Origin of the sequence: Actinomadura rudentiformis (assembly GCF_008923185.1) — a bacterium.
In the GTDB taxonomy this organism is placed as follows: Bacteria; Actinomycetota; Actinomycetes; order Streptosporangiales; family Streptosporangiaceae; genus Spirillospora; species Spirillospora rudentiformis.
In genome coordinates this window covers 227,353-285,023 of the sequence record NZ_WBMT01000018.1, presented here as the reverse complement: position 1 = coordinate 285,023, position 57,671 = coordinate 227,353, and the positions used below count along the sequence as shown (strand labels likewise).

The 57,671-nt window shown below is 69.4% G+C and carries 41 protein-coding genes and 2 pseudogenes (2 of these 43 only partly in view); 23 read left to right on the top strand and 20 right to left on the bottom strand.

From position 1 onward, the window contains the following. The 6 genes from F8566_RS34355 to F8566_RS34330 all read right to left on the bottom strand — a co-directional run. Positions 1–496, bottom strand: the 5' portion of a protein-coding gene (locus tag F8566_RS34355; protein ID WP_225993758.1) for a DinB family protein. Its footprint begins 95 nt before the window's first position; only the first 496 of its 591 coding nucleotides appear in the window; it begins with the start codon at positions 494–496; its stop codon lies off the left edge, out of view. Positions 497–570: 74 nt separating this feature from the next. Beyond that, positions 571–2,115, bottom strand: coding sequence for an amino acid adenylation domain-containing protein (locus tag F8566_RS34350; RefSeq protein WP_192810007.1), 1,545 nt, complete (start codon positions 2,113–2,115; stop codon positions 571–573). A gap of 19 nt (positions 2,116–2,134) precedes the next feature. Continuing rightward, positions 2,135–5,920, bottom strand: coding sequence for a non-ribosomal peptide synthetase (locus tag F8566_RS34345; RefSeq protein WP_192810006.1), 3,786 nt, complete (start codon positions 5,918–5,920; stop codon positions 2,135–2,137). 92 nt (positions 5,921–6,012) lie between these two features. Then, positions 6,013–6,270, bottom strand: coding sequence for a phosphopantetheine-binding protein (locus tag F8566_RS34340; RefSeq protein WP_151566014.1), 258 nt, complete (start codon positions 6,268–6,270; stop codon positions 6,013–6,015). 2 nt (positions 6,271–6,272) lie between these two features. Beyond that, complete coding sequence (locus F8566_RS34335; protein ID WP_151566013.1) at positions 6,273–7,814, bottom strand: NAD(P)/FAD-dependent oxidoreductase; 1,542 nt, start codon at positions 7,812–7,814, stop codon at positions 6,273–6,275. Between the two features lie 41 nt (positions 7,815–7,855). Next, a complete protein-coding gene (locus tag F8566_RS34330) occupies positions 7,856–9,673 on the bottom strand; it encodes a protease-associated domain-containing protein (protein WP_151566012.1) in 1,818 nt (605 codons plus the stop codon). Between the two features lie 177 nt (positions 9,674–9,850). On the opposite strand from F8566_RS34330, the gene F8566_RS34325 reads away from it, so the two are divergent. From F8566_RS34325 to F8566_RS34310, 4 genes are read left to right on the top strand one after another with little or no spacing between them, the layout of a single operon-like run. After that, positions 9,851–11,137, top strand: coding sequence for a cation:proton antiporter domain-containing protein (locus tag F8566_RS34325; RefSeq protein WP_225993757.1), 1,287 nt, complete (start codon positions 9,851–9,853; stop codon positions 11,135–11,137). Continuing rightward, positions 11,134–11,325 carry an MbtH family protein gene (locus F8566_RS34320; protein WP_151566010.1) on the top strand — a complete coding sequence of 64 codons (192 nt, stop codon included), beginning with the start codon at positions 11,134–11,136 and terminating at the stop codon, positions 11,323–11,325. Before F8566_RS34325 ends, F8566_RS34320 begins: the two co-directional genes overlap by 4 nt. A gap of 36 nt (positions 11,326–11,361) precedes the next feature. Continuing rightward, positions 11,362–14,688: a non-ribosomal peptide synthetase gene (locus F8566_RS34315; RefSeq protein ID WP_151566009.1), complete on the top strand. Its 3,327-nt coding sequence runs from the start codon at positions 11,362–11,364 to the stop codon at positions 14,686–14,688. A 47-nt stretch (positions 14,689–14,735) separates the two neighbouring features. Further along, the gene (locus F8566_RS34310; protein WP_151566008.1) at positions 14,736–14,960 is read left to right on the top strand and encodes a hypothetical protein; all 225 of its coding nucleotides are present in this window, start codon (positions 14,736–14,738) and stop codon (positions 14,958–14,960) included. Positions 14,961–15,004: 44 nt separating this feature from the next. Here F8566_RS34310 and F8566_RS34305 read toward each other — a convergent pair whose 3' ends face one another. After that, positions 15,005–16,033: a ParB/RepB/Spo0J family partition protein gene (locus F8566_RS34305; protein WP_225993756.1), complete on the bottom strand. Its 1,029-nt coding sequence runs from the start codon at positions 16,031–16,033 to the stop codon at positions 15,005–15,007. 119 nt (positions 16,034–16,152) lie between these two features. Further along, on the bottom strand, positions 16,153–16,908 hold the full coding sequence (locus F8566_RS34300; RefSeq protein WP_151566007.1) for a leucyl/phenylalanyl-tRNA--protein transferase: 756 nt from the start codon (positions 16,906–16,908) through the stop codon (positions 16,153–16,155). An 81-nt stretch (positions 16,909–16,989) separates the two neighbouring features. Between F8566_RS34300 and F8566_RS34295 the strand changes: the two genes are divergently transcribed. The 3 genes from F8566_RS34295 to F8566_RS34285 are packed head-to-tail and all read left to right on the top strand — an operon-like array spanning position 16,990 to position 19,042. Beyond that, a complete protein-coding gene (locus F8566_RS34295) occupies positions 16,990–17,781 on the top strand; it encodes a thioesterase II family protein (RefSeq protein ID WP_151566006.1) in 792 nt (263 codons plus the stop codon). A 17-nt stretch (positions 17,782–17,798) separates the two neighbouring features. After that, a complete protein-coding gene (locus F8566_RS34290) occupies positions 17,799–18,809 on the top strand; it encodes a fatty acid desaturase (protein ID WP_225993755.1) in 1,011 nt (336 codons plus the stop codon). Beyond that, positions 18,806–19,042: a hypothetical protein gene (locus F8566_RS34285; RefSeq protein ID WP_151566005.1), complete on the top strand. Its 237-nt coding sequence runs from the start codon at positions 18,806–18,808 to the stop codon at positions 19,040–19,042. Before F8566_RS34290 ends, F8566_RS34285 begins: the two co-directional genes overlap by 4 nt. A 763-nt stretch (positions 19,043–19,805) precedes the next feature. Here the strand turns inward: F8566_RS34285 and F8566_RS34280 are convergent. Together F8566_RS34280 and F8566_RS34275 are read right to left on the bottom strand one after the other, a co-directional pair. Next, positions 19,806–20,033 carry a hypothetical protein gene (locus F8566_RS34280; protein WP_151566004.1) on the bottom strand — a complete coding sequence of 76 codons (228 nt, stop codon included), beginning with the start codon at positions 20,031–20,033 and terminating at the stop codon, positions 19,806–19,808. A 249-nt stretch (positions 20,034–20,282) separates the two neighbouring features. Next, positions 20,283–21,368, bottom strand: coding sequence for a branched-chain amino acid aminotransferase (locus F8566_RS34275; protein ID WP_151566003.1), 1,086 nt, complete (start codon positions 21,366–21,368; stop codon positions 20,283–20,285). A 347-nt stretch (positions 21,369–21,715) separates the two neighbouring features. Here F8566_RS34275 and F8566_RS34270 point away from each other — a divergent pair, with 347 nt between their 5' ends. The 13 genes from F8566_RS34270 to F8566_RS34210 all read left to right on the top strand — a co-directional run bounded on the left by F8566_RS34270 (position 21,716) and on the right by F8566_RS34210 (position 34,579). Then, on the top strand, positions 21,716–22,387 hold the full coding sequence (locus F8566_RS34270; RefSeq protein ID WP_151566002.1) for a helix-turn-helix transcriptional regulator: 672 nt from the start codon (positions 21,716–21,718) through the stop codon (positions 22,385–22,387). A 149-nt stretch (positions 22,388–22,536) separates the two neighbouring features. After that, positions 22,537–23,466 (top strand): chlorinating enzyme, encoded by a 930-nt coding sequence (locus F8566_RS34265; protein WP_192810005.1) that lies wholly within the window; start codon positions 22,537–22,539, stop codon positions 23,464–23,466. Further along, positions 23,456–23,737, top strand: a complete 282-nt coding sequence (locus F8566_RS34260; RefSeq protein WP_151566000.1) for a hypothetical protein — start codon at positions 23,456–23,458, stop codon at positions 23,735–23,737. The genes F8566_RS34265 and F8566_RS34260 overlap by 11 nt, the downstream gene beginning before the upstream one ends. A 56-nt stretch (positions 23,738–23,793) precedes the next feature. After that, positions 23,794–24,723 (top strand): beta-ketoacyl-[acyl-carrier-protein] synthase family protein, encoded by a 930-nt coding sequence (locus F8566_RS34255; protein ID WP_192810004.1) that lies wholly within the window; start codon positions 23,794–23,796, stop codon positions 24,721–24,723. Next, positions 24,720–27,122: a non-ribosomal peptide synthetase gene (locus tag F8566_RS34250; protein ID WP_225993754.1), complete on the top strand. Its 2,403-nt coding sequence runs from the start codon at positions 24,720–24,722 to the stop codon at positions 27,120–27,122. Before F8566_RS34255 ends, F8566_RS34250 begins: the two co-directional genes overlap by 4 nt. A gap of 94 nt (positions 27,123–27,216) precedes the next feature. Continuing rightward, the gene (locus F8566_RS34245) at positions 27,217–28,107 is read left to right on the top strand and encodes an LLM class flavin-dependent oxidoreductase (protein WP_151565998.1); all 891 of its coding nucleotides are present in this window, start codon (positions 27,217–27,219) and stop codon (positions 28,105–28,107) included. Between the two features lie 207 nt (positions 28,108–28,314). After that, on the top strand, positions 28,315–29,046 hold the full coding sequence (locus tag F8566_RS34240; protein ID WP_225993753.1) for an aspartyl/asparaginyl beta-hydroxylase domain-containing protein: 732 nt from the start codon (positions 28,315–28,317) through the stop codon (positions 29,044–29,046). 59 nt (positions 29,047–29,105) lie between these two features. Next, positions 29,106–29,651, top strand: a complete 546-nt coding sequence (locus F8566_RS34235; RefSeq protein ID WP_225993752.1) for a VOC family protein — start codon at positions 29,106–29,108, stop codon at positions 29,649–29,651. After that, the gene (locus F8566_RS34230; protein WP_151565996.1) at positions 29,638–30,633 is read left to right on the top strand and encodes an L-tyrosine 3-hydroxylase; all 996 of its coding nucleotides are present in this window, start codon (positions 29,638–29,640) and stop codon (positions 30,631–30,633) included. Before F8566_RS34235 ends, F8566_RS34230 begins: the two co-directional genes overlap by 14 nt. Then, complete coding sequence (locus tag F8566_RS34225; RefSeq protein WP_151565995.1) at positions 30,630–31,643, top strand: class I SAM-dependent methyltransferase; 1,014 nt, start codon at positions 30,630–30,632, stop codon at positions 31,641–31,643. The genes F8566_RS34230 and F8566_RS34225 overlap by 4 nt, the downstream gene beginning before the upstream one ends. 37 nt (positions 31,644–31,680) lie before the next feature. Next, on the top strand, positions 31,681–32,091 hold the full coding sequence (locus F8566_RS34220) for a cupin domain-containing protein (protein ID WP_151565994.1): 411 nt from the start codon (positions 31,681–31,683) through the stop codon (positions 32,089–32,091). Beyond that, positions 32,088–33,893, top strand: coding sequence for a gamma-glutamyltransferase family protein (locus F8566_RS34215; protein ID WP_151565993.1), 1,806 nt, complete (start codon positions 32,088–32,090; stop codon positions 33,891–33,893). The genes F8566_RS34220 and F8566_RS34215 overlap by 4 nt, the downstream gene beginning before the upstream one ends. A gap of 2 nt (positions 33,894–33,895) precedes the next feature. Then, complete coding sequence (locus F8566_RS34210) at positions 33,896–34,579, top strand: FMN-binding negative transcriptional regulator (RefSeq protein WP_151565992.1); 684 nt, start codon at positions 33,896–33,898, stop codon at positions 34,577–34,579. 333 nt (positions 34,580–34,912) lie between these two features. Here the strand turns inward: F8566_RS34210 and F8566_RS34205 are convergent, their stop codons facing one another. Then, on the bottom strand, positions 34,913–35,680 hold the full coding sequence (locus F8566_RS34205) for a DinB family protein (RefSeq protein ID WP_151565991.1): 768 nt from the start codon (positions 35,678–35,680) through the stop codon (positions 34,913–34,915). A 189-nt stretch (positions 35,681–35,869) separates the two neighbouring features. Here F8566_RS34205 and F8566_RS34200 point away from each other — a divergent pair, with 189 nt between their 5' ends. Together F8566_RS34200 and F8566_RS34195 are read left to right on the top strand one after the other, a co-directional pair. Next, positions 35,870–36,766, top strand: coding sequence for a phytanoyl-CoA dioxygenase family protein (locus F8566_RS34200; protein WP_192810003.1), 897 nt, complete (start codon positions 35,870–35,872; stop codon positions 36,764–36,766). 120 nt (positions 36,767–36,886) lie between these two features. Continuing rightward, entirely contained in the window at positions 36,887–37,360 is a 474-nt protein-coding gene (locus F8566_RS34195) for a hypothetical protein (RefSeq protein WP_151565989.1), read from the top strand. A gap of 102 nt (positions 37,361–37,462) precedes the next feature. Here the strand turns inward: F8566_RS34195 and F8566_RS34190 are convergent, their stop codons facing one another. From F8566_RS34190 to F8566_RS34160, 7 genes are all read right to left on the bottom strand, one after another. Then, the gene (locus F8566_RS34190; RefSeq protein WP_151565988.1) at positions 37,463–41,251 is read right to left on the bottom strand and encodes a non-ribosomal peptide synthetase; all 3,789 of its coding nucleotides are present in this window, start codon (positions 41,249–41,251) and stop codon (positions 37,463–37,465) included. Further along, positions 41,248–46,242, bottom strand: a complete 4,995-nt coding sequence (locus F8566_RS34185) for a non-ribosomal peptide synthetase (RefSeq protein ID WP_151565987.1) — start codon at positions 46,240–46,242, stop codon at positions 41,248–41,250. The genes F8566_RS34190 and F8566_RS34185 overlap by 4 nt, the downstream gene beginning before the upstream one ends. A gap of 46 nt (positions 46,243–46,288) precedes the next feature. Next, positions 46,289–48,082 carry an ABC transporter ATP-binding protein gene (locus tag F8566_RS34180; protein WP_151565986.1) on the bottom strand — a complete coding sequence of 598 codons (1,794 nt, stop codon included), beginning with the start codon at positions 48,080–48,082 and terminating at the stop codon, positions 46,289–46,291. After that, complete coding sequence (locus F8566_RS34175; protein WP_192810002.1) at positions 48,079–49,890, bottom strand: ABC transporter ATP-binding protein; 1,812 nt, start codon at positions 49,888–49,890, stop codon at positions 48,079–48,081. The genes F8566_RS34180 and F8566_RS34175 overlap by 4 nt, the downstream gene beginning before the upstream one ends. A 110-nt stretch (positions 49,891–50,000) precedes the next feature. Next, positions 50,001–50,228 carry an MbtH family protein gene (locus F8566_RS34170; RefSeq protein WP_151565984.1) on the bottom strand — a complete coding sequence of 76 codons (228 nt, stop codon included), beginning with the start codon at positions 50,226–50,228 and terminating at the stop codon, positions 50,001–50,003. Then, positions 50,201–52,030 (bottom strand): SidA/IucD/PvdA family monooxygenase, encoded by a 1,830-nt coding sequence (locus F8566_RS34165; RefSeq protein WP_192810001.1) that lies wholly within the window; start codon positions 52,028–52,030, stop codon positions 50,201–50,203. The genes F8566_RS34170 and F8566_RS34165 overlap by 28 nt, the downstream gene beginning before the upstream one ends. 35 nt (positions 52,031–52,065) lie before the next feature. Continuing rightward, positions 52,066–53,040, bottom strand: a complete 975-nt coding sequence (locus F8566_RS34160; RefSeq protein WP_151565982.1) for a fatty acid desaturase family protein — start codon at positions 53,038–53,040, stop codon at positions 52,066–52,068. Between the two features lie 297 nt (positions 53,041–53,337). On the opposite strand from F8566_RS34160, the pseudogene F8566_RS52445 reads away from it, so the two are divergent. Next, positions 53,338–55,503 (top strand): annotated as a pseudogene (locus tag F8566_RS52445) (iron-containing redox enzyme family protein); the annotation flags it as partial. A 150-nt stretch (positions 55,504–55,653) separates the two neighbouring features. Here F8566_RS52445 and F8566_RS53110 read toward each other — a convergent pair. Continuing rightward, a pseudogene (locus tag F8566_RS53110) lies at positions 55,654–55,863 on the bottom strand (YybH family protein); the annotation flags it as partial. A gap of 752 nt (positions 55,864–56,615) precedes the next feature. Then, on the bottom strand, positions 56,616–57,671 hold the 3' portion of the coding sequence (locus F8566_RS34145; RefSeq protein ID WP_151565980.1) for a tyrosine-type recombinase/integrase. 93 nt of this gene lie beyond the right edge of the window; 1,056 of the gene's 1,149 nt are visible here — the last part of the coding sequence; its start codon lies beyond the right edge, outside the window — the gene reads right to left on this strand; the stop codon is at positions 56,616–56,618.

The following is a 57,671-nucleotide window of genomic DNA, read 5'->3' as shown; positions in this document are numbered from 1 at the left end:
GGCGTACGACGTAGTCCTTGTCCGGATAGAGGTCGGCCGGCTTGCGACCACATACCCGGTCGAGCTCGGCCTCGGTGAGCTCGTCGACGACCCGGCACATCGTGGCCATGCGGGCGAGCCGCGGCGCGAGTACCTCCTCAAGCGTCGGGATGGCATCGAGGGTGAGCCCCAGGAGCTTCGCCGATGCTTCGGCCGGCACCCCGCCGCCAGGAAGGCCCAACGAGTGGTACGGCGCATCCTCCTCGAGCACGGCGTTGCCGATCCAGGCATCGCCGGCCATCAGCAGATGCCGCTGCGTCTCGACGAACGACCACTCGCCGTCGACCCGCTCATGCAGCTTCGCCTCCGGTAGGCGCCTGGCACGGTCAATCGTCTCCCCCCATTGCTTCTCGATGGCATCCCAAGCGGCCCGGTATTCGGCGGCCGACGTGGCCTCACGGGCCAGCACCCGGTTGGGATGCAGCCGATCAAGCTCGGCCTCGACATAGGCGGTCACATCGACGTCATTGACAACGACACGCTCAAAGCCCCCACCGAGAGAGACGTTACCCCCATAGCAGTCCACGATCTTCAGGCCGGTGACGTCGGGTGAGGGAGTGCGGGATCGAGCATCTTGGCGAGCGCTCGACGATCGATCTTGCCCGCGCGGTTGAGAGGCATCTCGTCCAGCCAGACGTAGACGCGTGGAATCATCGGCGCGGGTAGCCAACTACCCAGTTGGCTCGTGAGCAGCTCGTCGGGTCGCCGTTCGCCGACCAGATAGGCGACGATGGCCGCGCCGCCCGGGGTGTCCTCGCGCAACAGTGCCGCCGCGTCGACCACGCCTCGGCATGCGCGCAGGTTGTGCTCCACCTCGCCGATCTCGACCCGGTACCCACTGATCTTGATCTGGTCGTCGATTCGGCCGGCGTACACGTAGTTCCCGTCCGGCTGAAGCCGAACGTTGTCCCCGGTGGCGTACATGCGCTCGCCGGGCCTCTCGGCGAACGGGTCCGGGAGGAACGAGGCCGCCGTGCGGCCGGGATGGCCGAGATAGCCTCTGGCAAGACCAGCGCCGGCCAGGTACATCTGGCCGGTGTCGCCGGCCGGGACGGGGTTCAGCTCCTCGTCGAGGACATAGGTTCGCACGTTGCGGATCGGGCGCCCGATTGGGACCCACTGCGGCGTCGAGGCGTCGCAGGGATACCACGTCGCGGCCACCGAGGCCTCGGTCGGGCCGTAGCCGTTGTGGACGACCAGCGAGTCGTTGCTGCCCAGGTCCGGCCCGTCGAGTTGGGACCCGCCGGTGATGACCAGGCGCACGCCGGCCGCGGCCAGCCGAGGAAGCAGGGACGTCCCGTACGGCCCGAGCACCGCGGCCGGGACTTCCAGCGCGGTCACGCCGAGCGCGCGGACGGTGCGCAGGATGCGGTTGGCGGGCAGGTCGCCGCCGTCGGCGATGGCGACGCAGGCGCCGAAGCAGAGCGGCATCAGGCAGTCGTGCATGGTGCTGTCCACGGTGAGCGCGGTCGTCCACAGCATCACGTCGTCGGTCCTGATCAGGTCGATGTCCTCGAACGAGGCGATGATCAGGTTCAGGAGGCCTTCGTGCGGCACGCCGACGATCTTGGGCCGCCCGGTCGAGCCCGACGTGGTGAGCGCGTATGCCAAGTCGAGCGGCCTCGGCGAGGGGAGCTCCGTGGCGGCCGGGCTGTCGGGGCTGTCGTGGCCCGTCTGCGGGCCGGTTACGTCAATGAGCTGGGCGTCGGGCAGCCAGTCGACCGGCGCGGTAGCAAGGACACGCGTGCAGCCGACGTCGTCGAGCACCCCGCGATTGCGCAGCGGCGGATCGTCGGGGCTCATCGGCAGACACGCCGCGCCGCTTCGCAGGATGGCGACGATGCCGATCAACGCGGCCGGGCAGTGCCGCGCGATGAGACCGACGATCGGTCCGGCGTCGTCGGCCACCAGCCGCCGCGCGAGTCGCGCCGACAGCCGATCGAGCTCGGCATAGGTCCACGAGCGTGCCGAGGTCCGGATGGCCGTGGCCGCCGGCCGGTCGCGAAACCGGCGCTCCAGGAGATCGACCAGGGTCCGTGCACCCGCGGTCCGGGCCGACCGTCGAGAATCCTGCACCGCAAGCACCACCTATCGACTATGGTTGGTCGCCCAGCGACCAGCGGATCGCATCGGGGAGCATCGACTCCCACGCCGCGTAGGTGTGGCCGCCTTCCCCGATCGCGCTTCGTACGACGTGTCCGTCGGCCGCGAGCTCGTCGGCTGTGCGTTCGGTCGCTTCCACCAAGCTGAGTCCGTCGTCGAGGATGATGTCCTTCTCCTCCCGGCTCGCGGACAGGAAGAACCGCGACCCGCCTCTCGACCGGTCGGGCCTCGCCGGGCCGAGCCGATGTTCGCTCACCGGGCCGGAGATGGCCACGGCGCCGTGGAAGCGATCCGGCCGGCGCAGCGCGGAGCGGATCGCCGTGACCGCCCCCAGACTCGCGCCCACCGCGACGGCGCGGCCGACCGGCCGGTTCCCGAGCCAGGTGCGCAGGTAGGGGAGCAGCTCGTCGGCGAGCGCGTCAACGATCCCGTCGTCGAGGAGCTCGCTGCGGCGGGTCGACCACTCGCTCGGACTCAGGAATATCGCCGCGGTGGTGGGGATCCGATCCTGGAGGGAGAGCCGGTCCAGAATCGCCGGCAGGCGCATGATCTCCACGAACTCGGAGCCGTCGAGGACGATCAGCAACGGGAGGTCGGCATTCTTCCGGAGCGGGTTCTCGGTGGAGATGAACAGATCCACGCGTCGGCAGCCGGCGAGCTTCTCGCCGCGCCAGGTTCGCTGGACGAGCCGGTCCTCGCGCGAGGCCGCGCTGAGGTCGGGCAGGCTCTCGCGCAGGATCGCGGCCGCGTAGCTCGCAGGCGTCCGATATTCCAGCATCAGCTGCAACGGCACCTCGCGGCCGAGTTCGCGGCGGACCGTCGCGGTCGCGCGCGGCACCAGCAGGGAGTGCCCGCCCTGGTCGAAGAAGTCGTCGGAGGCCGACAGCGGCCTGCCGAGCACGGCGGACCACGCCGCGACGACCCGTGCTTCGAGCCCGGTCGCGGGCGGCAGGTCCACTCCGGCGCGCGTGGTGGCGGTGGTGACCGGTGGCAGCGCGGCGCGGTCGAGCTTGTTGTTCGCGGTCAGGGTGAATCGGGGGATCGTGACGAAGTGGTCCGGGCGCATGTACGCGGGCAGTGTTTCGCGGAGCATGTCGCGCAGCGCCCCCACGTCCACCGACCTGGCCGCCACGATGTAGGCGACCAGCGCGGGGCCGGTCGCCAGGGTGGCCCGGACGACCGCCGCCGCGGTGATGTCGGGATGGCGCAGCAGGGCGTGTTCGACCTCGCTGGTCTCGATCCGGAAGCCACGGATCTTGACCTGGTGGTCGGTGCGGCCGAGGAAGTCGATGGCTCCGTTCGGCAGGTAGCGGCCCAGGTCTCCGGTGCGGTACATGCGCGACCCGGGCGGCCCGAACGGATCGGGAACAAACGACGCCGCGGTCAGGCCGGGGCGGGAATGGTACCCCCTGGCCAATCCGTCGCCAGCCAGGAAGATCTCGCCGCGCATGCCGACCGAGACCGGCTGGAGGTCCTCGTCGAGGATGTAGGCACTCGTGTGTGGGATGGGGCGGCCGATCGGAACTCTGCCCGACCACGGCTCGCCTTCGAACACGGTGGCCAGCACCGTGCACTCGGTCGGACCGTACGACGCCACGACCCGGCAGCCGGGTAGGAGTCCGTCCACCAGGGCGAAGCTCCTCGGGTTGACAACGTCGCCGCCGACGACGAGCTGGCGCAGCCCGGACAGGATATGCGGATCCTGCTCGACGAGGATGTCGAGCTGCGGAGAGACCAGCTTGAGCGTGGTGACCTGGTGTTCGCACAGGACATCCCGCAGACCGTCGAGGAGGGACCCGGTATCGGCGATCACCACCCGGCCGCCGTGGGCCAGCGGTGCCCATTCGAGCACGGCGACATCGAATGTCAGCGGACCGGTCTGGAGAAACACCGATCCCGGGCCTACCTCGAGATAGTGCGGTGCGCCTTCCACCAGTCGGCTCAGGGCTCGATGTGAGATCGCCACCGACTTCGGGTTTCCGGTCGATCCGGATGTCGATATCAGGTAGGCCAGACTGTCCGGAGCCGGGAGAGTCGGAAGATTGTCGGTGGCGTATCCGGTGAGGTCCGGGCTGCCGTCACCGATTGTGACAACCGGCGTCTCCATCGAGGGCAGGCGGGCCAGAAGCGGTGAGCCGACGATCATCAAGACGGCGGCGGCATCCGACATCAGGAGGCGGATCCGATCGGCTGGGAAGTCGGGGTCGACCGGCAGGTACGGTGCGCCACATTTGGCCAGCGCGAGCAGCACCACGAATCGTTCGACGGTGCGTTCCAGGCAGACGCCGACCACCTTCTCCGGTCCGACGCCCAGGGTTAGCAGGTGTCGGGCCAGCCGGTTCGCGCGTTCGTTCAGCTGCCCGTAGGACAGCGGGCCGCCGTCGCCGACGACCGCCGGCGCGTCCGGCGTGCGGGCGACCCGGGTCTGCAGACGTTCGACGACGGTGGTGCCGGACGCCGGAGTCCGATCGTTGCCGCGCCGCAGCAGCGTGCGGTCGGCCCGGGTGAGCAGGTCGAAGTCGCGCATCGGCGCGTCCGGCGTCGCCACGCCCTGTTCGAGCGTGCGGATGTAGCGGTCCGCGAGCGTGGCGATCGTGGCCCGGTTGAACAGCGCGGTCGGGTACACGAAGGTCGCCCGCAGCCGCCCCTCAACGATCCGGGTGGTGAGCGAGAGGTCGAACCTGGCGGTCACCGGCAGGTCGGGTTCCCACCACATCGGCGCGTCTGGATCCTCGGCCAGGTCCTCCCGGTCGCCGGCGTGGTTCACCACGACGTCGAAGATCGGATTCCGGTGCGCCTCCGACCCGGCGTTGAGCGCACCCACGATCTGCTCGAGCCGCGCGTCCTGGTGCGCGTCCGCGGCCATCCAGGCGTCCCGGGTTCGGGTGATCGCTTCGCGAAAGGTCAGCTCCGTCGTGGTCAGGTCGACCCGCAGGATCATGGTGTTGATGAAGAACCCGATCAGATCTCGCAGGTCCGGGTGTGTCCGGTCGGACACGATGGCGCCGATGACGACGTCGGACTGGCGGCAGAAGGCCCGGAGCGTCGCGACGAACGCGGCACTGACCACCATCGCCGGGCTCGCGCGCGTACGCCAGGCCAGGGCGGTCATGGCCGCCGTGGCCTCCCTCGGCAGCTCGAGGACAACCATCTCGCCGACCGCGTCGATCGCCGTGGGCCGAGGCAGATCCAGGGGGAGTTCCAACGGTTCGTAGCCGGCCAGCGCCTCGGTCCAGTAGTTCAGCTGGGATCGGAGCAGGTCGTCGGTCAGGAAGTCGCGCTGCCACCTGGCGTAGTCGCCGTACTGGACGGGCAGCCTCGGAAGGCGCGGTGTCCTGGCCGTCAAGGCCGCCTCGTACAGCTCGAACAGATCCCTGGCGAAGACGTCCATCGACCACCTGTCGGTGATGATGTGGTGCATCGTCACCAACAGGCCGGGCCCGTCGACCAACTCCGCGGCCACCGCTCGAAACAGCGGGGGCCGCGCCAGGTCGAAGGGCCGCACGGCAGCCTGTTCGACGGCTTCCTGCCAGTCGGGGCCGGCCCAGACGAGCGGGATCTCGACATGGTCGACGATCTCCTGGGTGACCGCCCCGTCCGGCGACATGAGGAACTTCGTCCGCAGGATCTCGTGGCGCCGCACCAGGGCGGCGAGGGCGGCGAGCAATGCCTCGCGGTTCACCTCCGCCGGAAACCGCCAGCCACAGCTGATGTGGTACTGGTCGTGCGACGAGTCCAGTTGGCGCAGCCACCACAGTCGCTCCTGTCCCGCCGACAACGGGAATTCGCTCGCCGTGCTGTCGCGAAACGGTGGGATCGGGTTCCTCGGGCGCGACTCGGGTGTCGGCATTGCTAACCCCAAACTCGTACCTATTTGCGAGAACTCTCAACCGCCGCGGATATCGTGTTGATGCTGCGGAAGGTCGACTCCTTGAGCGCCTCCTCCGGCAGCTCGATCTCGAACGTGTCCTCGATGGACAACATCAGACCCAGGCAGGTCAAGGAGGTCATGCCCAAGCTCCAGAGGTTATCGTCAGGGCGAAGATCCTGGCTGTACCCATTCAGGTTGAGCCGCTGCGTCACGAGGCTGCGAACGGTGTCCGCGACAGATGGTTGATCAGCGGGCATTGCTACCGCGTCCCCCCGGTGCCGGTTGTGGCTCCAGTCGGTTGGTCCACGTCGCCATCGCCCTTGAAGGTACGCAGATAGCGCGCGACACGACGTGCACCATGCAGGTTCCCCTGTGCGTACCAGAGAATGTCGGGGCCCAGGGCGTAATCGACGCCGAGTTGTTCATAGGTCTGCACGGCCATGTTCCGGTAGTAGTCGGTGAGCTGCGAGGTCGTCATCTGTGGTGCGGCCTGCGCGCCGGTCTCGAACCAGGCGGCAAGGCTGTGTGTGACATATTCATCGATCGAAGATTCGACGGTCCTGGTCGCCACTGGCTTGCGTATCGGCTGGAAAATCGAGTCGATGATTCCGGACTTTCCTTGCAGTTCATTGGCGACGTGCTCGGCCAGCAGGGGCGCACAGTGGAAGCCGTCACGGTAGGTGCCCGTCATCAGATACAGGCCCGAGAGTGGCATCCAGCCGACCAACGGGAATCCGTCGAGCGTGACGGGGCGGTTGCCGCTGCACCATTTCGTGACCTCGTGGGTGGCTGCCCGCTCGTCGAGCTGTTGCATTGAGTACTGGGCCAAGAAGCGGACGTCGGCCATCCAGGTGACACTGGAGATGGTGTGCACCAAGCGGTTGGTCGCGCCGTAGTACTCCAGCCCGCCGCCTTGCGGCACCACGTGCAGTCCGCAGGCAAAACCGCGATTCGGCGTCCGAACCACGCTGGTGAACGGTTCACCCCCCGTCCGCTTGGCGATCATCGCGAAGCCGAGCCCCGGAAAGGTCGGCATCAGATCGGGCACGTCGAACACGGTTCGCACCAGCGACTCACTGTGGATGCCGGCGGCCACGACGACAGTGCCGGCTTCGATGAGATGGCCGTCGTCCAGCTCGACCGCGGTCACCTCCTCGTCGCTGCCGACCAGCCTCCGTACCGTCTGATCGAGAAGGATCGCTCCGCCATGCCGCAGTCGGCGTTCCAGCGACGCCAGCACCCCGCGAGCATCCACGGCTCCCTCCGTCGGCAGATGAATGGCACGCAATGCGCGCGACTCCGGCCGGGGGTTGTAACCGGGGATGTCGGTCGGGTCGATCTCCTTCCACGGCTTGTCGTACTGGTCGAGGGCGTCGATTATCGCGGCAAAGTTCACCGTATCCAGTTCGGCTCCGACGGAGTTCAAGATGATGTGCGATTCCGTCGTTGTCTGCAGTGGCCGGTCGGATGGCGCGAACTCATCGAGCCGCCGCAGCGTCTCGGGCCATTTGTCATGGGCGGATATGCCGAGCTCGAACCTCGTCCGCGCGGCGTTGGTCCGCAGCGATTCGGTCGTGGTCTCACCGAAACAGCCGAGCATCGCACCGGCGGCCTGGCTGGCGCCCGTGTCGCGATGACTCGGACCCACTACCACCACTGATCCGACCTGGCGCTCGACCAACTCGTCAGCAAGAAACATGCCGAGCGCGCCGTTGCCGATGATCACCACATCAGCCTTGGTCGGCCTCTTGGCACCAGCGGCGAATACGAGATCAGACGACCTCATGGTCGGATTGGACACCCCGGGCTCCTCAGATTTGAATGATGCCACTCAGCGCGTGATCAGAAGTCGAAGATGTAGAGGCCGAAGTTCCGGTCGGAGACCAGGACGTAGTTCTTTTCACCGACCTTGTGGATTTTGACGCCCCAGAAGTCGATGCCGGGCTCGCGGAAGGCGCCGACCTCCCGCAGGCCATCGCTGCCGTAGCTCAGCACCCGGAGGCCACCCGCGAAGAAGGTCGCGTACACCAGCCGGCGATCGGGGTCGATTGCCACGTGCGACGCCGAGAAGTCGCCGAAGCCGGTGCCGTACCTCGGGTCCTGTGACTCGGGGATGGCGTACGTGTCGATCTGGGTGACCGAGCCGGTGCCGCTGCGCGGGATGTCCGTCTTGAACAGCCGGAGGTAGCCCCAGCCGACGAACTCCGACTTGACATCGGTCGCGCAGGCCACTGGATTGGCCGGTGTCGGGGTGGTGCCGGCGGTCTCCTCGGTTACGCCAGGCACACCGAGAAGCCGCAGACCCGTCAGGCGGTTGACGAACATCAGCGGGATCGTTCCCCTGGCCGCCGTGGGGAACTGCTGCATAGCGTCCGGCCCCTGGTGGTTGAAGATGATGCCAGCGCTGTAGCCGGCCGCGGTGATGGCATCCAGCTTCTCCTGGAACGCGCATCCCGGGGCCGACCCGCCGGTCAGGATCGAGGCGTCACGCTCGATGAGCGCGATCCCGCGCCCGGGCGGCACAGTGCCGGGGCAGCCGGAGCCGACAAAGGTGGGCGTACCAGAGATGGGGTGGTCGGCATTGACCGGTGCCGAACCCGAGCTCCAGGCCGCGATGTACTCGGTGCCGGCGTGCGGGCCCGATGTGATCGTGCCGAAAAGGCGATAGGCTTCGATGTTCTCATCGGCGCCCACCAGATACTCGGCGTCGGGCGAGAGGTCGTGATGGTTGGCGTTGCCCTCCGGCCAGATCTGTTGCCCGCGCTTGGCACGCTCCTCGTCGATTTCGGCGTACTCGGTCCGGGCAATCAGCGAGACGTTGCCCGGCGTCGGGTCGGTGACGTCGAGCAGCACGTACCCGCCGTCCCAGTAAGTCGCGGTCATGACGTACCGGTCGCCGACCCGGCGTACGTCGACGGCGTGCCCGAACACCGAGATGAGGCCCTTCGAAGGGTCTCCGGTCACATGGAACGGTGCAATCCTCAGGTCAAGGGCGTTGACCATCACCGGGTTACGGGGATCAGTGATCTCCATGATGACGATGTCGGTGGTGGGCTTGTCGGTGACGAAACTGACGTAGGTGCGGCTGGTGGAGCTGTCCGTCCAGGCGCAGGTGTAGTACGCCGCCAGGGCCTGGTCCGCCGGCTCATTGTGCGAATCCGTGTAGTCGCCGGCGTGGGCGGCGAGGAGCTGGGCATTCTCTGGGTCGGAAACGTCCCAGATGTTGATGCCACCCCGCTGGCGCGGCTCGGTCGGATCGGGTGCATCGGCCAGGATGTAGTGTTCGTGGGGGTGGATGAACAGCGCACCACTGAAGTACTCGTTGGCGATCTCGATCACGCACGGACCCTCGCCGACGTAGTTGCCATTCGTGGTCTCGATGAACGCGCTCTCGACCTCGAAGGGCGCTTTCGGGTCGCTGATGTTCATGACGTAGGCGCCTGTCCGCACACACGTCGGATGCCGGTATACCGTGAGGAACGCGTAATCGCCGTAGGCAGCCACGTCCGCGATGTGACGCGCGAGGCCCGCACCCGACGGGTTGGTGACCGTGGCCTTACCCACCAGCGTCACCCCGTACGAGACGGACGGCAGGTGCCCGTCAAGCTCCCGAGCGCGCCAGACGAAGCCCTCGCCCTGGACCACATCCGTGCCGGTCATGTGTGCCTCCCATGTGTGCCTCCCGACCACGCGTGCCGTCCAACCACGCGTGCCGTCCAACGGAAGGATGCCGTCGGCGGCCCCGGGCTGTCCCGTCGCCGGTTCACGTGACTGCGATGCCCCGGGTGGCGCGGCCTACGATCCATCTCAAACAGAGGGCGGATGGGAGCCGGACGCGTGGACATCGGTACGCTCGCGACGCTCGTCCGCGCGATTCTCGTGATCATTGTGGTGGCCCGGCTACTCGGGCTCCTGTGCCGGCGGTTCGGGCAGCCGGAGGTGATCGGCGAGATCGTCGGTGGCATCCTGCTCGGTCCGACCCTGTTCCACGGCGCGATCACCCGTGAGCTGTTCCCGACCGACATCCGCCCGACGCTCGCGATGCTGTCCACCGTCGGGATCTGCGTCTTCATGTTCCTCGTGGGGCTGCACCTGGCCGACGGCGGCCTGCGCGGGCAGGGCCGAATCGCCGTCGCGCTGTCGCTCGGCTCGATGATCGTGCCGTTCGTGCTCGGCACCCTGTTCGCGATCGGCATCGTCGGCGACCGGTCCGGCCGGGCCGCGGTTCTCTTCTGCCTCTTCGTCGGTACGGCGATGTCGGTCACCGCGTTCCCCGTCCTGGCCCGGATCCTGACCGACCGCGACCTGATCGACACTCCCATCGGCGGGTTGGCGCTCGCTACGGCCGCGGTCGGTGACGTCCTCGCCTGGTCGATGCTCACGGTCCTGGTCGCCCTCTCTCACGGAAGCACGCTGCCGTGGCAGGTGCTGCTGGTCCTGCCCTTCGTGGCGATCCTCGTCGGGGTGGTGCGACCGCTGCTGGCCAAGCTGGCGGAACGCACCCCCCGGACCCGGGTACGGAGCCGGGGGGCCAGGGTGAGCCTCGATGCCGGACTGGCGATCGCGGTCGCCGCAGCCCTGGTGCTGTCGTGCGCGGCGACCTCGTGGATGGGGCTGCACGAGATCTTCGGTGCCTTCCTGCTCGGTGCGGTCATGCCCCGGACGGGCGCGGCTGCCTTGCGCGCGTACGTGCTGCCGTGGATCGAGCGCATCGACCGAGTGGTGTTGCTGCCCCTGTTCTTCGCGGTCGCCGGTTTCGCGGTCAACCTGTCCGGGATGGACTGGCGGGAGGCGGGCCTGCTGCCGTTGATTCTGCTGGTCGCCATCGGCGGCAAGATGGCCGGCGTCTTCGGGACCGCTCGGCTGTACCGGATGTCCGTCCGGCACAGCGCCGGGCTCGCCCTGCTGATCAACACTCGCGGGCTCACGGAGCTGATCGTGCTGGCGGTCGGCCTTCAAATCGGCCTGCTCGACCAGCGGCTGTACTCGCTGATGGTCGTCATGGCGTTGGTCACCACGTTGATGCCGGGCCTGCTGCTGCCCTTCGTCTACCCGAAGCGGGCGACACGGGAGCGCGAGTCCCGGCCAGCCACACCACTGCTGGAAAGGGAGTCGATGCCATGAACCCGTTCGACGACCCGGAGGGCCGATTCCTGGTGCTCGTCAACGACGAGGAGCAGCACTCGCTGTGGCCGAGCCGCCGGGCGGTACCCGCCGGTTGGCGGATCGTGTACGGCGAGGACAGCCGGCAGGCGTGTCTGGAATACGTCGAGCAGCACTGGACCGACCTGCGTCCGCTGAGCGTGCGCTGAGCGGACCCCGCGCCGCCCGCAGAGAAGGGACAGCCCGTGCTTGCGATTTCCGATCTCCTGGAGGAACTGCGCTTGGCCGGCATCCAGCTGTGGCTGCAGGACGGCAGGCTGCGATACCGGCCGGCCGGCGCACTGGACGGCGAGCGGTTGGCGGTGCTCCGTGAGCGGCGCGACGAGCTGATCTCCGCGATACGCGCCGACCCGGCGCCGGCGGCTCGGCCGGACAGCATTCCGCTGTCCGAGCACCAGCAGGGCATGTGGTTCCTCGATCAGATGGGCCTGCTGGGGCCGGCGTACAACCAGACGTCCCTGCACCGCATCGCTGGTGATCTGGACGTGGCGGCCCTGCGTTCGGCGATCACGGAGATCATGCGGCGACACGAGATCCTGCGGACCGCGTTTCCCGCGCGCGACGGGATCGGGGTACAGGTGGTGGAGCCGGCCGGCGACCCCCGCTTCACCTTCCTGGACGTGTCCGGCCTGTCCGTCGCCGAGCAGGACCGGTGGTTGGACGACCGAAAGCGGATGTACGCGGAGTACCGGTTCGACATCTCCGTGGCACGCAACTTCTGCACCGAGCTGATCCGCTTCGGCCCGGCCGAGCACGTGCTGGTTTTCCGCTCCTATCACCTGGTGATCGACGGGTCTTCGTACGCCCACCTCTTCCACGAGCTGCGCACGCTCTACGCGGCGTACCGGACCGGGATCCCGTCCCCGCTGCCCGAGCTGACCATGCAGTACGCCGACTACGCACTGTGGCAGCACGGCCGGGATGGTGCCGTGGCGAAGCGGCACCTGGACTACTGGAAGGAGCGGCTGGCCGACGCGCCGCACGTCTTCGACCTGCCGACGGACCGGCCCCGGACGGCGGTCGCCGACCTCGCCGGTGGCATGGTCGAGGTGCCAGTGCCCGCCGAGGTGGCCGACGGGCTGCGCCGGCTGGCCGGGCGCGAGGACGCCACGATGTTCATGGTGCTGCTCGCGGCGTTTCACACGCTGCTGTATCGGTGGAGCGGGCAGACCGACGTCAGCATCGGGATGATCGCCGACGGGCGGGCGCACCCCGACGTCGCCGCCAACATCGGCCACTTCGTCAACCCGGTGGTGCTGCGGGCCGACCTGGCCGGGCAGCCGACCTTCGCCGGGCTGCTCGGCCACCTTCGGCCTCGGCTGGTCGAGGCCCTGGAGCACCGGCACGTGCCGTTCGACCGGCTGGTGGCCGAGCTCCGGCCGCAGCGGGACCTGGCGGTACATCCGCTTTTCCAGGTGCTGTTCACCTACCTGGCGGCAGAGCCGTTCGACCTCCTCGACGGGCTGACCGTCACGCAGATCGAGCCGGGCGAGCCGAAGGCGATGTTCGACCTCACGCTCTCGGTCTCGGAGACCGAGGCGGGGGGCATGTACGTCGGCATGGCGTACCGGACCGCGCTGTTCGATCGCTCCACCGTGCAGCGCCTGGCCGGCTACCTGATCAACCTCCTCACCGCGGTCGTCGCCGCACCCGACGTGTCGATCGACGACCTGCCTCTGATGTCCGCCGCGCAGCGGCACGAGGTCCTCGAGGTCTGGACCGACACCGCCAACCGGTTCGACGACGGCAGCTGCCTGCACCAGGTGATCGAGCGGCAGGTCGCCGCCGCGCCGGACGCCACCGCGGTGGTGTTCGAGGGCCGGGCGCTGACCTACCGCGAGTTGGACCAGCGAGCGAACGCCCTGGCCCGGCACCTGCGCGAGCTGGGCGTCGGCCCCGACGAACGGGTCGGCATCGCGCTGCACCGATCGTTGGACATGGTGGTCGCCAACCTGGCGGTGCTCAAGGCCGGCGGAGCCTGTGTGCCGATCGACCCGACCTACCCGATGGCCCGCCAGCAGCTGATCGCCGAGGACGCGGCCCTGCGACTGCTGATCCGCGATCGGAACGGACCGGACAGGGCCGCCGAGCCGGAGCCGGTGCTGGCGCTCGACGTGTTCGGCACACCATGCGACGCGACCGGACCGCCCAACCTGGCCGACCCGGCCAACATCGCCTGGGTGCTCTACACCTCGGGGTCCACCGGCCGGCCCAAGGGCGTGGCCATGTCACACCGGGCCCTGCACAACCAGGCGCAGTGGCAGCGGCGCCAGGGCCCCGGCGGACGCGGACGCACGCTGCAGTGGGCCGCGCTCAGCTTCGACATCTTCTACCAGGAGATGGTGACCACACTGTCGGTCGGCGACACGCTCGTCCTGGTCAGCGAGGAGGTCCGGCACGACTTCGAACGGCTGCTCGACGTGATCTCCGAGCAGCGGATCGAGCGGATATTCATGCCGTTCGTGGCCCTGCGCGGGCTGGCCGAGCTGGCCGTGCGCCTGGGCCGGATCCCGCGGTCGCTGCGTGCGGTGCTCACGGCGGGCGAGCAGCTCCAGGCCACCCCGGCGATTCGAGCCTTCTTCGAACAGATGCCCGCCTGCACCCTGTACAACCAGTACGGACCAATCGAGGTGCACCTGGCCACCTCCCACCAGCTCGACCCCGATCCGACGACGTGGGCGGAGCTGCCACCCATCGGCCGGCCCTTCGACAACGTGCGAGCGTACGTGCTCGACGCCGAGCTGCGGCCGGTGCCGCCCGGCGTGGCCGGCGAGCTGTTCGTCGGCGGCCTCGCGCTGGCCCGCGGCTACCTCGGTCGCCCGGAGATGACGGCGGAGCGGTTCCTGCCCGACCCGTTCGGCACTGGGGCCCGGATGTACCGCACCGGCGACCGAGTCCGCTGGAACGCCGTCGGCCAACTGGAGTTCATCGGCCGCTTCGACGACCAGGTCAAGATCCGCGGGTTCCGGGTGGAGGTCGCCGAGATCGAGGCGGTCCTCACCGGCTGCCCGGGCGTGCGGGAGTGCGCCGTCTCCGCCCACCGCCACGGCGCCGGCGACGTACGCCTGGTCGCCTATGTCGTGCCGGACTCGGACGCCCCGCCGACCGCCGCCGAGCTCCGCGCCTTCCTCGCCGACCGCCTGCCCGACTACATGGTGCCGGCTGCCTACCAGCCGGTGACCGAGCTGCCGCGTACGCCCAGCGGGAAGCTGAGCCGGCGGTCGCTGCCGCAGCTGTACGACGGGCCGGAGTGGGCCGGGGCGGCCCAGTACGAGTCGCCGAGCACGCCGATGGAGGAGCACATCGCCGCGATCTGGGCCGAGGTGCTAGCCGTGCCCCAGGTCGGCCGGCGCGACAACTTCTTCGAACTGGGCGGGCATTCGCTGCTGGCGGTCACCGTCGTCACCCGGCTCAGCGAGGTTGTCGGGCGCACGGTCGCCCTGCGCGCCCTCTTCGAGGCGCCGACGGTGGCCGCCCTCGCCAGCCGCCTGAGCGACGCCGAAGAGCGATGAGCGGCTCGCGCCGGCCATGCCGGGCTTGCCCGGTTCGGCGGTTCCGCGTGGGCTCGTTCGACGTCGAGAACCGGCCGAAGTCGTCGACCCGCTTCGACCCGAAGACGGGGGCTCGCACCATTCCGGAGTTGGGCATCCCGGTCTGCGTGCATCCGGACAGGATCGGGTTGCCTCTCGGGGCATACGCGAACGCCGGCACGCCGCTGCCATATCTGCGGCGGCTCTGGCTGAGGATCCGGCTGGCCGTCTCGAGCGGCACGCGGTCCCGCTGACCGGCTGGGTCCCACCGGACACCGGGCACTGGCGATGGACGTGATCAGCCGTGCTGACCGCTCGCCTGGTCGTCCTCGAGCCCCATGGCGAGCTGGATCCAGGCCGCCGCACAGGCTCTCGCCAGCGCGCCGAGGTTGATCCGGGAGTGCGGCGGGATGTGGCGCAGCGGGAGCGGAATCTCGTCGGTCAGCAGCACCCGCGGACCGAGCCAGCACAGCAGCATCCGGCCGGACTCGGTGTAGCGCAGCGACGGATCGCGCTGCATGGTCTTGAGCAGCGACCGCAGCTCGTCGGAGGGGTCCGCCTCCGGAAGCTTCACGGTCATCTGCCGGTCCTCCGCCCGGTCGGCGCGGTCCGGCCGGGTCCGCCGGTCCAGTACCGGGTCCTCGCCGGCCCGCAGGCGCGCTCGGACGCTCCGCGCGGTCTCCACGGAGATGCCGGCCTCCTTCGCGATCTGGCGCAGGGTCGCGTCCGGGTGGCTGGCGATCAGCTCGGCCGCGACCCTGCGCCCGGCCGCGCCGTTGATCGGCCGGACCCGGCCGTCCCGGCCGATCCGCGCCTGTACCGGCGGGCCGTCCATCTCGCGGCGCAGCGATCCGATGGTCTTCGCCGCCAGACCGGCGGTGAGGGCGATGGCCCGGTCCGACATCCGCGGCTGGGCGCGGATGATCCGGACGGCCGCTGCACGCCGATCGGCCGTCGAGAGGGGCATGCCGTGTGACACGTTGAGCCGGACGGCGAGCAGGAACGCCTCGTTGTCGTCGCCGTCGAACAGCTTCGCGGAGATCTCCCGCTCGCCGCGCAGCCGGGCGGCGGTGAGCCGGTGCGCCCCGTCGATCACCCGCATCGTCCTGCGGTGCACCACGATCGGTGGCAGGTTCGCTTCCGTCTGCGCCAGCGATCTCGCGTGAGCCATGTCCACGCCCGCGGAGCGCGGCGAGTCGGCGTCGCGGACCGCGGAGATCAGCAGCCGTACGACGGCGTTGTCCGGGGCCGGGACCGGCTCGGCGGACCGCTGGCCATCGGTGGACGATCGGGGTTCAACTGGGGATCGAGAGGTGTCGACCGACACTGGAGAGCTCCCGTTCTTTGTCACGGCCACGGCCACGGCCGTCGAGCGAAGACACGGCCTTCATTCATCCTGACCCTGCGGCCGGACATACGGGATTCACCTGTTTTGGGGTCAACGACTCACTCGGCGGGCGTGCGCAGGAAGCCCAGGCGGCGTACCTCCTCCACGCCGCCGGCCAGCGGGACCGGATCACCGCCGCGAGACAGGGCGGCGAGGAACTCCCGGCGCGGCACTGGCCCGGCATTGAGCCGCCGGCTCTGCTCGCTGTCCCACTCGACGTCCAGCAGCGTCACGCCGGTGCCGGCCAGCCGGCACTCCATGTCGAGCAGCGCCACCTTCGAGGCGTTGGTCTGCCGGTGGAAGCAGGTGTCCAGGGTGAATACCGTGCCGACGCCGATACCGACGGCGCCCCCTACCAGCTCGTCGCCGTCCCAGACCTCGACGCTGTGGGCCCAACCCAGCTTGTGCAGCTCCCCCATGCACGCACACAGCTCGTCGGTGAGCCACTCGGGGGTGCGGTTCGCGCGGCACTCGTCGAGCACCCGGTCGAAGCGCTGGTTCGCGGTGGTGGTCCAGCGCAGCCGGTTGCGCAACAGCTTCATCAGGCTGCGTGGCTTGGTGAGCCGCCCGTACGGGATGACCGGGCGCGGGTCCGGTGACCACCAGGTCAACGCGAACGGATCGGGGAGCGGCGAGTCGAGCACCGCGGTCGTCCCGGCCGCCACCGAATCCTCGTACAGGAAGTGGTTCACCTCGGCCTCGGCCGCGGATACCGCCGGCATCGGGAAGACGCCGTGCCGGTAGCCAGCGAGGACGGTCGCCGGGTCGAGGCGGCCACCGATCGCGGCCGGCGCGTCGCCCGGGGCACTATCCATCGCAAGACCGTCCCACACGCATCCCTCGCAGCGAAACACATGTCGATTCTGGCCTCCGACCACCGACCGACGGGACCCCTCATGACCGCATCCTCGACAGAGAGCACCTTCGAGGCATCGGCGCGGTGGCTGCGCCGGCCGCGTCCCTGCCACGGCCCGGCGACCCGTCTGGTCTGTCTGCCGCACGCCGGCGGCACCGCCAGCGCGTACGCTTCCTGGGCCGCCCGGCTGCCGGCCCGGATCGAGCTGATCGCCGTGCAGTACCCCGGCCGGCAGGACCGGCTGGCCGAGCCCTGCGCGCGGTCCATCCAGGAGATCGCCGACGCGCTCGTTGCGGCGCTGGCCGCCTACGCCGACCGGCCGCTGTACCTGTTCGGGCACAGCATGGGCGGCCTGGTCGCCTACGAGGTCGCGGCCCGACTGGAGGCCGGCGCCGGGCCGGGTCCGGCGGGCCTGTTCGTCTCCGGCACGCTCGCCCCGCACCGGTTCCTGCCACCCCGGGAGGTGCTCGACAACGCGATCATCGAGGCGGAGGCCCGGGCGTCCGGCTGGACCGATCCGATGGTGTTCGAGCACCCGGAGCTGCGCGAGCTCGTGCTGCCGGCGCTGCTGGCCGACGTCCGGGCGGTGCTGTCCTACCGCCGCCGCGATCCGGCGCGGCTGCGTTGCCCGATCGTCGCCTACGCGGGCAGCGACGGTCCCGCCGACGTGCCGGCCCAGCTGGCCTCCTGGGGCGAGCTGACCTCCGGCCCGGCCGCCTGGCGGCGCTTCGACGGCGATCACTTCTACCTCCAGCCCCGGGAGGCCGAGCTGGTTGCCGACATCCTGACCCGGATGTCTAACTGGGGAAACGCCTCAGTTGGACACCAATGAGCTAAGGAGGAAGGACCGTGGCCGATTCGGATCTCGCCGAGCGGTACCGCTTCGCGCCGGAAATCCTCGCCGCGGTCCGGGAGGTGTCCCGACCGGACAGCTGGCACGGCCCGCTGGAGGCCGTCGAGCATTGGACCTGGATCGCCGTCTGGTGCGCGGCGTCGGTGCTTGCGTGGCGGCACACCCCCTGGTGGCTGGGGGTGCCGGTGTACATCGTGGCGATATTCTTCATCGGTGGCCGGCAGCGGGGCATCGCCGGCATGCTGCACATGGCCACGCACCGGGCGTTCATGGCCAACCATCGGGTCGGCAGCGTGATCGGGGCGGTCCTCGGCGGATACCCCGTGCTGCAGAGCTACACCGGCTACCGGGCCTCACATCTCGGCGAGCACCACGGCCGACTGGGTGACCCGGAGCGGGACCCGGACTACCGTCAGTACCGGGACAACGGGCTGTGCGGGGACGACCTGAGCCGCCGGGCGCTGCGCCGGTACCTGTGGCGCGTCATAACGCCTCGGGCGACCGCCTCGTACGTGCTCTACCTGCTGCGGCACCGCATCATGACAGGCGGCGAGCGCCCGGCCGAGCGGGTGCTCCGGGTGACCCTGCTGGCGGCGGTGCTCGCCTGGGCCGTCCTGGGCGGCTGGTGGCCCTGGTTGCTGCTGCTCTGGTTCGTGCCGCTCGTCACCACGCAGGTGTGGATCGGCGCGTTGGCGGAGCTGATGGAGCACTTTCCGCTCATCGAGACGTCCCCCCGGATCGACATCTACATGTCCTGGAACCGGGTCTACGGACTGGGCACCCGGTTCCTGCTGGGTGAGAAGGACGGCGAGGGCTTCCACCTGGTCCACCACCTGTTCCCCCGGACGCCGATGTGGCGGCTGCGCGAGGTCGACGCGATCCTGCGCCGCGACCCGGTGTACGCGGCCCTGCCCCGGCTCGGCGGCGCCCTGGGTGGCCTGGAGCAGATCTACCGATCGCTGCCCCCGCGGCGGGACCACACCGGTCCCCCGCTCGCCCGCACATGACCAGCCCAGTGGTCGCGGTCTACACGGCCGGGGGCGCCACGCCGATCGAGCTTGCCGCCGATGCCGGGGACTACAAACTGCTGTTTGCCGCACCCGTCGGAGACCTGCCGGACGGCCTGGCCGAGCTGCTGGCAGCGGTTGGCGAGCTCATTGACGTCACCGACGAGACGGCCGGCGCCGCCGCGCTCCCGGCCCGGCACCCCGGCCGGCACCTTGGCGTTCTCCGATCGTGACCTGCCGCTTGCCGCGCGGCTGGCGTCTCGGCTCGGCCTGCGGTACCAATCTCGGCAACACCTCGCTCGACCTGGACGTTCTCGCACAGGAGGTCAGCGTGGACGCCGAGCTCGCCGTCGAGATCACCTCTCGCACCACCCGGCCACGGGCGCGCGGCCGGCCAGTACACGCTGCTCTACCGCGTGGGCGGCGTGAGCCAGCCGTCGCGCTCGGCCAATGGCCTGGTCGGGACCGTCAAGCTACCGCTGGCCACCGGCGCGTGGAAGCGGCTCACCCTCAAGCCCGTGGACGACATCGCCGCGCTCTGGCCGGACCTCAACGCTCGCGACAACGCGCTGTACAACCTCCGTATCGGCGCCCGCAGCCGGAACGGGGCCCGGGCCACGGTGGTCGTGGACCGCCTGCGCATCCACCGCGCCCGGCGGGCCGGCCAGGACGCTCTGGCCCTCCGCCAGGAGATCATGGACGCCAACGCCTCCGCTTTCCCGGCATACGGCAGAAGTCCTCGCTGGAGATCTCCCTCGTACGGCAGGTGTGCTACAACCACCCGCTGGAGGGGGACGTCAACACCCCGGAGGCCCTGGCCAAGCTGCTGGTCACCGAGAAGGGACTGGGCTGCGACATCGTCGAGACCGGCTGCGGGCAGCCGCTGGCCTCCCTGCTGCAGGTACTCGATTTCTCGGCCCGCAACGCCATCTTCTACACCGGCACGGGAGTGACCGACGACCACTCCGGCAAGGACTGGATGGAGACGAAGCCGAACTACTGCACCTCGGTGTGGGCCTCGTCCACCGCCGAGGCCGACCTGCTGACCGCCCTGCGCGCCGGACGGGCGTGGTTCGTCAACCCCAAGGGCTTCCAGGGAACACTGGACGTCACGGTCAACGGCGTCAGCGCGATGGGCGGCGTGCTGCTGACATCCGCGCAGACCGTCCCGGTCATGGTCGTCGGCTCCGGCCTGCCCGCCGCCGGGCTGGTCGAGCTGGTCATCGGCGCCGTTGACTACGCCAGCGACACCAAGCCGGCCACCTCCGTGCGCTCCATCAAGGTCAGCAACATGACCGGCGGGAAATGGAACCTCGGCCTCTGGCCGAGTGAGGGAAAGTACTTCCGGCCAGTGGTGCGCGACGGAGCCGGCGCCATCGTCGGCAACCCCACCTGGCTGCTGCGTACCACCCCCGGCCACGGTATCCCCGCCGCCCGGAAACTCCCCACCTGCCCGTCGCCGGCGGCGTGGGGTCAGACGATGCGTTGGACCCAGCCGAACTCGTCCTCGGCACGGCCGTACTGGATATCCAGCAGGGTGGAGCGCAGCGACGTCGTCACCCGCCCCGACCCACCGTCACCCACGACGATCTCGCCATCAGCGGACAGCAGCCGGGCGATCGGCGTGATCACCGCCGCCGTACCGCAGGCGAACATCTCCGTCAGCGCACCGCTCGCGGCGTCGGACCGGAACTCGTCGATCGAGTACGACCGCTCCTCGACGGTGAGCCCGCGGCGCCGGGCCAGGGTGATGACCGAGTCCCGGGTGATACCCGGCAGGATCGTGTCCGTCAGAGGCGGGGTGACCAGCGTGTCCCCGAGAACGAAGAAGACATTCATGCCGCCGAGCTCCTCGAAGTGCCGGTGCTCCGTGGCGTCGAGGAAGACCACCTGCTCGCAGCCGTGCCGCATGGCCTCGGCCTGGGCCAGCAGACTGGAGGCGTAGTTGCCCCCGCATTTGGCTGCACCAGTGCCGCCGGGGCCCGACCGGTTGTACTCCCGCGCCAGCCAGATCGAGCACGGCTTGGCCCCACCGGCGAAGACCGCCCCGACCGGCGAGGCCAGCACCAGGAACTGGTACTCCAACGCCGGCCGCACCCCCAGGTACACCTCAGAGGCGTACTGGATCGGCCGCAGGTAGAGGCTGGACTCCCCGCTGCCCGGAACCCAATCCCGGTCCTGCTCGATGAGAACTCGCAGGGAATGAAGGAACAGCTCCGGCGGCAGCGGCGGCATCGCCATGCGCTCGGCGGACCTGACGAACCGCGCGGCGTTGGCGTCGGGCCGGAACATCACGACCCCGCCGTCGGGCGCGCGGTAGGCCTTCAGCCCCTCGAAGACTGACTGGGCGTAGTGCAGCACCGCGGTGGCCGGGTCCATCCGCAGCGGGGCATAGGGCTCGAGTCGGGCGTCGTACCAGCCCTTGCCGTCGGAATAGCTGATCGACACCATGTGGTCGGTGAAGGTCCGCCCGAAGCCCAGGTTCGCCAGCAGCGCCTCCCGTTCGGCCACGGCGACGGGGGTGGCGTTCTGTCGAGTTTCGAACTCAAGGCTGCTCATCAGTTTCGCCCCCGGGATGTGTCACGGTGCGATCACGCCTGGCCGGGAGCCTACCGTTCGTTCAGGCCGCCGCCAACGCCGTGGCACCATGCGCTTTCGCTTTGACTGGTCCCCGAAAGCAGCGACAAGCGTTCGACTGATTCCCAATGCTAGCGTCGGCACGTATCGTTGATCAACTCGCTGCATTCGTCGGTGCGGGGGTGGCTGTGTTCGGCCGCCATGGACGACGTAAGAAGGAGTTAAGTTGCTGACCGACCAAGACGACGGCTGGCGGCGGTTGCGACGGCAGCGACCGGCGCAGAGATCCAGTCGCCGGTTAGGGACAGAATCCAAGACGGGGGCGAAAAATGGTCCGAACCGACATTCTCGTCAATTCACCCATCTTCCTCATCGGCCTGGTCCACACGCTGACTAAGGCCGGCATCAAGGTCGTCGCCATGCGGACCTCGCCCACAGTGGACGCGTCCTGCCTCGCGAATGCAGCTTTGATCGACGTTGACGCGCTTCGGCTACCCGACGACCTGGAGCATATCACCGAGGTGGCCAAGAGCGTGCCGGTCCTGGTCCTCAGCAACTCGGACTGCATCGAGGCCGAGATGTACATGCGGGCCGGAGCGTCGGGGGTCGTGAGCAAACTGGAGTCCTGCGAGGTCATCATCGGCGCGATCCGGGCGGTGACGTCCGGAAGCCGCGTCTGGCCGGCCGAGTCCGGTGGCGAGCCCACCGCGCTGCACGCCGACACATCGGGCTACCACCTGTCCAAGCGCGAGGAGCAGGTGCTGCGGCACATCTCCCGTGGCCTGACCCACGGTCAGATCGCCACCCGGTTGGGCATCAGCTCGCATACGGTCGACACCTATGTCAAGCGCATCCGGGTCAAGCTCGGCGGTGGCAACAAGGCGGAACTCACCCGGGCTGCGCTGCTCGGCCGACCTGCCGCCGAGAGCCGAAACACCCGGTTGCCCAAACAATCGGAGACCGTGTCGCTCATCAGGAGATTGCATGACGCCGCCCGGTGACGCGCACGGCATCCATCCCGGGGGCGGCCCGACCCTGGTTCCGGTGACAAGACGCCCCAGCCGGCGGAACCCTACGGTGTGTTCAACGTGGCGGCTGACGTCAGACACGTCCGACCAGCGATCACGGTCATTACGAGGAGGGAATCACGGTGGCTGAAAGCGCTGTCCAAAAGGTGACCCAGGGTCTGACGGCCGAACAAGTCCAGTTCTTCACGGAGAACGGGTTCATCGGCCCCTTCGACCTCTACTCCGAGGAAGAGGCTCCGCTGGTCTGGAGCCAGGCCATGATCGATATGGTCACGTCCGAGAACAAGCCGCACGACTCGACCATCATCAACTACGACCGCCATCTCGACTGTGAAGCGCTGTCCCGGCATATCGCCCACCCGACGATCGTCCACAAGCTCCGCAGCCTCATGGATGACGACATCATGTGCTGGAAGACGCACATCTTCGAGAAGGAGCCCGGCGACTCGGGAACGGGCTGGCACCAGGTCGAGGCATTCACTGTGTACAACGAGGCGGAAACCGTCTCGTATCCCTCGCTGCGCTACACCGAGGAGTCCACGGCCGCCACGCAGGAGCTAACCGTCTGGACGGCCTTCTCCGAGGCGGACAAGGAGCACGGCTGCCTACGCTTCCTGCCCGGCAGCCACAAACAGTGGTACTACGACGAGACGAAGCCGATGACGTACAACGTCGAGAACAAGGCCCACGACTTCTTCGGCTACGACTACGCGGAGCTCAAGCTTGACAAGGACTGGGATCCGAACAGTCACGAGATCGTCGACATGGAGTTGAAGCCCGGCCAGTTCGTCATCTTCCTGGCCAAGTGCGTCCACGGCTCGCACCCCAACACGAGTGCCACCAGGCGCGTGGGGTTGGCGTCGCGTTACGTATCGCCGTCCGTGCGGGTCTACGAGCACATCAACCGTCTCAGCGGGTTCGGCGACGCGATCGACCTCGACTACCACGGATGCGTCATGGTGTCCGGTGAGGACAAGTACGGGCACAACCGGATGTACCGGGAGAACCTCAACGGCTTCCCCTTCCCGAAGGTCGAGTCCGATGGCCACTGACGACTACCGGCAGAGGTTCGCCGAGATCCTCGCGACTCAACCTTTCGGCGACGGTCTCACCTACGAGCAGGTCGTCCGGGCGCGGTCGCGGCAGGAACTGGGCATCAGCTCGCTCAACATGATCATCGTGCTGATGAACTACATCGAGAAGTACACGGACGGCACCATCACAGTCCGCCCGGAATGGGTCCCCCGGCTCAACGACATCGACGGCATTGTCTCCGTACTCCGCGAGATCGATGCGATCGGCGTCGAACCGGCTCGGTCCTGACGTCGCCACCTCGCCGGGCCCGGCTATTCCCGACCCTCGGCCGATCGAAGGGAACCATGATGTCGGATCACGAAGACGTCGGCATCGGCTCGTTCGCGTGCGCCTTCGGCGATGTGGAATGCGAGCCGGAGAAAATCCCTGATTTCGGCGCCCTCTGGGAGACCGTGTCGTTCGGCACCGACTTCCGTGAGATGGGATGTACGACATACCGGAAAATGTCCGGGCCGGTCGAAGACTATGTCGTGGACGCCGTGCGCCGAACCCTCCGGGACGCCGGCGTCGCCGCCGCGGACATCGATCACCTTGTGTTCGCGACCAGCGACCCGACCTTGGCTCTGTTGCCGTCCGACTTCGCGGGCCGAGTGCTACTCGCCTTGGGAATGGACGACTGCGTCCCTCATGTCATGTCCTATCAGCGGTGCTGCAGCTCGCTGACCGCGCTTCGGCACGGTCAGCGGCTGTTGGCCGATCCGGAGGCGACCCACGTGGTGGTCGTCGCCGTGGACTTCATGCCGCACGACCGCGACCGGGTGCTCCCCTACGCGATATTCGGTGACGCGGCCGCGAGCTGCCTGCTGGCCCGCCGGCCGGGACTCGTGCGGCTGGTCTCGTCCGGGATAAAGATCGACCCGGAGGGATTGCGCGGCCGCGACACGTTCGTCTCGCGCCAGGATGTCGCCGAACGGACGCTGTCCGCGGTGCTCCGGGCCGGTGGCCGGCAGCAGGCAAAGATATCCAAGGTGTTCGCGGCCAACCTGCACAAGCCGCTGACGCTATTCAACGCGACATCCGTCGGTCTGCGCCCGGACACCCTGCACTTCGCCGACACGCTCGCCGCCTACGGACACTGTGGAAACGCCGATTGGATGATCAACCTGGCCGATTACCACGAGCGGTTCGGCATTCAGCCCGGACAGACGTATATGGCGCAGTCCCTGGCGCCGGGGTTCTACGCCTGCGGACTCCTCGAAGGAAGCGCGCAGTGAGCGGGTATCTGTCCACAACGGATTGCATCGGACCGATCGCCCTACCGGACGGCGTGCTGGAAACCCTGCACACCCTCGCTCGGGCGGCCGGCGTGGACGACTTCGACCCGCTGTCCCTCTGCGCCGGTGTACTGGCCGAGCGGCTGCCACGCCCCGGCACCCATTGCCGCATCCGGGTCACCCGGGGGCCGGTCGAGGCGATCGTTGAGGCGACCGGCGCCCCGGACCTGTCCCTGAACTTCCGCGAGGCGCTCCGGCAGGCCCGCCGGCCGCGGTGCACCATCGTGCCCAGACCGGGGGGCGACGACGAACCGGTCGCCGTGACGATCCTGTTCGTCTCGGCCGGCCGGCAGCTGTACGTCGAGACCATGACGGACTCGTCCGACCTGCCCACCGCGCAGGCCTGGGCGCGCTCCTTCCTGCAACTGCTGACCAGCATGGCGAACGAACCCGATCGGCCGATGCTCGACCATCCGCTGGTCGGCGCCGAGGAACGTGAGCGGATCCTGCACGGCCTCAACCCACAGCGCAACCCGGATATCCGATACCGCACGATGGCCGAACCGTTCCAGGCGCAGGCGGAGCGAACCCCGGATTCGGTCGCGTTGCAGGACGAGAACGGGGACACGGTCAGCTACCGGGAGCTGAACGAGCGCGCGAACCGGCTGGCCCACCACCTGCGCGAGCGCGGTGCCCGCCCGGGTGCTCGGATAGGCGTCTTCCTCCAGCGCGGCATCCACCAGGTTGTCGCGTTCTACGCCGCGGCCAAGACCGGCGCCACTTACGTTCCCCTGGACGCCGACCTGCCGGACCAGCGCATCGCCCTGATGCTGGCGGACTCGGCGCCAAACCACGTGCTGACCGATCCGGCCTGCCGCGCTCGCCTGCCCGGCGGCGCGTGGGAGATCCACGACGTCCAGGCGGAGCGCACATGGTCCGGCCGGCCCGCGACGAATCCGGATCTCGACGGCGGCCCGGGTGGCGTGGTCTCCGAGCCGGTCCACATCCTCTACACGTCGGGGACGACCGGCCGCCCCAAGGGCGTGGCCTCCCGCACGGCCGGCACCCTGGCCAACGTCTTCTGGATGCAGCGCCAGTACCCGTTCCATCTCGGCGATACGGCCCTGTACAAGACCTACGCCGGGTTCGACGTGCACATCTGGGAGATCTTCTGGCCGCTCTACCATGGGGCGCGGTTGGTGATCTGCCGGCCCGGCGGCGAGCGCGATCCGCGGCACCTCGCCGGACTCATCCGGGACCACGACGTGTCGATGATCTTCCTGGTGACGACGCTGGTGCCGGCTTTCCTGGACGAGATGTCTCGGGTCGGGGCCCACGCGCTGCGGTGGTTGGTGTGCGGCGGCGAGTCGATGAGCCCGCGGATCCCGGCGGCCTTCCACGCCGCGCTGCCCGGCAGCACCCTCGTCAACGCCTTCGGTCCCACCGAGGCCGGTTCGGTCACCGACAACGTCATCGAGCCCGGCTGGGACGGCGTCGTCGTTCCGGTCGGCCGTCCCGCGGACAACTTCCGGGCAACCGTCCTGGACACCAACCTCGATCTTGTCCCGGTCGGCACGCCCGGGGAGGTGTACATCAGCGGTGTTGTCGGCCTGGCGGACGGCTACTGGCGGCAGCCGGGCAGGACCGCGGAGCGGTTCGTCGCGGATCCCCACGGGCCGCCGGGGTCGCGGATGTACCGCACCGGTGACCTCTGTCGGCTTCGCGAGGACGGCGCGCTGGAGCACCTCGGCCGGATCGACCGGCAGGTCAAGATCCGTGGCCTGCGGATCGAACCCGGTGAGGTCGAGGCGGTGCTGGCCGCTCACCCCGCGGTCGGCGACTGCGCGGTGATCGCCCACGGGTCGCCGCCCCGCCTGCTCGCCTTCGTCGTCCCCGCCGGCGGGCGCACCACCGCCGACCTGGACCCCGCGGCGCTCCTCGAACTCGCGGCCGGACTGCCCCGCCAGATGCGGCCCGCGCAGGTCGTGCCCGTGGACCGTCTTCCGGCGACGGTGAACGGAAAGCTGGACCACAACGAGCTGATCAGGATCTGGCAGGCGTCGACCGAGCCCGAGCGTACGGTCGTGCCCCCCGCCGACGAGCTGGAAGCCACCCTCGTCGAGATCTACCGGCGGGTCCTGGGGCGGTCGCCGATCAGCGTCCTGGACACGTTCGTCGAGCTCGGCGGCCACTCGATCCTCACGTTCCGGCTACGCGACGAGTGCCAGGCGCTCCTGCGAACCGCGCCCGACCTGACGAAACTCCTTGACGGGACATTGCGCGACGTGGCCGCGACGATCCGCGACGGAGGGTGCCCACCCGAGACGAAGGTTTCCGTCACCGCTGGAACCGCTGGACGAGAACTGGAGGACGGTTCTGGACACGCTGACGACCGGTGACGCGGAGAAGCTCGCTCAAACGGCGCCTCGATCCGGAGAACCTTTCCGGTAAAACTTCAACATCGATCCAGGTTGGCCGGATGAAGGAAAACACATGAGATTCGGCATCCAGATCGTCCCGGAGGACCGTTGGCAGACGGCGCGCGTGAAGTGGCGCCGGGCCGAGCAATTGGGATTCGATCACGCGTGGACCTATGACCACCTGAACTGGCGGGCGTTCCGCGCGAAGGACTGGTTCACCCTCGTCCCGACGCTGACCGCGGCGGCCGTGGAGACCGAACGGATCGGGCTGGGCGTCCTGGTCGCCTCGCCCAACCTGCGACATCCGGTGTACCTGGCCAAGGAAGTCGCCGCCATCGACGACATCTCCGGCGGCCGCTTCATCCTCGGTCTCGGCGCCGGTGCCGAGGGCTTCGACGCCACCATGACCCGCCGGACCGCGTGGAGCCGGCGGGAGCGGACCGAGCGGTTCGCGGAATACGTGCGGCTCACCGACTCGCTCCTGCGGCAGCCGGTCACCACCTTCGACGGCCGCTACTACGTCGCCGACGAGGTTCATTCGTACCCGCTGTGCCAGCAGCGGCCCCGCGTCCCGTTCGCCGTCGCCGCCGGCGGAGCCCGCGGCATGCGCTTGGCGGCCGAGTACGGCTCGTACTGGGTGACGACGGGCGAGCCCAACCGGGTCGAGAGCGCGCCGTACGAACAGGCGCTCCCCATCGTCCGCCGGCAGGTGGAGGCGCTCGAGAAGGCCTGCGTGGAGGTCGGCCGTGACCCGGCCACGGTGGCCCGGTTGCTGGTCTGCGGCCCGTCCGTGGGCGGTGTTCTCGAGTCGCCGGCGGCGTTCTTCGATGCAGCGGGCCGATTCGCCGGAGCCGGCATTACGGATATCGTCGTGCATTGGCCTCGACGCAGCGAACCCTATTCGGGAAAGGTGGAGGTCTTGGAGAAAGTGGCCGAGGATCTGGATCGTCACCGGAACACGTGACCTGCGTACCAAAGTGGGAGTCGCCTAGCGTATCGGAAGAGCCCCGAATTCGGCTGAGAGGGATTGCGTGATCCGATGCGAACCCACTATGTAGCGGACACCCCACTCGATGACGTCCGCCTCGCCAAAGACCTCGAGCACAGCGATTCACTTCCGTGGTCCGAAGCGCACAGCGACTACCTTTCCCGCGGCGCCTATAGGAGCTGCATGCTCTGGACCCCGGGCGGAGCCGATGGCGACGGGGTGGTCACCAAATACGATCACCGCCAGCCCGGCGCGTTCACGGAGTACGGCAACCAGCTTCCCTATCTCCGCGAGCTGATCAGCACGGTTGTCGATCTGGACCGGCTGAACTTCGTGCGGCTGGCGAAGGTACAGAACAGCGTGGCCATGCCGCACCGGGACCTGCTCGAGCTCAGCGACATCCCGGACGACACCCGCAACGCCCACCGGGCGCACATCCCCCTCGCCACCAACGAGAACTGCTTCTTCAGCGAGGGCAACACCGTGTACCGGATGCGCCGGGGCGAGATCTGGTTCCTCGACGCCTCAGTGATCCACTCGCTGGCGGTGCTCTCCACCGAGGCGCGGATCCACCTCATGCTCGACTTCGTGAACGCGCCGTCCGAGAAGCCATTGATCACGATCCCGGGCCACAGCGCCGACGCCGGCATTCCGGAGGACCGAATGGTCAAACGACCACCGGTCACCGATGCCGACCGCGCCAGCCTATTGCGGCTCGCCGACGTCATGACAATGGAAACGGTCGACGAGATATTCAGCATCGTCATCAAAAAGCATTACCGGTACGACGGTGGCGACGACTTCGTGTGGAGCACGATGATTGACATCGCGCGCGCTTGCGAGGACACCGAAGTCCTCCGGCACATCGAGGAGCTGCGTCGCTACTTCACCATCGAACGGTCGCCCTACACGTAGCCGCGCGAGCCGCCGGCTGCCCGAGAAATGCGGAACTCCTCCGAAGACAGGAGAGAACCTTGGCTCCAACCACATCTGACGTGGCCGCGCCGGGCAAGCCCTCGGCCCGCCCGGTTCCGCTGACCGGGGCGATCGACCACGTGGGCATCCAGACGATGGACCTGGGGAACGCCGTCCTCTGGTACCGGGAGTTTCTCGGCTGCACGGTCTCCTGGGAGATGAGCGGCGGCTTCTCCGACCTGAGCCGGCGGCGGCTCCCCGGCCTGACCCGCGTGGTCGAGGTGGCCGTGGGCGACATCCGCCTGCACCTGTTCACCCGCGACCGCGGTACGCACGGGCCGCCGGCCGGCGAGGTGAACCAGTTCCAGCACCTGTGCATCCGGGTCGACACACCGGAACAGCTGCGACTGTGGCGCGGCCGGTATCGGGAGCTGTACGAATCGGGCCGCTTCACCTTCGCTCGCGCCGAGCCGGCCACCGAGATCGACATCGACGGTCAGGGCATGCAGAGCTTCTACGCGTACGATGTGAACGGCCTGGAGCTCGAATTCACCCACCTTCCGGATATCTCCGAGGGAACGGATGCCGCCGATGCATCCGCTTGAGGCACCGGCCGTCGTCACCACCCTCCCGTCCGGCGCGGAATGGGAGTTCGGCGGTCATCCCTACGGGCTCGAGCCGCTGGCCCTGCCCTCCCGATGGGTACCCCGAACAGTGCCCGTGGATCCGATGCAGATCGAGGAACTGCGGGAACGGCTGGCGCACGCGTCACCCGCCTCGGTCCACGACCTGCGTCCGGACAGTGCCGAGGACATCGACCGTCTGTTCTGGTTCCGGTGGATCACCGCCCACCAGACCACCTTCCTGCTGTGGCAGATGCTCGGGGCCATCCTGCGGGAGAGCGAGGCCGCGCGGGTCGAACACGAGGAGCTCGCCACGCAGGCGCGATTGCTGGTGTGCGGCTATTCGCTGATGCTGATGTACGGAAGCTCCGCCCCCCGGCACATCTACGGACCGGTCATCCGGATGCCGATGGCCCGCCAGCACGTCAATCTCACCGGCGCCTGGGCCCGCGACTATCCACCGGTCCGGCCGCTGATCCGGGGCAAGGTGACGATCGGCTCCGGCACCGTGGCGGAAGCCCTGCGCCACGAGTGCGAACTCAACGAGCAGGTTCACGAGGGGATCGCGGCCAAGGTCCTGTCCTCGGGCGAGGTGTCCTTGCTGCAGAGTCCCAAGCCGAAGGGCCGGCAGCAGATCCCCCGGGACACCTTGATGTGGCTGTACGACGGCATCTTCCTGACCAGCCGTGAAGCCGTCTCCCCGCTCGCTGTCGGCAGCCAGCTGGTCCGCCGACTGCACGCCATCTTTCTCGACATCACCGCGAACGGACTGTACCCCTCCTTCGCGCCGAGCGCGCACGAGGAACCGCCCCGCCTGCGGACCCCGGAGGTGATGCGACGCAAGGCGGGACTGACGGACTGCGTCCTGGAGATCCTGAGCTTCGTGAGCGCGCCGGCCACCCAGGCCCACCCATCGAGAACGGTCCGGACCAGCTCCACGATGCGAAAGTTGAGGACTACATGACCGCCGCGACAACCCATCTGCCCAAGGAAGCGCGATACTGTGCGGATACCTTCAACGGTGCCGTGGCCGCAGCCGCTCTCAGCGCGGCCTGGGACATCGGCTTGTTGGACGAGCTAGCCGACCGGGACGCTGTCGACGTACCCGAGTTCACCGCCCGCACCCGCACCCACCCGGAGGCGGTTCGCCGGATCCTTGTCGCGCTGTCCAGCCGCAGGATCGTGGTCGTCGACGCCGGGCCGAACCTGGCCCGGCGCGGACCGGGATTCGACGAGGCGTTCCGTACCAGGGGCTTCTTCTACTGGCTGACCAGGGGCTGTGGCGAGCTCTTCACCGATCTCACCACCCTGGTTCGCACCGATGAACGCGCCGACCGCCAGATGCGCCGCGATTCGCGGGCGATCAGCGTGGCCTGCCGGAGCATCGCCCGCAATTTCTTCGACCCGCCGCTGCGGGATCTCCTCGACGGTATCGACTACACGACCGTCGCCGATCTCGGCTGTGGCAGCGGCGATCGGATCATCATGTTGGCCGAGCGGCAACCCGCGATCCGGGCCATCGGGGTCGATATCGCCCCGGGGGCGTTGACGGTCGCGGGAGAGGCGGTCCGAGATGCGAACCTGACGGACCGGATCACGCTGCTTCGGGATGATGTGCTGAACATGTCGCCGAGGCCGGAGTACGCCGACGCCGAACTGGTCACCTGCTTCCTCATGGGGCACGACTTCTGGCCACGGGACAACTGCGTGAAGACACTGCAGAAGCTCCGAGAGACCTTCCCCAACGGACGAAACCTCCTCCTCGGCGACACCTGTCGGTCCGTCGGCGTCGAAGGCCCGGACCTGCCCATGTTCACGCTCGGCTTCGAGACCGTGCACGCGATCATGGACCAGTACCTGCCCACGCTCGACGAGTGGTACTCGGTGATCGATGAGAGCGGCTGGCGTCTCGCTGATCAGCGGCTCATCGAACTTCCCGCGTTTAGCTTCATCTTCCACCTGACCCCAGCCTGATCCGTCATCGACGCGGCCGTACCCGGAGGAACACCCCATGGACGCCCCTTCCGCAAGCTCCGCAGTCGCGGCCGCCGCCCCGGCCGCCCGAATGGATCTTCCGCTGTTCCGCGAGATTCCCGGACATTACGCACCCACACCGTTCTACCTGACCGACGACATGTACGGCGGGCTGTGCTTGGAGCTGGCCGGCGGCGAGCTCAGCGACAAGGTGGGAAAGCCGGTGGCCGATCCGCATACCCACGAGTGTCCCGAGATCTATCTGCTGCTGTCACCGAATCCGGGCGGTGGCGTGATCGAGGTGGTCGCCGACGGACGCCACCACACGCTGACCTCGCCGGCGACATTCTTCATCCCGGCCGGTACGGTGCACCACTTCGTCACCCGCAAGGCCGAACCGGGCACGTATTGTCTGGGCCTGCTGCTCACCGGGTCAACCCAACGATGACCGTCCTGCGACCCCAGCTCACCGGTACCTCCGGCGCCGTGGCCTCGACGCACTGGTTGGCGTCCGCCGTCGGCATGGGCATCCTCGACCGGGGTGGCAACGCCTTCGACGCGGCGGCGGCCGCCGGCTTCGCCCTCCAGGTGATCGAGCCGCACTCGAACGGGCCCGGCGGCGACGTCGTGATCTCGGTCTACCCGCGCTCGGCCGGCACGGTACGCGTCATCTGCGGACAGGGCCCGATGCCGCAGGCGGCGACCATCGAGCGGTTCGGCGCGCTCGGCATCGAGCAGATGCCCGCGGCGGGCCTGCTCCCCGCGACCGTGCCGGGCGCGTTCGGCGCCTGGATGCGCCTGCTCGCCGAGTTCGGCACGATGCCACTGGCCACCGTCCTGGAACCGGCGATCGGGTACGCCTCCGGCGGCTACCCGCTGCTGCCCGGCGCCGCGGCGACGGTCGCGGCGATGGCTCCGCTGTTCCGGACGGAGTGGACCGCGTCCGCGCGCACCTACCTGCCCGACGACGCGGTACCGGCGGCCGGCGCCCGGATGCGCAACGCCGCGCTGGCCGGCACCTACGAGCGGCTGCTGCGCGAGGCGCGGGCCGCGTCGACCGACCGGGAGGCCCAGCTCGAGGCGGCCCGGGCGGCCTTCTACGAGGGCTTCGTCGCCGACGCGATCGACGGCTTCGCGCGTACCACCGAGGTGCTCGACTCCACCGGCGGCCGGCACCGCGGCCTGCTCACCGGCGACGACCTGGCGGCCTGGCAGCCTGCCGTCGAGGAACCGTGCGCGCTGCCGTACGGCGACTTCACCGTCTACAAGCCGGGGCCGTGGTCGCAGGGCCCGGTCTTCCTCCAGCAGCTGGCGATCCTGTCCGGCTGCGACCTGCGCAGCATGGGGCTCGGCACCGTCGACTACGTCCACACCCTCGCGGAGGCGGCTAAGCTCGCGTTCGCCGACCGCGAGGCCTGGTACGGGGACCCGGCGCACACACCGGTGCCGATGGCCGAGCTCCTGGCGCCGGAGTACACCGCGCGGCGGCGCTCGCTGATCGGCGACCGTGCGGCCCTCGACCCCCAACCCGGCCGGGTGGGCCCCGGCCGGCCCTGGATCCCGCAGGCCAAACCGGAGCAGCCGGGCGCCGACGAGCCGGACTGGATGACCCAGCTGCGCAGCGGCATACCCACCGTGACCGCCGGGGCGCCGCAGGCCGGCGCCGGGAACACCTGCACCGTCGCGGTCGCGGACCGGTGGGGAAACCTGGCCGTGGCCGTGCCCAGCGGCGGCTGGCTCAAGAGCTCACCGGTGATCCCCGATCTCGGCTTCCCGCTCGGCACCCGCGGCCAGACCGCCTGGCTCGTCGACGGCCACCCGAACTCGCTGGCACCCGGCCGGCGTCCGCGCACGACGCTGAGCCCCAGTATCGTGCTGCGCGACGGCGAGCCGTTCCTGGCGTTCGGCACGCCGGGCGGTGACCAGCAGGACCAGTGGACGCTCCAGGTGTTCCTCGCGATCGCGGAGTTCGGGCTGGAACCGCAGGCCGCGACCGAGCTCCCCGCCGTCAACATCGACCACTTCGCGCAGTCGTTCGCGCCGCGCGCCTCCCGGCCGGGCGTGCTGGTCGCGGAACGCTCGCTCGGGCCCGAGGTGCTCGTCGGCCTGGAGCGGAAGGGCCACCGGCTCGACGTGGTGCCGGCGTCCACCCTCGGCAAGGTCTGCGCCGCCGGTGTCGACCCGGATACCGGCTTCCTTCGGGCCGCGACCGGCCCGCGCGGCCGCCAGGCCTACGGAGTGTGTCGGTAGCCATGTTCGTACCGAGCCACTACCGGATCAAGGACGAGGACTGGCACCACCGGATCATCGACGGCCACCCCCTCGCGACGCTCACCACGAACGGGACGACCGCTCCCCTGGCCACCCGCCTGCCGGCCCTGGTCGCGCCGGGTGAACCCGAGTCCGGCCCGCTGGCCGGCACCGAGATCCTCGGCCACCTCAACCGCGCCAACCCGCACTGGAAGGCGCTCACGGACGGCACGTACGCCCGGCTGATGTTCGACGGGCCGGGCGGCTTCGTCACGCCGGCCGTCTACCCCGGCGACCCGTCCGCGCCGACGTGGAACTTCGCGGCCGTGCACGTCTGCGGCCGCCTACGGTTGATCCGCGGGCGGGAGGAGACACTCGAGGTCGTCCGGTGGACGGCCGCTCGCCTGGAGGATCGCTTCGGCGCGGGCTGGGACCAGACCTCCTCGGTCGACTACTTCCGCCGGATCGTGCACGGCGTCGGTGCCTTCCGGCTGACGATCGAGTCGGTGGAGGCGCTGTTCAAACTCAGCCAGGAGAAGCCGGCGGACGTGCAGGAGTCGGTGATCCGCCGCTACGAGGCGGATCCCAGCGGCGCCGGCTGGCCGATCGCCCGGCTGATGCGGGAGGCCGGGATGGGCGGCTCCGCCGGATCGCCGGACGACACCGTGTCCTCCTGCCCCTTCTGACCTGCCCTGCGAGCCGTTGGGCCCTAACAGGACCGCATCTCAGTTGATTTGGGGTTGAGCCGGTCGGCTTGCCGACAACAGATCAGAGCGGATGCCAGGCGCAGGAATCCGGTGTAGTGGTAAGCGGCGGGCCAGCCGACGGAACCGGCTGACCCACTCCAGGCAGCGTTCGATGGGATGTGGTTCGCTGTTTGCGCGGCGTGGCACTCACCGAGTAGTTGGCCGTGTTCGTGGCAGGTGTGGCAGACGACCAGAATCTTGCGGCCGGGAGTAGCAGCAGCACTGCGGCTGGAAGTCGCCCGAGCGGTCAGCGCTCCTGCTCGGGACGCGCTTTCACTCGGTTCGGGTATCGGCCTCGAGCACGGTGAGGTCGCGCACCGCATACCGGTGATGCTCGGCCTCTTCCTTGAGCACGACGCTGAGGCAGCGGCGTACGACGTAGTCCTTGTCCGGATAGAGGTCGGCCGGCTTGCGACCACATACCCGGTCGAGCTCGGCCTCGGTGAGCTCGTCGACGACCCGGCACATCGTGGCCATGCGGGCGAGCCGCGGCGCGAGTACCTCCTCAAGCGTCGGGATGGCATCGAGGGTGAGCCCCAGGAGCTTCGCCGATGCTTCGGCCGGCACCCCGCCGCCAGGAAGGCCCAACGAGTGGTACGGCGCATCCTCCTCGAGCACGGCGTTGCCGATCCAGGCATCGCCGGCCATCAGCAGATGCCGCTGCGTCTCGACGAACGACCACTCGCCGTCGACCCGCTCATGCAGCTTCGCCTCCGGTAGGCGCCTGGCACGGTCAATCGTCTCCCCCCATTGCTTCTCGATGGCATCCCAAGCGGCCCGGTATTCGGCGGCCGACGTGGCCTCACGGGCCAGCACCCGATTGGGATGCAGCCGATCAAGCTCGGCCTCGACATAGGCGGTCACATCGACGTCATTGACAACGACACGCTCAAAGCCCCCACCGAGAGAGACGCCACCCCCATAGCAGTCCACGATCTTCAGGCCGGTGACGTCGCAATCACGAATCTCGAGGCCGGACAGGTCGCACAGATGGATGCGGGCACCACGGAACTGGTCACCTTGGCTGTACTCAGCAGGCATCTGTACAGCTTCCCGTATCCGTGCCGTACCGATGCAGACCCCCGTTTCAGTGACAAGACCCGTCCGTTCGCGCCGCCTATGGTTGGCTCAGCTGGCGTGTCAGTAGCCTCCATCGGCACTGGCCCGCCCGCATTCCTCGTTCCAGGCATGTCCGGCTGGCAGGCACCTCATCGAAAGAAGGGGGTCAAGGTGGCGGAAAGCACGAGCGACCCGGCGATCCGAGGGCTGACGGCCGAACAGGTGGAGTCCTTCAAGGAGAACGGGTTCCTTGGGCCGTTCGACCTCTATGCCGAGGACGAGGCTCCGCTGGTCTGGAGCCAGGCCATGATCGATATGGTCACGTCGGCGAACAAGCCGCACAACTCGACCACCATCAACTGCGACCGGCACCTGGACTGCGACACGTTGTCACGGCACATTGCCCAGCCGGCGATCGTCCACAAGCTTCGCAGCCTCATGGATGACGACATCATGTGCTGGAAGACGCACATCTTCGAGAAGGAGCCCGGCGGCTCGGGAACGGGCTGGCACCAGGTCGAGGCATTCACTGTGTACAACGAGTCGGAAACCGTCTCGTATCCCTCGCTGCGCTACACCGAGGAGTCCACGGCCGCCACGCAGGAGCTGTTCGTCTGGACGGCCTTCTCCTCGACGGACAAGGCGCACGGCTGCCTACGCTTCCTGCCCGGCAGCCACAAGCAGTCCTACAACGTGGAGAACAAGTCCCACAACGGCTACGACTACTCAGAGCTCAAGCTTGACAAGGACTGGGATCCGAACAGTCACGAGATCGTCGACATGGAGTTGAAGCCCGGCCAGTTCGTCATCTTCCTGGCCAAGTGCGTCCACGGCTCGAACCCGAACATCAGTGCCGACAAGCGCCTCGGGTTGGCGTCCCGCTACATCTCGCCGTCCGTGCGGGTCTACGAGCACATCAACCGTCTCAGCGGGTCCGGCGACGCGATCGACCTCGACTACCACGGATGCGTCATGGTGTCCGGCGAGGACAAGTACGGGCACAACCGGATGCACCGGGAGAACCTCAACGGCTTCCCCTTCCCGAAGCTCGAGTCCGACGGCCACTGACGACTACCGGCAGAGGTTCGCCGAGATCCTCGCGCGACCCAACCCACGGGCGCCGACCTCGCCGACGAGCAGATCGTCCAGGCGAAGTCCCGGCAGGAACTGGGCATCAGCTCGCTCAACATGATCATCGTGCTGATGAACTACATCAAGAAGTACACGGACGGCACCATCACAGTCCGCCCGGAATGGGTCCCCCGGCTCAACGACATCGGCGGCATCGCCGACGTCCTCCGCGAGATCGACAAGCACGTGCGTTGGCCGAACGGTCCGGAAGTGGCGGTGATCGAGCGTCGCAACCTTCGGCTCGCGGATCCGCTCGACCAGCGCGATCACGCTTGCGTCAACCACCCCGAGGCTGACGTCGGCGTAGGAGCGCTGCAGGTCTCGCCACCGGTCAGCCGCATGTGGCACCAGCAGTCGAGTTCGGCCATGACCAATTCGGGAACGAACAGCACGCTGGTATCGCAGATGAGGCTCATCCGCGGAAGTCGTGCGCAAGCTCGGCGGTCAGCTCGGCCGCGGATAGACCGTCCGTGGTCCGGGCGTACCCGGTGCGGGGCTTACGTCCCCGGCGCAAGTCGGCGGCAGACTTGATGACTGCCTCGGCCAGGACGAAGGTCAGCGGGACGCCGCGTCGCTCCAGGGTGGCCAGGTCCTCGCGTGGAGCGGCCAACGCGGCCACACGGCCGGGCGCGCTCAGATTTCCTCGTAGCCCATCCGCCGGGCGATCGCGGAGCTGATCGCCGCCGCCAGTTGGTCGGCGTGCTCCTGGTCGAAGAGGCTCAGGTGGTTTCCCTTAATCTCGACGGTCGTCACCTCGGCGGCGACGGCGGACCAGCCGCGGTCGCCGTCCATGTAGCCGGCCGGGAACGGCGGCGCGTCGGCGGGCAGCGGGTCGCTCGCGCGCAGGAGGTCCACCTCGGCCGGGTAGTACTCCGGCCGGTAGTCGAGGAACGCCGCGCGGTTGCGTTCGACGGTCTCGGCCAGCTCGGCCTGCGTCGCCGGGGTGGCGTCGGCCCCCTCGAGGCGCAGCACGTCCAGCGCCAGGACCGAAGCCCGGACCCGGGCCGCGTCCGCCGCCGCGGACATGAACGCGGGCGGCGCCCAGGTGTCCAGCAGCAGGGTCGCGGCGACCCGCTCGTTGCGATGCAGCCAGCGGCGGGCCATCTCCAGCGCCACGGCGCCGCCCATCGACCAGCCGGCGACCACGACCGGGGCGACGCCGCGTACCGCGTCGACCTCGTCAACGTAGCGGGCCGCGATCTCCTCGATCGACGCCGGCGGAACGTCCGGCGGCGACTGAAGCGCGTACACCGCGAACTCCCGCCCGAGCCGCTTGGCCACCTGGTAGAACGGCAGCACCGAACCGCTCGCGGCGTGCACGAAGACCACCAGCGGCGCGCCCGGGTGCTCGACCAGGCTCACCAGCGGGTCCACGCCCACTGCAGGTCGCATCGCGCCCAGCGTCGCCGCCAGCGCGCGGACCGTCGGGCCGGTGAACACGTCCAGGACGCTCGGCTTCAGCCCGAACTCGCTCGCGCAATCCTCGATCAGCTTGAAGACCAGCAGCGAGTGGCCACCCATGTTGAAGAAGCTCTCGGTGACCGAGACCGAGTCCCGGCGCAGGACCCGGCAGAAAATCCCGACCAGCCGCGCCTCCAGCTCGGTCTCGGGTGCGTCGGTGCGGTCAGCTTCCGTGTCGCGGTCCCGGAGGTCGAGCAGCGCGGCCACGTCGATCTCGCCGCTGCCCCTCCGGGGGATCTGCTCCACTACCGTGACGGTTGCCGGCATCAGGTACTCCGGCAGCCGCGCAGCGGCGCCGTCGACGAGTCTTCTCCCGGACAGCTCACGTTCCCCGTCCGGCACCACGAAGGCGGCGAGGCCGCCGTCCGGCGCCGCGGTCACGACGGTGCGCGACACGCCGTCCTGGTCGGTGAAGGCCGCCTCGATCTCGGCCGGCTCGACGCGCAGGCCGTGGATCCGGACCTGCCGGTCGATCGGGCCAAGGTGCTCCAGCACCCCGTCCTCCCGGTGCCGGCAGAGCTCGCCGGTGCGGAACATGCGGGCGCCGGGGGCAGCGAACGGGTCGGCCACGAACCGGTGCGCGGTCAGCGCCGGCCGCCGGTGGTATCCGCGAGCGAGGCCGATCTCGCCGCCGACGTAGAGCTCACCGACCACGCCGATCGGCACCGGCGCCAGCGCCTCGTCCAGTACGTAGAGGGCACGGTGGCCGGCTGGCCGGCCCTGGTCGGTGACCTGTCCGGTCTCGGCCGGCCCGTAGCCGGCGACGAGGTCGCCCGGGAACCCGGCCACGTCCGGCACCATCGACGGCACGACCGACAGCGTCGTGACGCCGTACGCCCCCACATGGTCCGCCAGCCGCCGCGGGTCCCGGTGCACCGCTGGCGGCGCCAACGCGACCGTCGCGCCCTGCGACAGCGGCCAGAAGCAGTCCTCAGGCGTCGCCAGGAGCGCCACGTCGCCGGCACCGAGGGGATGGTCGTGCTGAAGTTGCGCCAGCTCGGCCAGCGCCCCCTCGACCGGGTAGGCGATCGCGGCCGGCCGGTCGGTGGCGTGCGCCGCGTAGCGCAGGCACAGCAGGTCGTACCCAGTTGCCTCGACCGGCAGGTCGTCGGCAGGCGCCCCGGCCCACTGGCCGGGCTCCGCAAACGAGCACACCTGCCACGGTCCTGCCGGCACGCGGCCCGCCGTCGACCCGTCAACGATCACCGCAGCCGGGGCGGCACCGTCCAGCATCGCCCCGAGCCGGCCCTCCTCCGGATCGAGCGTTACGTACGGGGCGCCGACCTTGGCCGCGGCAAGCAGCGCGACCGTCTGGTCGACCCCAGGGGAAAGGCACAGCGCCACGACGTTTCCCGGACCGACCCCGGTGTCGCGCAGGAACCACGCCAGCCGGTTGGCCCGGGCGTTCAACTCGGCGTAGCTGAACTGGCCCTCGGCACCGCGCACCGCGATCGCGTCCGGGGCGCGCCGGACCTGCTCCTCGAACGGCTGCGCCAGCGTGCGGTACGCGACGTCCGGCCGGACGTCCCGGTTGAGCCCCTGCAGAACGCGCTCTCGCTCTGCCTGCGACAGCAGCGGAAGCTCGGACGCTCGCGCGTCCGGCCGCTCGGCGGCCGCGGCCAGCAGACGCTCGAGGACACCTGCGAATCGGAGCGCGGTCCCCCGGTCGAACAGGTCGGCCGAGTACAGCACGATGCCGCTGATCGCGTCACCGTCCGGGTGCATGATCAGGGCCAGGTCCACCGGCATGGCGTTCGTGTTCAGCGCCACACTCTTCTCGGCTGCCCGGCTCGAGCCGCCGATCGGGTGCTGCAGAGTGACTATGGTCTGGAACACCTGGTGCACCCCGGACAGCCGGGGCAACCCTAGTTCGGCCACCACCCGGGCGTACGGTACGGCCTGATGGTCGTGGGCCTCCAGGAAGGCCTCGTGCACCCGGCGGACGACCTCGCGGAACGTCGGGTCGCCGGACAAGTCGGTGCGCAGTGGCACCGACCTCACGAAGCAGCCCACCATCGACTCGGCGACCTCCTGGTCCCGGCCGGCCAGCGGGACGCCGACGAGGATGTCCCGCTGCCCCGTCATCCGGGCCAGGAACAGCTTGTACGCGGCCAGGACGACAACGAACACGGTGACCCCGTCGTCTGCCGCCAGCCGCTGCAGCCGAGTCAGCAACAAACCGGGAATCGTGAACGGCACGGTGGATGCGGCCCGGCTGGCTCGGGCCGGCCGGGGATGGTCCCTCGGCAGGTCCAGCACCGGCAGGTGACCGGACAGATTGTGGGTCCAGTAGGCCAGGTCGCGCTGAACCTTCGCCTCGTCGGTGTTCTCGCGTTCCCAGGCCACGTAGTCGAGGAAGCCAACCGGCGGAGGCGGGTCGAGTGTCCGGCCGGCCAGCAACGCGTGCAGCTCCCGGACGACCTGCTCCCGGGAGAGTCCGTCGGCGACCAGGTGATGGAAGTTGGTCGCCAGCATGGTGCGCTCGCCGGGCAACGCGAATCCGATGATCGTGAAGAAGCACGGCTCGTCGAGCGGGATCGGACGCTGGGCGGCCCGGTTGCTGATCTCGGTGGCGCGCGCCGCCGCCTCGTCCGCCGGCAGGTGCCGCAGGTCGTGCCAGGTCACCGGCGGCTCGACCGGGCCGCAGTCCTGCTGCATCGGGACACCGTCGCGCTCGAACATCCGCACTCGCAGGATGTCGTGCCGGGCCATCAGCTCCGCCACCGCGGCGCGCAGTGTCGAATGGTCCAGTGCCCCCTCCATGACCTGCAGGTCCGGAATGCTGTACTCGCTGCTGTCCGGGTACTGCCGGCAGGAGAACCAGATCCCCGCCTGCGGCGGGTTGAGCGGAACGGCGGTCCCCGGCGGCACCGGGCTGATGCGCGGCACTTCGACCGCGGTGGCCCGCTCGCGCAGCAACTTCATGAGCAGCCGCTGCTTGTTCGCGTCCAATGCGGTCATCGGCTTACCCCTCCCGGGTCGCCGAGCCGCTCGGCGACGTCGTCGTCGGACATCGTGGCCACCTCGGCGGCCAGCGCCGTCTCCAGGTACCCGGCCACGCCCGCGATCGTCGGTGCGTCGAAGAACTCCCGGACGGTGATCGATACCCCGAACCGGGTCTTGATTCGGTGCAGCATCTGCAGGGCCGACAGTGAGGTGCCGCCGACGGAGAAGAAGCTCTGGTTGCGACCGACCTGGTTGACCTGCAGCAGGTCGCACCACACCTCGGCGACCTCCGCCTCGATCAGCGAGGTGACCTCCGAGACACCGGTCCGGGCCTCCCGGTCCCGGATGGTGGGAACGGGCAGCGCCTCCCGGTCCACCTTGCCGGACGGGGTCAGCGGCAGGGCATCCAGCTTCACGTACACCGCCGGCAGCAGATACTGGGACAAGTAGCCGGCCAGGTACTCGGCGACCTCGGGGATGAAGGCGTCCGGCCCGACCACATAGGCCACGATCTCCTTGACGCCGGGCTCGTCCTCCCGGATCGCCACCACCGCCCGCTCGACCGCCGGGTGGCTGTCCAGCACCGTCTCGATCTCGCCGGGCTCCACTCGCACGCCCCTGACCTTGGCCTGATGGTCCGCCCGGCCGGCGTAGTGCAGCAGGCCGTCGTCGTCCAGGCTGGCGAGGTCGCCGGTACGGTACAGCCGCTCCCCCGGCACCACCGGGCAGGGATGCGGCAGGAACCGTTGCGCCGTCAGCTCCGGCCGTCCGAGGTAGCCGCGGGCCAGGCCGTTCACGCCGGCGACGTACAGCTCGCCGACCACGCCCGGCGGGATCGGCCGGAGCGCTTCGTCCAGCACGTACAGCCGGTAGCCGTTGACCGCACGGCCCATCGGGACGCCGCCGCCGGCCGGCCAGGCGCGCCCGGTCCAGAGCGCGACCTCCGAGGTCTCCGTCTGGCCGTACGCGTTGTGCAGGTCGAGATCGAAGTGGGCGGCGAACCGCTCCAGAAGCGCCGCCGGCACCGCCTCGCCGGAGGTCTGCACGCAGCCGAGGTCCGGGTACTTGGTGGCCGGAACGGTGGCCAGGTACATGTCCAGCATCGACGGTACGAAGTGGGCCAGCACCGTGCCCGGCTCGGCGAGCAGCTCGGCCAGGTACGGCACGTCCGTCTCCGAGCCCGCCTCGGCCAGCTCGACCGTGGCGCCGGCGGCGAGCGTCGCGAAGATCTCCCAGATCGCGACGTCGAAGATCAACGGCGTCTTGTGCACGACTCGTCGGCCGGGCTCGAGCTCGTACCGCCGGGCGATCCACTCCACCCGGGACGCCGCGCAGCCGTGGTCGATGACGACCCCCTTGGGCCGGCCCGTGGACCCCGACGTGTAGTAGACGAAGGCCGTGTTCCGCGGGTGGATCCGACGGTGACTCCGGTCCGGCGCGGCCGCGTCGGCGATCGGCGCGGCCGCGTCGACGATCGGCAGGCCCTCCAGCCCGGCCGGCGGCGGCCCCGCGGCGATCACCGCCGCCATCTCGCAGTCGGCGGCCATCCAGCGCAGGCGCTCGGCCGGGTAGCCGGCATCCAGCGGTACGAAGCCGGCACCCGCGCGGAGTACCCCGAGAAGCGCCGCGATCGACTCCACCGAGCGCGGAACGCATACCCCGACCAGGGACTCCGGCCCGATGCCGGCGGCCGCCAGCGCGGTCGCCACCGCCTCGGCGCGGGCGTCCAGGTCCGCGTAGCTGACCGAGCTCGTCCACGCCTGCACGGCCACCGCGTCCGGGTCCCGGGCCAGCGCGGCATGGAAACCATCGTGCAGCAGCGTCCCGGCGGCGACGCGGTCCTCGTGGCCGGCGTTGATCGCGGCCAGCTGGGCGGTGACCGAGGCGGCGGGCAGGAGCGGCAGCTCGGCCAGCCGGGCCGACGGGTCCGCCAGTGCCGATTCGAGGAGCGTCAGCAAGGCTTCCTGCCAGCGGCCGGCGGACTGGCGGTCAAACCGGCGGGTGGCGTACTCCACCTCGCCGGCCAGCGTCCCGCCGTCCAGCCGCAGCGTGCAGGTCAGCGCGACCTTGGCGGTACCGGAGTGGATCGGCTGCTCGGCGATCTGAAGGCCGTGGATCTCGCCGCCGCCGTCCATCGGGGTGGACTCGAAGACGAACATGGTCTGGAAGACGGGGTTGTCGGCCCCGCCGGAGGAAAGACCGCCGACCATCTCCGCGAACGGCAGGTCCTGCCGGGACAGCGCCTCGGCCAGCGCCGCGTCGGTGCGCTCCACCAAGTCCCGGAAGCGCATGCCGGGGGTGAATCGCATCCGCAGCGGCACGGTGTTGACCAGGTAGCCGATCAGGTCCTCGGTACCGGGCCGGACCCGGCCGGCCATCGGGACCCCGACCACCACGTCGTCGGCGCCGCCGGTCATCCGGTGCAGCGTGCCGAGGAAGCCGGCCAGCAACACGCCGAACGGAGTAGATCCATAAGCGCGGGCCACCCGCTCCACCGCGGCCAGGCCGACGCCGGCGAGCTCGAGCGGTATCGAGAACCCGGCGTGCCCCTCCTCCCCGGTCGGCCGACCGGGTTCCAGCACCGGCGCGTCGCCGTCGAGCTGCTCCGCCCAGTACCGCCGCTGCCCGGCCGCCTCCTCCGAGCCCAGCCAGCGCTCCTGCCAGGCCACGTAGTCGGCGAACCGCACGGACGGCGCCGGCAGCGGGCGGTCCTGGTACAGCGCGGCGAACTCTCGCCAGAACACTCCCAGCGACCATGCGTCAAAGACGCTGTGGTGCACATCGAGCAACCACAGGTGCTGCTCGTCGTCGACCCGGTAGCAGCAGGACCGCACCAGCGGTCCTGCGGACAGGTCGAACGGCCGGGCCGCCTCGGCCTCTGCCAGGCGCACCGCGGCCGCCCGGTCGGCGACGGATCTCACCTCGGTACGGACCGGCTCTGGCGGCTGGAGCCGGGACCAGACGCGGCCGTCCCGTTCCGCGAGGGTGGTCCGCAACGCCTCGTGCCGCTCCGCCAGCGCGGTGAGCGCGGCATCCATCCGCTCGATGTCGAGCGGGCCGGAAATCCAGTATCCGAGGGGTACGGCGTAGGTCGCGACACCATGCTGCAGCCGGTCCAGGTACCACAGCGCCGCCTGGCCGCGCGAGGCCGGCCGCCATTCGTCGTGCTCGCCGGACGCCGCGACGATTCCGCCGCCGGTGTCTCGCCAGCTGGTCCCCTTGACCAGCGCGGCGAGGGCGGTCACGGTCGGGGCGGAGCGCAGCTCGTTGAACGATAGAGCCGCACCGGTGGCCCGGGCGATGCCGCTGAGCAGTTGCAGACCGCGCAGGGAGTCGCCGCCGACCGCGAAGAAGTCCTCGTCGGCGCCGACCGGCCGACCCAGCACGTCGGCGACGAGTCGCGCGACGACGCCTTCCACACCGGAGGACGTGGCTGTGTCGGGCTCGCCCGCGTCGGCCGACGCGGGGGCGGCGGGTGGTGGTGGCGGCAGCTCGGACGGCAGCACCTTTCTGTTCAGCGGGGACCGCGGGATCCGGTCCAGCCAGACGATGGTCCGCGGGAGCATGACGGCGGGCAGCCGGTCGGCCAGTTCGGCGCGGAGCGCTGCGTCCGCGGCCGGCGTGTGTTCCCCCTCGACGTATGCGATCAGCCGGGCGCCGGAAACCGGGTCGTCGGCCGCGACCACGACGGCGTCGCGTACGCCGGCACAGGCCCGCACCGCGTTCTCCACCTGGCCGGGCTCGACCCGGAACCCGCGAATCTTGACCTGGCGGTCGGACCGGCCGAGGAACTGCAGGTTCCCGTCCGGCAGCCGGTTGGCCCGGTCACCGGTCCGGTACATCCGGGCGCCGGGCGGCCCGAACGGGTCCGGCCAGAACCGGTCGGCGGTGGTTGACGGCGCACCCAGATAGCCGCGGGCCAGCCCGAAGCCCGCGATCCACACGTCCCCCGGTTCCCCGTCGGCCACCGGCGCCAGCTCGTCGTCGAGCAGGTACACGGTCACCCCGGGCAGTGGTCGCCCGATCGGCACGAGTCCGACGTCGGGCAGGTTCGCCGGGTCCGGCCGGTAGGTGGTGCAGCTGATCGTGGTCTCGGTGGGCCCGTAGTCGGCGATGAAGTCCACGGGTCGCGAGCCGACAGCCTCCACCCAGACGGCGAGCCGGTCCATCCGCAGCTTGTCCCCGCCGACGAACACGGTGCGCAGGCTGTCGGGCAGCGACACGATCCCGGCGACGAGATCGTCCACCCACTGGTGCCAGTAGTTGCTCGGGAGGCTCACCATGGTCGCCCCGCGGGCCTTCATCACGTCGGTCAGCTCGACGCTGGTCGGACGGGGCGTGTCCGGCAGCACGACCGCGGCGCCGGCCAGCCACGCCGGCAGTATCTCCTCCAGCGAGGCGTCGATGTGCATCGAGGTGAACTGCAGGAACCGGTCGGACGACCGCAGGCCCAGCTCCGCCTGGATCGCAGCGGCGTGCTGGGCCAGGCTGGCATGCGAGACCCCGACGGCCTTCGGCCGGCCGGTCGAGCCGGAGGTGAAGGCGCAGTACGCGAGATTGCCGGGCCACAGCGCCGGCCGGGCACCAGTCGGGTCCGGTTCGGCCGAGCCGACCGGTTCAGCCATGAGGTCGGCCAGGTCGACCACCGAGAACCCGGCACCGTCGAACGTCCGCTCCGGTCCACCGCGGAGCACCAGCTCCACCTCGGCGTCGGCCAGCATCCCCGCCACCAGCCCGGCGGGCAGCGCGGCGTCCAGCGGAACGTAGACGCCACCGGCCTTCCACACCGCGAGCACCGTCACCAGCCAGCGGGCGGACTGTTCGACGGCGACCCCGACCCGGACCTCCGGCCGCACACCGCGCACAGCGAGCCGGTCGGCCAGCTCGCCGGCCCGCTCGTCGAGCTGGCGGAAGCTCAGGACACCGTCACCGGACATGATCGCAGGCGCGTCCGGGGTGCGCGCCGCCTGCGCCTCGATCAACTGATGTACGCAGAGATCGGACATCGATCGCCTACCTCCAGCCGTGCCGTAGAGATGAAATGCGTTCGGGTCAGGTGACCGTGCCGGCGGCCGAGGCTCGCCGCCAGCTGTCGTACAAGCCGGCGTAGACACCGCCCGCCGCGAGCAGCTCGTCGTGCCGGCCGCGTTCCACCAGCCGGCCGCCGTCGAGCACGATCACCTCGTCGGCCCGTTCGGCGGTGGCCAGCCGGTGCGCGACGGTCAACGACGTGCGGCCCGCGGTGAGCCGGCGCAACGCCTCGACGAGCGTCAGCTCGATCCGCGGGTCCACGGCCGAGGTCGCCTCGTCGAGGATCAGGCAGGCCGGGTCGGCCAGGTGCGCGCGGGCCAGCGCGACCAGCTGCCGCTCGCCCGCGGACAGGCTCTCGCCGCGCTGCCCGGCCGGGGTGTCCAGGCCGCGCGGCAGGCTGTCGAGGAACGCCGCCGCGCCCAGATCGTGGAAGGCCCGCTCGACGTCGGCACGGGTGGCGGACGGTCGCCCGTACCGGACGTTCTCCTCGACCGTGGTGTCGAAAAGGAACGGTTCCTGCGGCACGACCACCACGCGCGAGCGCAGCGACTCGGTCGCGATTTCCCGCGCGTCCACGCCGCCGATCAGGATGTGGCCGCGGTCGGGGTCGGCCAGCCGGGCGATCAGCTTCGCCAGCGTCGTCTTGCCCGATCCGGTGGCGCCGACCAGCACGACCTGGCGACCGGCCTGCACCTCGAACGACACGTCGGCCAGGGCCGTGCCGGCGTTCGGGTAGCCGAAGGTGACATTCCGTACGTCCACCGCCGGCGGGCTGGCCGGCAGCTGCCGGCCGTCGACCGGCTCGGTGACGTCCTCGACGATGTCCAGCAGTGCCAGCACCCGTCGCCAGCCGGCCACGGCATTCTGCGTGAAGTCGATGACCTGGGTGAACTGCCCCACCGGCCCCAGCAACAGGGTCACCAGCAGGAGGAACGCGACCAGCTCGCCGGCGGTGTGCCCGGTCGACGGGCCGATCGCCAGGCCCACCGCGAGGACGCCGACCACCACGATCGCGGTGAACAGCTCGGCGAGGGAGAACAGCACGCTGCCCAGATAGCCGGCGCGGGCCTTCGTGTCCCGCCAGCGATGGATGGTCGCCGTGGTCCGCCGCAGGCTCGGCTTCGTGATGCCGTAGGCGCGGATGACGGCCGCGCCCTGGATCGTCTCCGAGGTCACCGTGAGCAGATCGGCGACGCGGCCCCGGACCGCGGAGTGCGCGGGCCCGAGACGCCCGGTCAGCACGTGGATGAGGACGACCATCGGCACGGTCAGCGCAACCGTGACCAGCGTCAGCAAGACGTCGTAGTACAGCATGCCAGCGAGGGCGGCCAGCATGGCGGCGCCGTTCACCACCCAGGCGATGCCGCCCCACTGCAGGAACTGGCTGAGGGTCCCGACGTCGGAGGTCACCCGGGACACCAGCTTCCCGCGCGTCTCGGCCGAGTGGTACGCCACGCTGAGCCGGTGTACGTGGTCGAAGGCGCGGACCCGCAGCCCGCACAGTGCGCGCTCGCTGGCGATGGCGAGGCGCAGCAGGCTCACCCAGTTGACCAGGGCGGTGGCCACCACCGCCACCCCCGCCAGCGCGCCCAGGCGAACCAGGTGGCCAACGTCGATGTGTCCGGTGCTGAGTCCCCCGTCGAGGAGCCGCTGGACGAGGATCGGTACGGCCAGCCGGCCGAACCCGCCGACCAGTGCGAGGACGAGCGTCAGGGCCAGGCCGTCGCGGATCTCCGGGATGGCGGCGAAGCCGCGCCGAAGCACCGCGGGCGCCGACCCGGCAACACCGTCGGGGTCGACCGCGATCGCACTCATACCGCCTCCCGCTCTCGCTGGTATCCCCGGATCAGCCGGTCGTAGCCGTCGATCCGGAGCAGGTCCCCATGGGCGCCGACACCGGCCACGCGGCCGCTGTCGAGGTAAACGACCGCGTCGGCCCGGGCCAGCGTCTCGGCGCTGGTGGTGACGACGATCGTGGTGGTGGACGGCAAGTCGGTGGCCAGCCCGCGCATGATCTCCTGCCGGGTGGTCGCGTCGACCGCGGACGTGGCCTCGTCCAGCAACAGCACCCGGGGCCGGCGGACCAGGGCCCGGGCCAGCGCGATGCGTTGTCGTTCGCCGCCGGACAGCGTCACCCCACGCTCGCCGACCCGAGTCGCCAGCCCGTCCGGCTGGCGCTCGACGATGGCGGTGGCCCGGGCGAGGCGGAGCGCCTCGTCCAGCCGCTCCCGGTCGGCGTCCGCGGGTGCTTCCGATGGGATGGGGTCGAAGTCGAGCCGGACGTTCTGGGCCAGCGTGCCGGCGAACAGGAACGGCTCCTGGAAAACCGCCGCACAGGCCGCCGCCCGGTCGGCTGCGGCGACCCGGTACAGGTCGACCCCGTTGAGCAGCACCGTGCCGCCGGTCGGGGGCAGCAGGCCGGCCAGCGCCAGCAGCAGCGTGCTCTTACCCGACCCGGTGCTCCCGGTGATCGCGACGGTCGCGCCGACCGGGACGTCAAAGCTCACATCGGAAAGGACCTCCGGGCCGTCCGCGTAGGCGAAGCCGAGACCGCGGACGCTCAGGCCGAGCGGACCGTCCGGCAGCGGCTGCGGATCCACCACAGCCGGCGGTGGCGTCTCGCCGAGCACCTCCTGAACCCGGCCGTACCCCGCCAGCACGTGCGGCAGGTGGGCCAGCACGTTGCCGATCACGCTCAGCGGCACCGCCAGTATGGCGAACAGGTTGACGAAGCTGACCAGCTGGCCGACCGTGATCGCGTCGCTGTTCACCCGCCACGCCCCGACCACCAGGATGATCAGCGACGTGGCGGCCGGGATCAGATCGAACAGCTCGTTCATCAGCCATTCCCGACCGGCCAGCTTGATATTCGCATCGCGGAGCCGGGCCGATTCGGCGCCGAACCTGTCCCGCTCGGCGCGGTCCCGACCGAGCGTCTTCACCAGGAACGCGCCGTCGAAACTCTCGTGGGCGATTGCGGTCACCCGCCCCAGCCGCTTCTGGGCCTCCCCGGCAAGCCCTTCGACCCGTTTCTGGTACACGGAGTTGACCAGCAACAGCGCCGGGATCGAGGCACCGCCGACCACTGCCAGGATCGGGTCCACCGCCAGCATCCAGCCGGCGGTGACCAGGAACATCAGGAACATGCCGAGTACCTGCGGCATTCGGGCCGGCAGGTCCGCGGCCGCCTCCGGGTCGGAGGTGACGTGCGCCAGCTTCTCGCCGGTCGGGTGGGCCCGATGGTAGGCAATCGGCAGCGCGTCGTACCGCTCGACCACGGACTCCCGCAGGGTGGCATCGAACCGGGCCCGGGTCGCGGTGGCGGTCCATCGCAGCATCAGCCCTGCCGTGCCCTTGACCACGCCGATCGCGAGCACGACCAGGACCAGGGCGAGGGCGGTGCCGGTGGACACCTGTCCGCCCTCGAACCTCGGTATCACCACGTGGCTGACCAGCTCGCCGAGCGCGACGGACCAGACGGTCAGTCCCGCTCCGTACAGCATCGCGGCGGCCAGCCCCCAGCTCATTGGACCCGGATGGGCGCGAAAGGCGGCGAGCAGCAACGTGCGCGACCGGCGCAGGATGTTGGGCCGTGCGGCCGGCCTCTGATCCACTTTCGCCACTTCCTCATCATTCGCTGTCGTCATTGCCGCTCAGCCGCCAAAGCTGGTGAAGGTCCGGAAGGGACACGGGGATGTGGGAGCTGACTGGTGACCCGGTCGCGTACTCTGGCTCAGCCACTGTGCGTCCTTTGCTCCTCGGCGGAGGCGCTCATGGCGGCCCGCAGGCTGGCCGGGCGCATGTCCGTCCACAACTCGCCGATGCGCGCCAGACAGTCATCCCGGGACGCCGGCTCGCCGACCGGCTCCCACCCTGCCGGTACCGGCCGACCCGACCGCCAGATCGAGTACTGCTCCTCGTCGTTGCGAACAATCACGTACATCTCGTCGGTGTCGGCCATGACTGCCTCTCGCTCTCGCTCTCGGCCGGGGCCGCACTCGGCTCCGATGACAGGGGGAACCGGCTGGAAAGAGCCTCGATCTCGATCTCGATCCGGACCGAACCGACGGCGTGTGCGGCCGGCCCGGAATCCGCCGGGTCGACGCGAGCCGGGTGCGCCACAGGTCGGTCCCGGTCGGTCACCACCCGGGCGCATCCGCGAACGTCGATCAACATCGAGTCCCCGGCTTGCGGCTCGCCGGGCGGCGCCCCGTCCGGCTGGAATATCGCCAGCACCTTGCCGCCGTCCAGCAGCGGCAGCTGCGGATCGGTCCGGTCGAGCACCCCGAGCAGGACGCCGTTGCGACCGCGGTCGCGATCCAGCACCAGCGGCAGCCGGGTCGCGACCGGGAACTCCCCCGCACCGGCGCTCACCAGCGTTCCGGAGCCGCATCGCTCGATCAGCGTCACCAGCGTCGCGGCGGTCGGCCCGGCGTCGTGCCCCGCCGGCGGGAACGCGCGGGCCAGCGAACCACCGTCCTTGGCGATGGCTGTGATGATCTGCTTGGACCGGAAGGGCAGCAGCGACAACAGCGTGTCGCCGAGCCCGTGCGTCGCCTCGGCGAAGCCCTGCACGTACAGGCCGCAGGTCAGCTCGTCGGTCGTGCGCACGCGGTGTTCACGGGAAACCGCCAGCCCGCCATCGGCGTCGGTGTCCAGGTAGGGAAGGACGTCGCGGTACATATCCGAGTCCAGTTCGCGCCGGTACCCGGTGGCCAGCACCAGGCCGTCAACTCGGAGCACGCGGGCCCCGCCGCCGAAGCGGGCGTCGACCCCGATCCGGACGCCCGTGCCGTCGGCCCCGGCCTCCGCCCCGGTCAGCCGGGAGCCGTCGTGGACCACGAGGCGGGTGCGGCCGCGGACCTCGTCGGCGTAGACCAGCCGGTACAGCTCGTCGAGAAAACTCGCCTCCACCACGCCGTAGTTGGTGGTTCGCAGGCCGGCGTAGTAGTCGCGCCGGTTCGCCTCGTTGCGGGAGTAGAAGTCGGCGGCGTTGGCCTCGAAGAACTGCTCGTTCGCGAACGGGTTGTTGTCGGTGGCACGCAGCGAGTACCCCGGCAGGATCAGGTGCACGCGGGCGTTGCGGTACCGGTCCAGCAGGTAGTGGGTGATCTCGCCGGCGCTTTGCCCGTCGCCGGCGACCGCGAACTCCCACTCGCGGTCGCGGTCGGTGAACGTCTCGGGGACCGTTGGCAGGAACGCGCTGGAGTGCACCACGGTCGGGCCGAGCGTCACCGCCTCCGGCACGCGGGGTACGCCGCCGAGCGCGTGCACGATGTTGCGGGCGTGGTACTCGACGACGCCGCCGGTCGTGGTGTCGGTCGCGGTCACCCGGAACAGCGGCAGCGTGCCGTCGTCGTCGCGGACCGGGGTCACCGCGCGGACCGCGGAGTGGTAGCGCACCATGTCGGCGAACTGTGCGGCGACCCACCTCAGGTAGTCCTGGAACTCCAGCCGGGTCGGCCGGAACTCGGCGAGGTTCACGAACCTCTCCAGCCGCCCCTTGGCCTTCTCGTACTGGAGGAAGGTGAATGGGCTGGCCAGGTTCCGCAGGGACACCAGGTCCTTGAGGAAGGAGATCTGCATCCGGGCGCCGTCGATGAGCATGCCCTCGTGCCAGCGCGTGTCGCCAGAGCGCTCCAGGAACAGGCAGCGGCGATCCGGCGCGATCTCCTGGGCAGCGATCGCGAGTGCGATGTTCGACGGTCCGAAGCCCAGCCCGATCACGTCGTACGGGTCATCCGGCGTGCCGAGATTCCGCACGTACCGCTCCCCTCCTCGACGTCTGCCCGGCTGGTTCATTGGGTGGCTCGGGTCGCTGAGGAGCGTTGGGCGATGCGACCAATGCGACCGGTGTCCAGGAAGCCGACCACGGGCGGCACCGTGGACACGACACGACCGGCCTCGTCGAGCCGCTCCTGATACTGCGCCGCGACCTCGGGAAGCCGGGTCCAGTGTGTCGTGGGGCGCAGATGGTGCTCCTGGTGGTACCCGTCGTTGAAGGTCAGCCGGTTGTACAGCCGGCTGTAGTAGCTCACGGAGTTCGCGTACCGGCTCTCCGGCTCCGCCCCGAAGTGCCGGTAGTAGTTCTGGACGTTGACCCAGGTAAACGCGGCCGCTACCGCCGGCAGGTAGCACAGCAGCAGCCACTGCCACGAGAGGACGGCGAGCAGCACGATGAAACTCAGGTGTGCCAAGCGGTCGCGGCGGATCTGGGCGAGCTCGGCCGCGCGCCGGGCCGGGTGCCGGGCGGCCCACCCTCGCAGCGTGGTCTCCGCCGGGCCGACGCCGCACAACCGGCGCAAGGACGCCCAGGTGCCCACGAACTCCCGGGCCGAGGCGGCGAGGCTGAAGACCAGGTACCGCCAGAGCGGGGCGTGGTCGTCGTCCCGGCTGTACCGGTAAGTGGAGCTGAGGTCGGCGGTGACCCCGTCGCGCTTACGGTCGTTGTTGTACCGGTGGTGGTTGCGGACGTGACCCAACTGGTACGCCTGTACCGACTGCGCGATGTTCGCCGAGTTCATCAACGACACGAGCGCGTTCAGCCGGTCGTCGGTGAACCAGGGCTGGTGCACGAACATGTGGTTAACGATGAGCACCGAGTAGGTCATCATGGCGGTGACCAGGATCGCCGAGCCGAGCCGCGGCCACAGCCCGTCCGGCGTCAACACGGCCAGCGCGATCGTCCCTGCGAACTGCACGATGCAAATCCCGAGCAGGATGGCGTCGGCCGGGCTGTTGCGCCATATCCGTCCGGGCTCGCGGTCGGTCATCTCACCGTCACCTTTCCCGAGTCCTCTTCGACGAAGCCCGGGCACACCTGCCGGCTGACCTCGGCGGGCCCGATCCGGGAGGCGGTTCGACCCAGGTGAATGCCGCTCGTCGCTGGTAAACACTGACCGACCATATGCAGCTCCGGCTTCCCAGCGCAGTCACGTGAACCGGCGACGCGGCGCCCGGCCCGCTTCGCGGATCATGGGCGCGGGGCGGGGGGCTGTTTTACGGGACACGGTCCCCCACTGGCCCGGCGTTAGGTTTCTTGGCAGGAGGTTCGGCCGGCTTCTTGCGCAATGCCGTGCACCATTCCCCGTTGTACGAGGGAGGTGGCTCGCGGTGGCCCTTCTGCGTGCGATTGCCAGGTTTTCGACGTAGGAAGAGGAAGAAGCACGATGGATCCATCTACCCGATGTTCTGATCAGGCGGTAGACGACCCGACGGCGCTGCCGATCCAGACGGTGTTCGCCCGCGCGTGTGACCCCGAGAGCACGCCACTGCCCGACGCCCTGCGGGCCGCGATCGTTGCGGAGTTGGACCGCGGCTGCGCCGACGATCGCGGTTCGCGGGTCCCGCTGGCCGACCTCGGGCCGTCGGTCGCCGCCTGGGCCGCCACGCAACGCTCGCGCTTCGAGGCACTCTTCGCCGCGGCGGAACGCGAGGGCCGCGCCGACGTGCTCGTCCGCCGGGCGGTCCTCGCGTGTGCTCCCTTGGCCTCGCTGTCCGGTGCCTGGCTGCAGTGGATGAGCGAGCCGGGCAACGCAGAGGAAGCGGTCACCATGGGGGTGCTCTCCCTGTTCGCGGGCGACGTCGGCGCCGGGCATCCGCGGGCGTCCCGAGGCAGCGTCTACCTCTCTCTCATGCAACACCTCCGGGTGGCCGTGCATGCGCATCCGGCGAGTCAACTGGCGCAGGACCGCCGAATCGCCGACCAGTCCTTCTACCTACCGGCCGTCGCGTTGACGATGAGCCGGCGCCCGGACGCATACCGGGGCGAGATCATCGGTCTTGACCTTTGCCTGCGTGAGGTCGGCCTGCTCCCGCCGCTCGACGGTGTTCAGACCCGGCTTCCGCACGCGATTGGATGGGACGCGCTGGATCCGAGCCGCGCGCGCACGCCGGACGGGCCGCCGACGGTCGAGGATGCTCAGGCCGTGGCGGCCGCGTTCGTCGAATCAGCCGGTACGGCCGGCGCGACCGCGGTCGAGCGCGGCTTCGCCTGGGCGTTCGGCGCGCTGCGACGTTGGTGCGACGAGGTGGCCCAGGAGCTGGACGCCGCTCGCGACCCGGGTTTCGAGATGGCGGAGCTGGTGCGGTCCCGGGCTAGGGAGGCGTCCGTATATCACGACCGGTTCAGCGTGCAGGGCCGGCCGCTGCAGGAGTGGCTCTCCGAGGCGCGCACCGACCCGATCCCGTTCCTGACCGCGCTGGCGAACAGTCGCCTCATCTGGCCGGGCAGGTCCGAGGCCAGCCGCCTGACCGGCGCGCTCGTGTCGGACAAGGGCCGGATGTTCCGGATATTCCCGGACAACGAACTGGACACGATCAAGCGATGGATCGACGCGCTGCCGGCGGATCCCGCACAGCGGGCAGGGTGGCGACCGCCCGCCCATCAGCCCCGGCGGATCATGCTCCGGCCGGCCTCGGAAAGCGCCCGCGATGACGGCGACCCTCCCGCGGACATCCGGCAGGCATACATCCGTCTGTTGCGGCGCACGATCACACCGGCGACCCGCCGATATGCGCTGCGATACGTGGAAAAGCGGCTCGCCAGGTCCCGCCAGGGCATGGAGTCGTCCGCCCAGTCACTGCCGGACGAGCACCCGGTGGACGGTCTGCGGTCTTGGCTGCTCGACCAGCACGACCTCCACAACATGGAGTTCCACAACGGCCTGGGCGATCCCTTGCCGGACCGCGCCGACTTGATCGACTCGAGCGTGCAACTGGCGCCGCTCACCCTGATCGACGGTGCCTGGCTGACCGGCTACACCGACTATCAGCTCGCCTCCTCCGAGCGCGGGCACTTCCTGTTCGACACCTACTGGGACGAGCTCGGCAACGGCGACCTGAGCCTGAACCATCCGCTGATCTACCGTGCCGTGTTGCGGGAGATGGGCATCAACCTCCCACCGACTCGCTCGCCGGAGTTCGCGACCTGGTCCGGGTTCCGGGACCAGTCGTTCGATACGCCGGTCTTCTGGCTGGCGATCGGCCGGTTTCCGCGCACGTTCGAACCGGAGATTCTCGGCCTGAACCTGGCGATGGAGCTGTCAGGGGTCGGCGGCAACTATCGCCGCGGCCGGCAGGCGCTCAAGAAGCACGGCTTCAGTACCGCGTTCGTCGACATCCACAACACCATCGACAACGTCGCGACCGGCCACTCCGCCTGGGCGGCCGACGCCATCGACGGATACCTGGCCCAGCAGGCGCCGACGGCTAGCACGGACGCATGGGATCGGATCCGGGCCGGATACCGATCGCTGAACGCACCACCCGGACTCCTGGCAGACAAAGGGCCCGCCGAGCCAAAACCTGAGGTCGTCAACGGCGAGGAGCCAGTGGCCGTCGGGCTGTCGGCGGAGGACATCGGCAAAGCCAGCCTCGAGTTCGAGTGGGCTGCCGTCTCGTCGACGGCCCGAGAGGGCGTACCGGCCGAGAACGAGGACGATATCGTCCGAGCGGACGAAGGTGTGCGGGTGGATCGTCAGGTGGCCGCGGAGCTCGATGAGCCGCTGTAGTGCAGTGCGCAACTCTGCGGGCCCGTCGGTGACATGGCCCGGCTTGATCACGAAAACGGCCTTGGGGTCATACAGCGCGAGCATGCTCTCGAGGTCGCCAGCGTTGTAGGCGGTGGTGAGTGCCAGGTGCAGATCCTCCGGGCGCGTCGGCATAATCGACAAACGTAGCACGCGCCCAGAAAGCTTCTTTCGGACCTGGTTGAAAATCTTCGGACGGCACCCGCCCGGCACATTGAGCAAGCGGACATCCGCTCATCGGCAGAAGCGGATGTCATTCTCGGCGCCCGGTTACCGCCCTCTTAGCCTTGCCAAGATCGTTTAACGGAACTAGATCAGCCCGACGTAGATCGACTGGCTTGTTGGCTGGAGGACAAGAGGCCGTCGAGCTTGAGCCGCGGTCTAACGGTCATCTCACAGATCACCGAGAGTGACGGACATTGAGACGGTCTCTCTCCAAGATCTGGAGAGGAATGGGAGATCATCTCTGCGTTGAAGGGGGCTCAACGGCGCTGAACGGAGTTGAACGGAAGCTTGTGAGCTGCACAGATACCTCACAGCGCAGGTCAGGGGTGCTCGCGGATTACCTTGACACGGCAGAGGTCACTGGTTCAATCCCAGTATCGCCCACCACCATCTCCCCAGGTCAGACCGAACGTCCGGCCTGGGGATCTTGCTTTCCAGGCCCCGTTGGACGCGGGATCGGGAGCAAATCGGGAGCACGCTGCTCCCCGCGATGATCGAAACTACCCACGCGTGGGTCGGGGTCACTGGGAGCAGTGCTCCCGACCGTGCTCCCCACCGCCGCTCCCGATGCACATCGGTGGGCCGGGTCGTGATCATGGCCGATTGTCGGTCATGTCGGTCCATCGTTCCTGGAGCCGGTTGCGCATGTCTTGGCGCATCTGGTCGCTGACGTGACTGTAGACGCCCGCGATGCCAGGCATCCGGTGTCCCATCCGCTCAAACTTCACCGCGTCCCCGACACCGAGTTCGTCCAGCATGGTCTTGTGGTGGTGGCGCAGACCGTGGAAGACCGCGCCGGGCAGGACGGGCGACCAGTCGCGTTCAGTGTCACCGTCACAGGCGGGGCGCCATAGGCGGCGGGCGAAGTTGGACCGCCGGTGCCAGCGACCGTCGGCGGTGACGAACCCCTGCTCCTGGTCATGACCGTCCATCACTTCCTGCAGGAGCTCGGTCAGGAAGGGCGGCAGATCGATGCGGCGCCCTGCGGTCTGGGTCTTGGGCGGGCCCAGCCACATGGCTCCGCGGACTTCATGCAGGGCCCCAGTCTCAGGATCGACCTGCAGATACAGCTGGTCGAGATGGCAGTTTCGCTTGGACAGGCCGGTGATCTCACCCCACCGCATTCCGGTGAACGCCGCTGTGATCACCATCACCTGCGCCGCCTCTCCCCCGAGGATCTTGACCCGGTCGGCGATGTCCAAGACCTGGTCGCCGGTCGGGACCTGGCGCTTGCGAACCTCTCGTATCGCAGAGCGCGGGGCATGCCCGCTGCGGGGTTCGGTCATTCGCAGGCCTTGGATCGGGTTGACGGTGATCATGCGTTCTTCCACCGCAGCCGTCAGCATGAGCGACATCAACGTCACGATGCCTCGGACGGTGGCCAGGCTGTAGCGGGCGCGCAGGCCGATCGCCCAGTGTTTGACCGCGCTGCGGCGGATCTGGTCCAGGGGCAGGTGGCCGAAGGCGGGGATGATGTGGACGTCGAGGTAGTGGTCGTACTTGGCTTGGGTACTGGCGGCGACTTGGTGTGTCTGGCGCCATTTCCCTGCCCAGTCGGCCAGAGGGGTGCGTGAGTCGTGCGGATCGATGAAAGTTCCGCGGCGGTGGTCGGTGTCCAGGTCCTCGGCCGCGTCCAGGGCCTCTGTCTT

Coding starts and splice junctions, on each gene's coding strand:
- F8566_RS34340 (WP_151566014.1), bottom strand. CDS start 6,270: ATGCCCGCTGATCAACCATCTGTCGCGGACACCGTTCGCAGCCTCGTG.
- F8566_RS34330 (WP_151566012.1), bottom strand. CDS start 9,673: ATGACCGGCACGGATGTGGTCCAGGGCGAGGGCTTCGTCTGGCGCGCT.
- F8566_RS34320 (WP_151566010.1), top strand. CDS start 11,134: ATGAACCCGTTCGACGACCCGGAGGGCCGATTCCTGGTGCTCGTCAAC.
- F8566_RS34300 (WP_151566007.1), bottom strand. CDS start 16,908: ATGGATAGTGCCCCGGGCGACGCGCCGGCCGCGATCGGTGGCCGCCTC.
- F8566_RS34295 (WP_151566006.1), top strand. CDS start 16,990: ATGACCGCATCCTCGACAGAGAGCACCTTCGAGGCATCGGCGCGGTGG.
- F8566_RS34285 (WP_151566005.1), top strand. CDS start 18,806: ATGACCAGCCCAGTGGTCGCGGTCTACACGGCCGGGGGCGCCACGCCG.
- F8566_RS34280 (WP_151566004.1), bottom strand. CDS start 20,033: ATGACCAGCTCGACCAGCCCGGCGGCGGGCAGGCCGGAGCCGACGACC.
- F8566_RS34275 (WP_151566003.1), bottom strand. CDS start 21,368: ATGAGCAGCCTTGAGTTCGAAACTCGACAGAACGCCACCCCCGTCGCC.
- F8566_RS34270 (WP_151566002.1), top strand. CDS start 21,716: ATGGTCCGAACCGACATTCTCGTCAATTCACCCATCTTCCTCATCGGC.
- F8566_RS34260 (WP_151566000.1), top strand. CDS start 23,456: ATGGCCACTGACGACTACCGGCAGAGGTTCGCCGAGATCCTCGCGACT.
- F8566_RS34255 (WP_192810004.1), top strand. CDS start 23,794: ATGATGTCGGATCACGAAGACGTCGGCATCGGCTCGTTCGCGTGCGCC.
- F8566_RS34245 (WP_151565998.1), top strand. CDS start 27,217: ATGAGATTCGGCATCCAGATCGTCCCGGAGGACCGTTGGCAGACGGCG.
- F8566_RS34240 (WP_225993753.1), top strand. CDS start 28,315: ATGCTCTGGACCCCGGGCGGAGCCGATGGCGACGGGGTGGTCACCAAA.
- F8566_RS34230 (WP_151565996.1), top strand. CDS start 29,638: ATGCATCCGCTTGAGGCACCGGCCGTCGTCACCACCCTCCCGTCCGGC.
- F8566_RS34225 (WP_151565995.1), top strand. CDS start 30,630: ATGACCGCCGCGACAACCCATCTGCCCAAGGAAGCGCGATACTGTGCG.
- F8566_RS34220 (WP_151565994.1), top strand. CDS start 31,681: ATGGACGCCCCTTCCGCAAGCTCCGCAGTCGCGGCCGCCGCCCCGGCC.
- F8566_RS34215 (WP_151565993.1), top strand. CDS start 32,088: ATGACCGTCCTGCGACCCCAGCTCACCGGTACCTCCGGCGCCGTGGCC.
- F8566_RS34210 (WP_151565992.1), top strand. CDS start 33,896: ATGTTCGTACCGAGCCACTACCGGATCAAGGACGAGGACTGGCACCAC.
- F8566_RS34205 (WP_151565991.1), bottom strand. CDS start 35,680: ATGCCTGCTGAGTACAGCCAAGGTGACCAGTTCCGTGGTGCCCGCATC.
- F8566_RS34195 (WP_151565989.1), top strand. CDS start 36,887: ATGATCATCGTGCTGATGAACTACATCAAGAAGTACACGGACGGCACC.
- F8566_RS34190 (WP_151565988.1), bottom strand. CDS start 41,251: ATGACCGCATTGGACGCGAACAAGCAGCGGCTGCTCATGAAGTTGCTG.
- F8566_RS34185 (WP_151565987.1), bottom strand. CDS start 46,242: ATGTCCGATCTCTGCGTACATCAGTTGATCGAGGCGCAGGCGGCGCGC.
- F8566_RS34180 (WP_151565986.1), bottom strand. CDS start 48,082: ATGAGTGCGATCGCGGTCGACCCCGACGGTGTTGCCGGGTCGGCGCCC.
- F8566_RS34170 (WP_151565984.1), bottom strand. CDS start 50,228: ATGGCCGACACCGACGAGATGTACGTGATTGTTCGCAACGACGAGGAG.
- F8566_RS34160 (WP_151565982.1), bottom strand. CDS start 53,040: ATGACCGACCGCGAGCCCGGACGGATATGGCGCAACAGCCCGGCCGAC.